This window comes from Solibacillus sp. CAU 1738, assembly GCF_039888725.1.
GTDB lineage: Bacteria > Bacillota > Bacilli > Bacillales_A > Planococcaceae > Metasolibacillus.
The window spans coordinates 1-57,671 of the sequence record NZ_JBDQQN010000003.1 but is presented as its reverse complement, the minus strand read 5'-3'; the positions used below and the strand labels follow the sequence as shown (position 1 = coordinate 57,671).

At 38.0% G+C, this 57,671-nt stretch carries 60 protein-coding genes, 2 rRNA genes and 1 pseudogene; 17 read left to right on the top strand and 46 right to left on the bottom strand.

Translation table 11 applies throughout. The features are described from left to right. Positions 1–30: 30 nt before the first annotated feature. The 6 genes and pseudogenes from AAFN87_RS09895 to AAFN87_RS09870 form a co-directional block, all read right to left on the bottom strand. Entirely contained in the window at positions 31–780 is a 750-nt protein-coding gene (locus AAFN87_RS09895) for an ABC transporter permease (RefSeq protein WP_347790903.1), read from the bottom strand. Then, complete coding sequence (locus tag AAFN87_RS09890; protein WP_347790902.1) at positions 761–1,480, bottom strand: ABC transporter ATP-binding protein; 720 nt, start codon at positions 1,478–1,480, stop codon at positions 761–763. The genes AAFN87_RS09895 and AAFN87_RS09890 overlap by 20 nt, the downstream gene beginning before the upstream one ends. Before the next feature lie 186 nt (positions 1,481–1,666). Continuing rightward, on the bottom strand, positions 1,667–2,593 hold the full coding sequence (locus tag AAFN87_RS09885; RefSeq protein WP_347790901.1) for a dipeptidase: 927 nt from the start codon (positions 2,591–2,593) through the stop codon (positions 1,667–1,669). 136 nt (positions 2,594–2,729) lie between these two features. Beyond that, positions 2,730–2,894, bottom strand: coding sequence for an asparaginase (locus AAFN87_RS09880; protein WP_347790900.1), 165 nt, complete (start codon positions 2,892–2,894; stop codon positions 2,730–2,732). 439 nt (positions 2,895–3,333) lie between these two features. Further along, the gene (locus tag AAFN87_RS09875) at positions 3,334–5,028 is read right to left on the bottom strand and encodes a methyl-accepting chemotaxis protein (protein ID WP_347790899.1); all 1,695 of its coding nucleotides are present in this window, start codon (positions 5,026–5,028) and stop codon (positions 3,334–3,336) included. A gap of 380 nt (positions 5,029–5,408) precedes the next feature. Beyond that, positions 5,409–6,744: pseudogene (locus tag AAFN87_RS09870) on the bottom strand (acetamidase/formamidase family protein). 603 nt (positions 6,745–7,347) lie between these two features. Here AAFN87_RS09870 and AAFN87_RS09865 point away from each other — a divergent pair. Together AAFN87_RS09865 and AAFN87_RS09860 are read left to right on the top strand one after the other, a co-directional pair. Continuing rightward, the gene (locus AAFN87_RS09865; RefSeq protein ID WP_347790898.1) at positions 7,348–7,857 is read left to right on the top strand and encodes an RNA polymerase sigma factor; all 510 of its coding nucleotides are present in this window, start codon (positions 7,348–7,350) and stop codon (positions 7,855–7,857) included. Beyond that, positions 7,841–8,839 carry an anti sigma factor C-terminal domain-containing protein gene (locus AAFN87_RS09860; RefSeq protein ID WP_347790897.1) on the top strand — a complete coding sequence of 333 codons (999 nt, stop codon included), beginning with the start codon at positions 7,841–7,843 and terminating at the stop codon, positions 8,837–8,839. Before AAFN87_RS09865 ends, AAFN87_RS09860 begins: the two co-directional genes overlap by 17 nt. A 112-nt stretch (positions 8,840–8,951) precedes the next feature. Here the strand turns inward: AAFN87_RS09860 and AAFN87_RS09855 are convergent, their stop codons facing one another. Continuing rightward, positions 8,952–9,245, bottom strand: a complete 294-nt coding sequence (locus AAFN87_RS09855; protein ID WP_347790896.1) for a DUF6509 family protein — start codon at positions 9,243–9,245, stop codon at positions 8,952–8,954. 128 nt (positions 9,246–9,373) lie between these two features. Here AAFN87_RS09855 and AAFN87_RS09850 point away from each other — a divergent pair, with 128 nt between their 5' ends. From AAFN87_RS09850 to AAFN87_RS09840, 3 genes are all read left to right on the top strand, one after another. Beyond that, positions 9,374–10,546 carry an alanyl-tRNA editing protein gene (locus AAFN87_RS09850; protein WP_347790895.1) on the top strand — a complete coding sequence of 391 codons (1,173 nt, stop codon included), beginning with the start codon at positions 9,374–9,376 and terminating at the stop codon, positions 10,544–10,546. Positions 10,547–10,651: 105 nt separating this feature from the next. Then, positions 10,652–11,260 carry a hypothetical protein gene (locus tag AAFN87_RS09845; RefSeq protein WP_347790894.1) on the top strand — a complete coding sequence of 203 codons (609 nt, stop codon included), beginning with the start codon at positions 10,652–10,654 and terminating at the stop codon, positions 11,258–11,260. After that, positions 11,247–11,783, top strand: coding sequence for a TlpA family protein disulfide reductase (locus AAFN87_RS09840; RefSeq protein ID WP_347790893.1), 537 nt, complete (start codon positions 11,247–11,249; stop codon positions 11,781–11,783). The genes AAFN87_RS09845 and AAFN87_RS09840 overlap by 14 nt, the downstream gene beginning before the upstream one ends. 343 nt (positions 11,784–12,126) lie before the next feature. On the opposite strand, the gene AAFN87_RS09835 is transcribed toward AAFN87_RS09840, so the two are convergent. Together AAFN87_RS09835 and AAFN87_RS09830 are read right to left on the bottom strand one after the other, a co-directional pair. Beyond that, positions 12,127–12,840, bottom strand: coding sequence for a metallophosphoesterase family protein (locus AAFN87_RS09835; protein ID WP_347790892.1), 714 nt, complete (start codon positions 12,838–12,840; stop codon positions 12,127–12,129). A 134-nt stretch (positions 12,841–12,974) separates the two neighbouring features. Continuing rightward, positions 12,975–13,772 carry a class I SAM-dependent methyltransferase gene (locus tag AAFN87_RS09830; RefSeq protein WP_347790891.1) on the bottom strand — a complete coding sequence of 266 codons (798 nt, stop codon included), beginning with the start codon at positions 13,770–13,772 and terminating at the stop codon, positions 12,975–12,977. A gap of 93 nt (positions 13,773–13,865) precedes the next feature. On the opposite strand from AAFN87_RS09830, the gene AAFN87_RS09825 reads away from it, so the two are divergent. Continuing rightward, on the top strand, positions 13,866–14,357 hold the full coding sequence (locus tag AAFN87_RS09825; RefSeq protein ID WP_347790890.1) for a PCYCGC motif-containing (lipo)protein: 492 nt from the start codon (positions 13,866–13,868) through the stop codon (positions 14,355–14,357). 264 nt (positions 14,358–14,621) lie between these two features. On the opposite strand, the gene AAFN87_RS09820 is transcribed toward AAFN87_RS09825, so the two are convergent. The 9 genes from AAFN87_RS09820 to AAFN87_RS09780 form a co-directional block, all read right to left on the bottom strand. Beyond that, entirely contained in the window at positions 14,622–15,275 is a 654-nt protein-coding gene (locus AAFN87_RS09820; protein ID WP_347790889.1) for a DsbA family oxidoreductase, read from the bottom strand. A 12-nt stretch (positions 15,276–15,287) separates the two neighbouring features. Then, positions 15,288–16,064 carry a sulfite exporter TauE/SafE family protein gene (locus AAFN87_RS09815; protein WP_347790888.1) on the bottom strand — a complete coding sequence of 259 codons (777 nt, stop codon included), beginning with the start codon at positions 16,062–16,064 and terminating at the stop codon, positions 15,288–15,290. A gap of 61 nt (positions 16,065–16,125) precedes the next feature. Continuing rightward, positions 16,126–16,353 carry a sulfurtransferase TusA family protein gene (locus tag AAFN87_RS09810; RefSeq protein ID WP_347790887.1) on the bottom strand — a complete coding sequence of 76 codons (228 nt, stop codon included), beginning with the start codon at positions 16,351–16,353 and terminating at the stop codon, positions 16,126–16,128. A 112-nt stretch (positions 16,354–16,465) separates the two neighbouring features. Next, positions 16,466–17,593: an MBL fold metallo-hydrolase gene (locus AAFN87_RS09805; RefSeq protein ID WP_347790886.1), complete on the bottom strand. Its 1,128-nt coding sequence runs from the start codon at positions 17,591–17,593 to the stop codon at positions 16,466–16,468. Between the two features lie 75 nt (positions 17,594–17,668). Beyond that, positions 17,669–18,232: a sulfurtransferase TusA family protein gene (locus AAFN87_RS09800; RefSeq protein WP_347790885.1), complete on the bottom strand. Its 564-nt coding sequence runs from the start codon at positions 18,230–18,232 to the stop codon at positions 17,669–17,671. Between the two features lie 48 nt (positions 18,233–18,280). Continuing rightward, entirely contained in the window at positions 18,281–18,577 is a 297-nt protein-coding gene (locus AAFN87_RS09795) for a rhodanese-like domain-containing protein (RefSeq protein ID WP_347790884.1), read from the bottom strand. Positions 18,578–18,582: 5 nt separating this feature from the next. Then, on the bottom strand, positions 18,583–18,930 hold the full coding sequence (locus AAFN87_RS09790) for a rhodanese-like domain-containing protein (protein WP_347790883.1): 348 nt from the start codon (positions 18,928–18,930) through the stop codon (positions 18,583–18,585). Between the two features lie 10 nt (positions 18,931–18,940). Further along, positions 18,941–19,417 (bottom strand): DsrE/DsrF/DrsH-like family protein, encoded by a 477-nt coding sequence (locus AAFN87_RS09785; protein ID WP_347790882.1) that lies wholly within the window; start codon positions 19,415–19,417, stop codon positions 18,941–18,943. Between the two features lie 59 nt (positions 19,418–19,476). After that, on the bottom strand, positions 19,477–19,737 hold the full coding sequence (locus AAFN87_RS09780) for a metal-sensitive transcriptional regulator (protein ID WP_347790881.1): 261 nt from the start codon (positions 19,735–19,737) through the stop codon (positions 19,477–19,479). A gap of 101 nt (positions 19,738–19,838) precedes the next feature. Between AAFN87_RS09780 and AAFN87_RS09775 the strand changes: the two genes are divergently transcribed. After that, on the top strand, positions 19,839–20,195 hold the full coding sequence (locus tag AAFN87_RS09775) for a rhodanese-like domain-containing protein (RefSeq protein WP_347790880.1): 357 nt from the start codon (positions 19,839–19,841) through the stop codon (positions 20,193–20,195). Positions 20,196–20,388: 193 nt separating this feature from the next. Here AAFN87_RS09775 and AAFN87_RS09770 read toward each other — a convergent pair whose 3' ends face one another. The 14 genes from AAFN87_RS09770 to AAFN87_RS09705 all read right to left on the bottom strand — a co-directional run bounded on the left by AAFN87_RS09770 (position 20,389) and on the right by AAFN87_RS09705 (position 33,375). After that, entirely contained in the window at positions 20,389–20,931 is a 543-nt protein-coding gene (locus AAFN87_RS09770; RefSeq protein WP_347790879.1) for a GNAT family N-acetyltransferase, read from the bottom strand. A 102-nt stretch (positions 20,932–21,033) separates the two neighbouring features. Continuing rightward, the gene (locus AAFN87_RS09765; RefSeq protein ID WP_347790878.1) at positions 21,034–23,031 is read right to left on the bottom strand and encodes a methyl-accepting chemotaxis protein; all 1,998 of its coding nucleotides are present in this window, start codon (positions 23,029–23,031) and stop codon (positions 21,034–21,036) included. Positions 23,032–23,189: 158 nt separating this feature from the next. Continuing rightward, positions 23,190–24,005 carry a metallophosphoesterase gene (locus AAFN87_RS09760; RefSeq protein WP_347790877.1) on the bottom strand — a complete coding sequence of 272 codons (816 nt, stop codon included), beginning with the start codon at positions 24,003–24,005 and terminating at the stop codon, positions 23,190–23,192. A gap of 21 nt (positions 24,006–24,026) precedes the next feature. Next, positions 24,027–24,746, bottom strand: coding sequence for a hypothetical protein (locus AAFN87_RS09755; RefSeq protein ID WP_347790876.1), 720 nt, complete (start codon positions 24,744–24,746; stop codon positions 24,027–24,029). Continuing rightward, positions 24,743–25,459 (bottom strand): hypothetical protein, encoded by a 717-nt coding sequence (locus AAFN87_RS09750; protein WP_347790875.1) that lies wholly within the window; start codon positions 25,457–25,459, stop codon positions 24,743–24,745. The genes AAFN87_RS09755 and AAFN87_RS09750 overlap by 4 nt, the downstream gene beginning before the upstream one ends. After that, entirely contained in the window at positions 25,443–26,330 is an 888-nt protein-coding gene (locus AAFN87_RS09745; RefSeq protein ID WP_347790874.1) for an ATP-binding cassette domain-containing protein, read from the bottom strand. Before AAFN87_RS09745 ends, AAFN87_RS09750 begins: the two co-directional genes overlap by 17 nt. Further along, a complete protein-coding gene (locus AAFN87_RS09740; RefSeq protein ID WP_347790873.1) occupies positions 26,327–26,704 on the bottom strand; it encodes a GntR family transcriptional regulator in 378 nt (125 codons plus the stop codon). Before AAFN87_RS09740 ends, AAFN87_RS09745 begins: the two co-directional genes overlap by 4 nt. Positions 26,705–27,577: 873 nt before the next feature. Beyond that, positions 27,578–27,985: a Na+/H+ antiporter subunit G gene (locus tag AAFN87_RS09735; protein ID WP_347790872.1), complete on the bottom strand. Its 408-nt coding sequence runs from the start codon at positions 27,983–27,985 to the stop codon at positions 27,578–27,580. Further along, positions 27,963–28,247 (bottom strand): Na(+)/H(+) antiporter subunit F1, encoded by a 285-nt coding sequence (locus tag AAFN87_RS09730; protein WP_347790871.1) that lies wholly within the window; start codon positions 28,245–28,247, stop codon positions 27,963–27,965. Before AAFN87_RS09730 ends, AAFN87_RS09735 begins: the two co-directional genes overlap by 23 nt. Then, positions 28,247–28,729: a Na+/H+ antiporter subunit E gene (locus AAFN87_RS09725; protein WP_347790870.1), complete on the bottom strand. Its 483-nt coding sequence runs from the start codon at positions 28,727–28,729 to the stop codon at positions 28,247–28,249. Before AAFN87_RS09725 ends, AAFN87_RS09730 begins: the two co-directional genes overlap by 1 nt. Positions 28,730–28,743: 14 nt before the next feature. Continuing rightward, a complete protein-coding gene (locus tag AAFN87_RS09720; protein ID WP_347790869.1) occupies positions 28,744–30,225 on the bottom strand; it encodes a Na+/H+ antiporter subunit D in 1,482 nt (493 codons plus the stop codon). Next, entirely contained in the window at positions 30,218–30,556 is a 339-nt protein-coding gene (locus tag AAFN87_RS09715; RefSeq protein ID WP_347790868.1) for a Na(+)/H(+) antiporter subunit C, read from the bottom strand. Before AAFN87_RS09715 ends, AAFN87_RS09720 begins: the two co-directional genes overlap by 8 nt. A 1-nt stretch (position 30,557) precedes the next feature. Further along, positions 30,558–30,980 carry a Na(+)/H(+) antiporter subunit B gene (locus AAFN87_RS09710; protein WP_347790867.1) on the bottom strand — a complete coding sequence of 141 codons (423 nt, stop codon included), beginning with the start codon at positions 30,978–30,980 and terminating at the stop codon, positions 30,558–30,560. Further along, a complete protein-coding gene (locus tag AAFN87_RS09705) occupies positions 30,970–33,375 on the bottom strand; it encodes a Na+/H+ antiporter subunit A (RefSeq protein WP_347790866.1) in 2,406 nt (801 codons plus the stop codon). Before AAFN87_RS09705 ends, AAFN87_RS09710 begins: the two co-directional genes overlap by 11 nt. 347 nt (positions 33,376–33,722) lie before the next feature. On the opposite strand from AAFN87_RS09705, the gene AAFN87_RS09700 reads away from it, so the two are divergent. After that, positions 33,723–34,400: a histidine kinase gene (locus AAFN87_RS09700; RefSeq protein ID WP_347790865.1), complete on the top strand. Its 678-nt coding sequence runs from the start codon at positions 33,723–33,725 to the stop codon at positions 34,398–34,400. A gap of 693 nt (positions 34,401–35,093) precedes the next feature. Here AAFN87_RS09700 and AAFN87_RS09695 read toward each other — a convergent pair. After that, positions 35,094–35,681, bottom strand: a complete 588-nt coding sequence (locus AAFN87_RS09695) for a DUF2441 domain-containing protein (RefSeq protein ID WP_347790864.1) — start codon at positions 35,679–35,681, stop codon at positions 35,094–35,096. A 265-nt stretch (positions 35,682–35,946) separates the two neighbouring features. After that, a complete protein-coding gene (locus tag AAFN87_RS09690; RefSeq protein WP_347790863.1) occupies positions 35,947–37,161 on the bottom strand; it encodes an MFS transporter in 1,215 nt (404 codons plus the stop codon). A gap of 89 nt (positions 37,162–37,250) precedes the next feature. Between AAFN87_RS09690 and AAFN87_RS09685 the strand changes: the two genes are divergently transcribed. Next, positions 37,251–37,955 carry a YetF domain-containing protein gene (locus tag AAFN87_RS09685; protein ID WP_347790862.1) on the top strand — a complete coding sequence of 235 codons (705 nt, stop codon included), beginning with the start codon at positions 37,251–37,253 and terminating at the stop codon, positions 37,953–37,955. 32 nt (positions 37,956–37,987) lie between these two features. Here AAFN87_RS09685 and AAFN87_RS09680 read toward each other — a convergent pair whose 3' ends face one another. The 3 genes from AAFN87_RS09680 to AAFN87_RS09670 all read right to left on the bottom strand — a co-directional run bounded on the left by AAFN87_RS09680 (position 37,988) and on the right by AAFN87_RS09670 (position 40,197). Beyond that, a complete protein-coding gene (locus AAFN87_RS09680) occupies positions 37,988–38,695 on the bottom strand; it encodes a CBS domain-containing protein (protein WP_347790861.1) in 708 nt (235 codons plus the stop codon). A 131-nt stretch (positions 38,696–38,826) separates the two neighbouring features. Continuing rightward, entirely contained in the window at positions 38,827–39,240 is a 414-nt protein-coding gene (locus AAFN87_RS09675; RefSeq protein ID WP_347790860.1) for a protein-tyrosine phosphatase family protein, read from the bottom strand. 12 nt (positions 39,241–39,252) lie between these two features. Beyond that, positions 39,253–40,197: a carbohydrate kinase family protein gene (locus tag AAFN87_RS09670; protein WP_347790859.1), complete on the bottom strand. Its 945-nt coding sequence runs from the start codon at positions 40,195–40,197 to the stop codon at positions 39,253–39,255. Between the two features lie 143 nt (positions 40,198–40,340). On the opposite strand from AAFN87_RS09670, the gene AAFN87_RS09665 reads away from it, so the two are divergent. The 7 genes from AAFN87_RS09665 (at position 40,341) to AAFN87_RS09635 (ending at position 48,689) form a co-directional block, all read left to right on the top strand. Then, complete coding sequence (locus tag AAFN87_RS09665) at positions 40,341–40,901, top strand: GNAT family N-acetyltransferase (RefSeq protein ID WP_347790858.1); 561 nt, start codon at positions 40,341–40,343, stop codon at positions 40,899–40,901. Between the two features lie 26 nt (positions 40,902–40,927). Further along, positions 40,928–41,824, top strand: coding sequence for an EamA family transporter (locus tag AAFN87_RS09660; protein ID WP_347790857.1), 897 nt, complete (start codon positions 40,928–40,930; stop codon positions 41,822–41,824). A gap of 398 nt (positions 41,825–42,222) precedes the next feature. Further along, positions 42,223–43,326 (top strand): extracellular solute-binding protein, encoded by a 1,104-nt coding sequence (locus tag AAFN87_RS09655; protein ID WP_347790856.1) that lies wholly within the window; start codon positions 42,223–42,225, stop codon positions 43,324–43,326. Between the two features lie 106 nt (positions 43,327–43,432). Further along, entirely contained in the window at positions 43,433–44,503 is a 1,071-nt protein-coding gene (locus tag AAFN87_RS09650) for an ABC transporter ATP-binding protein (protein ID WP_347790855.1), read from the top strand. Positions 44,504–44,512: 9 nt separating this feature from the next. Beyond that, the gene (locus AAFN87_RS09645) at positions 44,513–46,234 is read left to right on the top strand and encodes an ABC transporter permease (RefSeq protein WP_347790854.1); all 1,722 of its coding nucleotides are present in this window, start codon (positions 44,513–44,515) and stop codon (positions 46,232–46,234) included. A gap of 36 nt (positions 46,235–46,270) precedes the next feature. After that, complete coding sequence (argH, locus tag AAFN87_RS09640; protein ID WP_347790853.1) at positions 46,271–47,794, top strand: argininosuccinate lyase; 1,524 nt, start codon at positions 46,271–46,273, stop codon at positions 47,792–47,794. Next, entirely contained in the window at positions 47,787–48,689 is a 903-nt protein-coding gene (locus tag AAFN87_RS09635; protein WP_347790852.1) for an N-acetylglucosamine kinase, read from the top strand. Before argH ends, AAFN87_RS09635 begins: the two co-directional genes overlap by 8 nt. A gap of 48 nt (positions 48,690–48,737) precedes the next feature. On the opposite strand, the gene AAFN87_RS09630 is transcribed toward AAFN87_RS09635, so the two are convergent. The 7 genes from AAFN87_RS09630 to aceA all read right to left on the bottom strand — a co-directional run bounded on the left by AAFN87_RS09630 (position 48,738) and on the right by aceA (position 56,435). Next, positions 48,738–49,463 (bottom strand): hypothetical protein, encoded by a 726-nt coding sequence (locus AAFN87_RS09630; RefSeq protein WP_347790851.1) that lies wholly within the window; start codon positions 49,461–49,463, stop codon positions 48,738–48,740. A 158-nt stretch (positions 49,464–49,621) separates the two neighbouring features. Then, entirely contained in the window at positions 49,622–50,827 is a 1,206-nt protein-coding gene (locus tag AAFN87_RS09625) for a DUF5050 domain-containing protein (protein WP_347790850.1), read from the bottom strand. Positions 50,828–50,936: 109 nt separating this feature from the next. Continuing rightward, positions 50,937–51,197, bottom strand: coding sequence for a metal-sensitive transcriptional regulator (locus AAFN87_RS09620; RefSeq protein WP_347790849.1), 261 nt, complete (start codon positions 51,195–51,197; stop codon positions 50,937–50,939). A gap of 101 nt (positions 51,198–51,298) precedes the next feature. Continuing rightward, positions 51,299–51,694, bottom strand: coding sequence for a YkvA family protein (locus AAFN87_RS09615; protein WP_347790848.1), 396 nt, complete (start codon positions 51,692–51,694; stop codon positions 51,299–51,301). 371 nt (positions 51,695–52,065) lie between these two features. After that, positions 52,066–53,226 carry a pyridoxal-phosphate-dependent aminotransferase family protein gene (locus AAFN87_RS09610; RefSeq protein ID WP_347790847.1) on the bottom strand — a complete coding sequence of 387 codons (1,161 nt, stop codon included), beginning with the start codon at positions 53,224–53,226 and terminating at the stop codon, positions 52,066–52,068. A gap of 251 nt (positions 53,227–53,477) precedes the next feature. Beyond that, positions 53,478–55,073: a malate synthase A gene (aceB, locus tag AAFN87_RS09605; protein ID WP_347790846.1), complete on the bottom strand. Its 1,596-nt coding sequence runs from the start codon at positions 55,071–55,073 to the stop codon at positions 53,478–53,480. A 78-nt stretch (positions 55,074–55,151) separates the two neighbouring features. Beyond that, complete coding sequence (gene aceA / locus AAFN87_RS09600) at positions 55,152–56,435, bottom strand: isocitrate lyase (RefSeq protein ID WP_347790845.1); 1,284 nt, start codon at positions 56,433–56,435, stop codon at positions 55,152–55,154. Positions 56,436–56,648: 213 nt separating this feature from the next. On the opposite strand from aceA, the gene AAFN87_RS09595 reads away from it, so the two are divergent. After that, positions 56,649–57,320: a LytR/AlgR family response regulator transcription factor gene (locus tag AAFN87_RS09595; RefSeq protein WP_347790844.1), complete on the top strand. Its 672-nt coding sequence runs from the start codon at positions 56,649–56,651 to the stop codon at positions 57,318–57,320. A gap of 55 nt (positions 57,321–57,375) precedes the next feature. Here AAFN87_RS09595 and rrf read toward each other — a convergent pair. Then, positions 57,376–57,491 (bottom strand): 5S ribosomal RNA (gene rrf / locus AAFN87_RS09590). Positions 57,492–57,550: 59 nt separating this feature from the next. Further along, positions 57,551–57,671, bottom strand: a 23S ribosomal RNA gene (locus AAFN87_RS09585); the annotation flags it as partial.

Genomic DNA, 57,671 nt, shown 5'->3' with positions numbered 1-57,671 from the left:
GTAGCATGGGGCGCTAACGAACGTATACATTTATGAAGCTAACTTTTCCCGCTTACGTGGTTTCTGTGTTGGTGCATCATCCCATTTAAATGTTGAAACTGATATGCATATAGCAATGAGTAAATATACGATGAGTACAATAAAGCTAGCAAGGAAACTATGCCCATCTATTATTACCCCTCTTAGTGCCCTTACATAATGTTCAAATGGAAGCAACTTACCGATAACTGCAACCCATTCAGGTGCTCGTTCTAAACTGTAAAACGCTTCACTCATAAAAATCATTGGAATTTGAATCATATTGGAATACACACTTATTTGCGCCTCATTCCGAGCAAAGTTACCGATAACAAAACCAATACTCGTGAAACACAATGTACCGATGATAATAAACAAGCAAGTATATATAAGCGAGACGGTTGTAATTTCAATATGGAATAACATAATGCCCGTTATCCATATGAGCATATTCAGCAATACACCAATTAGCGTTCTAGCAAGGACCATGATGATGATAAATGCAACAAGCGGTAATGGTGTTAGCTTCAATAGTTTATAAACACCTTTATTTCTTTGTGCATGAATTTGAAAAGCAATGCCTTGCATTCCCCAAAAGATCGTACTAATTGCGGTAATCCCACATACGATTTGTAGCTGATTATTATGAAAGTAGTAACCTAATCCTATCATTAGCAACATAGGAAACAATAACGAATAAAATAACGTTATTTTATCTCTTAAAGACATTACAATCATAGATTTAAAAATTGTTTGCAACATATTCAACCTCCTCCTGCGTTAAAATTAAATACAGTTCCTCTAATTTCGTTACATTGTATTCTTTGCATAATTGCCTCGGTTCTCCTTGAGCAATTATTTTCCCCTCATTAATCAAGATGACCCTCGTTGCAAGTTTGTCGACTTCATCCATATCGTGTGAAGTAAAGACAACGGTTTTTCCACTTTGATGTAGCTCCTTAATAATTGCATGAATCTCTTGTCGGGCACGTGGATCTAGTGCTGCGGTAGGTTCATCCAAAAGAATCAGCTCTGGATCATGAATTAATGCAATTGAAATGGCTAATCTTTTTTGCTGTCCACCCGAAAGTTTGGATGCATCTGTTTTTCCGACCTCGTTTAACCCGCACATCTTTAGTGCACTTGTAATTTGGTCATTTGATGATTTCTTTTTGTAAAATGCAGCAAAAAGCTTTAAATTTTCAAAAGCACTCAAGTTCGGAAAAAATGGTACCGCTTGAAGTTGCACACCCATTTTTTCTTTAAAAGCTCGATCCCAATAATTTATTTCTCCACTATCTGCTGTCCGAAGTCCAATTAGCATTTCTAACATGGTCGATTTACCTGCACCATTCGGCCCAATGACAGCCAATATATCATTTTCCCGAATGTCCAAATCGATATTATGAACGACGGTTTTGTTGCGATAAGATTTTTGGATACCAACTGCATGAATGAACATTTCCCCCTACCCCTTTCGCTCAACGATGAATAGTCAACGTTGAGCATTTGAATTTAATTATATAATATGCCAAATATTTCTAAATGTAAACTGATTTACAGTGAAACCAAAAAATCCTTTCCCTTAGTTTTTTGTCTTAACAAAGAGAAAGGACTTTGAATTGAATAAATTTTATTAATAAATAGGCTAAACCTGACAATGCGATAAAAAATTGCGATATGCAAAACCTTTTACATCGTCTTCTGTATAATACTTAAGCATTTCTTTCATTAAGTTCATATGACATGAAGCATCTTCTAAACCTACTACTTTTTCTACAATACCATCAAAATCTGAGCCTAACCCTATGAGTTCCTTCCCGCCAAGTGAACAAATATGCTCCACATGATTTAATAAATCCTTTATTGTAGCCTTTCCACTTGGCACAATAAATGGTGGATGATAAACAATGTGAATCGGAGCCTTCTTCTCAATCATTGCTTTAATTTGATCATCAGTTAAATTTCTAGGATGGGGGCAAATTGTCGTAGCATTCGAATGCGTGGCTATCGGATATTGCGCTAGCTCCATCACATCCCAAAAACTTTGTTCACTTAAATGAGACACATCAGTAAAAATTTTATGTGTGTTGTTTAGGCGAATAATTTCTTTACCGAAGTTTGATACACCGCGGCCTAAATTATCTTCCACACCATCCGCAGCTTCATTTGAGTTATTCCAGGTTAATCCGATATTTAACACTCCGAAATCTTTAAATATATGCCACATTTTAATGTCGCCCTCGAAAAAATCGACACCTTCAATTGTCAAAAATGCACCTATTTCATCATCTTGTAGCTTAGCGATATCGGACCATTTCGTAATATGCACCATTTTATTTTCTTTGGAGGCTATATAAGTTTTAAAGTAGTAAACTTGACGCAATGCAGATTTTATTTTTTCAGCTTTCGGCAATACTGGTCGGACAAAAATTGCAAATGCTTGAACTTTTACATTAGCTGCACGTAAATTTTGTAAGTTAACGTCCAACTTTGGAGAGTTCAAAAAATCTAACTGCTCTCTTTCATATTTCGATAACACATCGCAATGTAAATCGATTATAGGAAAATCCATTTTCTGTACCTTCCTTATCAAATAAAATTGTTCTCAGCATTACTCTAATTTAAATTGGACTGTCACTTTCCCAACAACTTCACCACGTACGTTTAACACATCTGGTCGTGCATAAATTTTTAATTGCTTATATTCATCATCTGTAACTAGGGGGCTTCATAGACGAACATGCAAATATTTCCCCTTGTGGATCACCCACATGCGCAATCGTTTCACCACGATTATTCACGACAACAATTGTTCCAGCATGCTTTGATTCAACATAGGAATCTCGATAAACTTCTATAAGTAGATTGGACAATGCATAACACCTCATTAAGTTAATTTATTGTATGTAAATGATTTAAATTATACAGTTTAATTTTATTTCCGAACATATATTTTTTTAATTTTTAAATTTGTCTGACTTGTTTTTATGTAATTTGTTTCATAACTTACTTTCTTGTTAACTACCAAAAATGCTTTATACTACAGTTGATTCATTTGGTAAAAACCTAAAGTTTGATGAGAGGTTTTTTTGGTATTTCATTATTTTTGGAGGTAGAGGAAATAATCTAGAGATACCAAACCATATCGGAATATTTCTCGAAGATGTGTTAGAGCCATTCGATATCTCTACTTATAATTGGAGAATTACTAGTTGAGAGTCATATAAAGTCATTGGTGGTCGAGTGGATTTTAATTGTAAAAAATAGGGTGTTCAGAAAGTTTTAACTATCTGGACACCCCTTTATTAATCATTATAACTTAAACTGTTGAAGCTCTGTGTTTAATTGTTCGGCTAAGCTTGCGAGCTGATCTGCACCCCTCGCGATTTCTTCCATTGTACTTACTGTTTCTTCAATTGTGGCTGTTGTTTGCTCTACGCCAGCAGCTGATTCTTGTGAAATAGAAGCAACGCTATCAATCGATGTGTTAATTTCTTCAGTATTTTGCAGGACGCGGTATAAATTATGTGAAATCGTATCAATATTATCAGTCATTTCAGCTACAGCACCTGAAATTTCATCGAATGTCATATTCGTTTCATTAATTTGAATTGTCCCCTTTTTCACTTCCTCATAGCCTGTTTGAAGTGAGTGTGTTACGCTACCGGTTTCGTCCTGAATACGATTCACAATAGTCGAAATATCCGTTACAGAGAACTGCACTTGTTCCGCTAGCTTGCGAACCTCATCAGCTACAACGGCAAATCCTTTACCGTGCTCACCTGCACGTGCTGCTTCAATCGCTGCATTCAATGCAAGTAAGTTCGTTTGATTGGAAATATCATCAATAACGGAAACAAGCTTAGAAATTTGCGCCGATTGCTCATTTAATCCTTCTACTTTCTGAACGGAATCTAATACGATTTTATTAATCGTGTCCATTTGCTCTGTAGAACTTAGCATTAATTCTTTACCTGTTGCCGTAAGCTGTTGTACATGACTGGAATGTTCTTTTAATTCATTGCCTTCTTGTGACGTTTCTTGAATGCGACGAGTGAAAGCTGTCATTGTTTCTACTAAATCACTTGAAGATGAGGCTTGTGTTTCAGCGCCTGTAGCCAACTCCTGCATCGTCAGTGCAATTTGTTCAGAGCCCGATTTCACTTCATTTGAAGACTGCGCTAGCTCCTCACTACTTGACGCAACTGTTTCAGAAACATCATGAATTGAGCGTATTGTCGCTCTTAATTTTTCATTCATTCCGTTCGCTGAAGCCATTAATGTACCAATCTCGTCAACACGATTAACATTTAAAGGCTCATGATTTAATTGACCATTTGCTAACTGTTCCATTCGTGATGATACTACTTTTATCGGCTTGGAAATGATGTTCGCAATAATCGTTGCCGTAATGATTGCTAAAATTGTAAATACTATACTTACAATTATACCAATTATTTTATTATTTTTACTTAGCGAAACAACGTCTTCCCCTGTCTTATTAATTTTTTCGGCGTATTTACTTGCAAAATCCTCGTAGCCTGTACGTACTCCCGTTACTAAATAGCTGATCTTGACTAGATTATCTAATGCTTTTTTCTGTTGTCCATTCTGGTACACTTCAAATACTTCTGTATTAACACGATTGCTCCATTCACGAGACATCTCGACTAGTTTATGCCGTTCTTCACTCGTATCATATTGTTCAATAAGCTTATTATTCGATTCAGCGATCTCTCGGTATTCATTAAATACAGTAATATACTTTTTATCACCAGAAACTACATAGCTTAGTGCGGCTGATAAACGAACACTACTAGACATCGCTAAATTTTTACTCGCATTTAAGATTGCTAAATCTTGCTCCACTAATTCCGCTGCCTGTTGTTCCATTTTCTTATTCGAGAAATAACTATAAGTTGTAAAACAGCTCATAAGTACTAATAAAATAAGAAATGAACTAAAAATTCTTATTTTAATTGTTTTAAATTGAAGTAAATTCTTCATTTCTATTTTCCCATCCCCCTGAAAATTTTATATTAATAAAGTAATCTTATACTTCATATTACAATAATTTCAAAGGTTTTAATTCCCAAAAAATTAAAAAATGAGTTTTTCACCATAACAGTTTTAAGCATCCAAAAGAAATTTGCATCCACTTTAGATAATTAGACCTAATTAATTATAATTAAAAAGTTAACAATCAATGAGATAACTATTTTATTGTAAAAATATACAATTACTTAACATTTTTACCTATATATTTTTATTTAAATCGAATGATAGTTTTAGAAATTAGTAAAAGAGGCTGCGCTTAACGCACAGCCTCTTCGTATGATTAAGACAATTCTATTGTGCTTTTTTCAAAATCTTTAACCTTATCCCCATTAAACATCATATTGGCGCTTCACATGTTTATAGATTTTCGCTTGCTTTAATATCGTCTTCGGAACTTGGCATGTAGCCGTGACAACACCTGGTAAGCGCCCAATTTCAATACTACCTGTTAGAGTTACACGATTTTTTACTTCTTCAACAGATATATCAAGTAACTTGGCAGCACGGGTTAATGCATTATCCGTCGCACTATTTAAGTTCCCACCTGTCCCAACTACAGAAATAGGCAACGCTTCTTCTATTTGCTTCACACCATATTCATCAGCTAAATCGCGAGCAATACGTTTTTCTTCCTTTGTAAATGGCTTTGCTGTGTACGGTAAATCGTCGACATTAGGCAATAAAATCGGCCCATCAATTGCTAGTTTTTTTAATATACTTACTTGTAGCTGTACGATTCCTGCTACGTCTGTCGTATGCCCGGCAATTTCACCATCACCTTGCATAGCGTGCATATCTCCAATATATGCCCCCACCTGGAACTTTTACCGGACAAATAAGTGTCGCTCCTTGTCTCACACGATTGATATCCATATGTCCATCGGTTTTATGTAACTCTAATTCTTCTTTAGTCATTATAAATTCATGCGGTGCTCCAATTAAAGCTTCCCCAAAATCACCTGCATTATGTGAGTCCGGCATCGCCTTGGACGGCATAGTACCTAGCTGTCCTAAAAATGGGCGCATACGAGCTAGTACACCAATTAAATCAGACGGTGCTAAAGCTACAACCGGATTTTGCACAGAATTTTCTGGCGTACGCATATAGTTTTTCGCATCTAAAGCAATCCGCCGCGCCGCTTCCTTGCCGACCGTCAAACCAACTTCTCCATTATGATGCAATGCCATCGTATAGCCATTTGTCATTGTAAATGGTGCTGTATCTGTATCACATGTCGCACAGCGAATCGCATTATAACCAATACCTTTTACTACTGTTTGAGGATGTAACTTCCCACAACCCGGACATTTTACTTTCACAAACGGGTCGCCTATAAAACGGTCGCGTAACGGTTCATCTGTACCCGAAGCAGTGGCAATCGACGTTACTTGCACTGATTTGATTTTTATAACAAGCGCGTCTCCTACTTCTGCACCTTCTATGTATACTGGCTTCGTCACTTCATGCCCCCCTCTTATTTCTGGAGTTAGCATTGGCCCCCAACAACCTGGAGCCGTATTCGCAATTATCGTACCACCATCTTTTAACGGGCCAAGCATCGGCTTTGTCGGATCAAGTACTCCATCCGTAAATTCATTTACAAAAATCGTTTCTACTACACTATTTTCTATTTCTACTGTTTCCTGGTCTGAAACTTGTTCCATCATTTCGTTTACCATACATCCCACCATCCCTTTCACCCACTACTGTAATCAAGTGTACATAATGGTAAATTATAGCACAACGGAATTCCTTTTTACTTTCGCTCCCCTGTACTTTGAAAGAGTACTTAAACAGGTAATTATTGTTAATCACTTCATTTGATCTCTAAAACAACTTTTTCTTTTGTTTCCTCTGTAATATTGAGACAGCCTCGTTACATTTCGATTAATGTTCTGTTAAATGTGACATTTTTATAATAATTTGCAGTATGCTTATTGTAGTTCCAAATCTTGCATCGCGTTTTCATTCCGCAAAGTAGGTAACTACTAGAAAACGAATTGCAAGCACAACCATTTGGACATTGTAAACACCTCTCATTTATTTGAACGCAACGGAAAAAGGATTGCTGCAGCGCGCAAGCAATCCTTTTTTCATGTTATTTAACACCGCCTATTTATCCTCTACAACTTGTAATGACAGGTCCATATCGAAAAAAATTAGTAAGTTTAAAAATTCCCCAGTCAAACTTGTATACCTTTTCCTTTCTCATTTGTTATATAAATGAGTTAACTACTAAAAACGGATATCCAAAAAGTTGGTGACATATGACAAACGATTGGGAGCGCCTGCTGCTTGCGCATGCACAGGTCGTTTTCAGCTATTTATTAAAAATCGGCGCTACAAAAGAGGATGCGGAAGATATCATACAAGAAACACTCATTAAAACAATTGAGTGCATGCAAAAAATTGATGCTAGCAATTTGCGCGCATGGCTTTTTAAAGTGGCCATTCATCGATACTATACGCTTTACAACAAACAAAAGCGTACGATCCATTTTTCTGAAGAAGAACTAGCGCAATTATTCCCTGCTCTTGAAAATATCGAGTTTACGGTACTTCAAAAGGAACAAAATCGCTTGTTGCAGCAAGCGATGGATGCACTTAATCCAACCTTTCAACAGCTTCTTATTATGAAATATTATATGGATTTATCTTATAAAGAAATGGCTACCATTTTGGAAGTTTCTGATTCACATATTAAAACGTATTTAATGAGAGCGCGCAAAGCACTAAAGGCGCAGTGGGAGGAATATATAAATGGAGGAATTATTTAATAACGAGAAGATGGAAAAGACGATAAAAAAAGCAAAGCGGCAATCGCTTTGGAAAACTGTCTTTTTAACAACTGCTGTACTATTAATTTTAGGAATAGTCGGTTCGTTTTTAAATGAAAATATTACGTTGTATTTTCAATCAGTTATAGGTGCCGCTAATACTTCCTTAGAGGAAATTTCAGGAGCCAATGAATTTGTAGCTAATAAAGAAAACTTCCCTGGTATTTTGGGCGGAGAAGAATATTATAAAACATATAAAATAATTGAAGGTAAGGTTGTATATACAGGAGAAAAAGGCTATGGCTACGGTCCTTTTCGCAACGAATGGCTAAATAGAAGTGGGATGCAGTCGGAATTAATTGTTTCAAATAGTGGGTCAGAGGATGATTTATCGTTACAGCGCTATAACTATTTAGGTCAGCGGGAAATGGTATTTTTCTACCCATTCGTCAATTATAAAAATGTTCGCAATGACTTAGCTTGGTTAGACGAACTTCGTGACGATCAAGTACTTGAGGTGGCACTATCCTTTGACAAAGGGTACGGAGTTGAAGAAGCAATTAATAAACTACCAAAAGATGTGACTAAGACTTGGCTATGGGTAAAAGATGTCGAGGAGGACCCTGATGAAGTGCGGAATTACTTAGTAGATGAAAAAGGAAATCGCACACCGCTTGATTATTCAGTACGTTCAGAACACAATGTGTACGGCTTCCCACTCATTACTCCAAATGGGGATAAAGTGGACATGCCTGGAGAGCAATTTATTATCGACATTAGTACCGGCAAAAAGCTTCGTACAAGTTGGCAGTGGGAGTTTAATCGGCTTTATGACACAATCGGCGGTGAGGACGGCTTATCACAAAATGATTTAGTCATTTACGGCGCTGTTGTAACAGGAAGTAAAGAAACACTTGCTAGTTTGCTTGAATTAGATTTTATTCGTGCTTCCAGTATTGGTGTTATTACAGATAAATATTAATTTCAAATTCCAGACTTCGGCGACGGATTTTGATAGTTTAACGAAAACTTTCGCATCTTTACCAGCGACTTCTCAAAAAACCCGAAAAGCATATTCGCTTTTCGGGTTTAAATTACGCTTCTTCAGTTGTTAATTGTTCTTTACAAAACTCTAAAATCAACGCTTCTTCATCATCTTCTAGTGCGAAATCTAAATACTCATTCTCCGCTTTATCAATAATGAAATAATTTAAAATTCGTACAACATCTTCGTTTTGTCCAATAATAACGCGTATCTCGATGCCTGCTTCCGAATACAGTTCATCTTCTTCATCGATCTCAACATCTAATAAAAACTCAAAACGCTTACCTTCGATAATATTTGTTGGATCTTTTATTTCTTCAATTGAAAACTGTGTAATATCCAAAATGGTCGCTCCTTTTGCGAAATCTTTCTTCTTTATCATAGCGGATTTTCACATCGCGTCAAATGAACAATTCTAAAGGTGACAGTGCTAGTGCGATATGCCACAATAACAAATAGAGGTGATTGAAAATGAAAAACTTACTATACTATACAGATTCAATGATGAAGGAATTTACAGCACGTGTTTTACATACAGGAAACGATGGACGGGATTATGTCGTCCTTTCGAATACTGCGTTTTATCCTACAGGTGGGGGACAGCCCCATGATACAGGCTGGCTTGGAAATACCGACGTAATAGATGTTGAAAAAGTGGATAATGAAATCCGCCATTATATAAAGGGAGATGCGCCCACTGGTGAGGTAACCGGCAAGATAAACTGGGAACGTCGATTTGATCATATGCAGCAGCATACGGGGCAACATATTTTAACGGCTGCTTTCGTTGAATTATTCGGCTTTATGACAACAAGCTTCCATTTAGGCACTGGATTTGTGTCGATTGACTTAAATACAGAATATGTAACAGAAGAGCAGCTACTTCGAGCGGAAGAACGCGCTAACGAAATAATTTTAGAAAATCGTCCAATCGAAACGAAATGGGTAACTAAGGACGAATTAACTCATTACAATTTACGAAAAGACGTGTCTGTTGATGAGGATATTCGTCTCGTTATTATTCCAGACTATGATTATAATGGCTGTGGTGGGACACATCCAACTTCAACTGGACAAGTAAGCTTACTAAAAATTATGAGTACAGAAAAGATGAAAAAACAAATGCGCGTGCATTTTGTATGCGGCAAACGCGTACTAAAAGAACTAGCCATGCGCAAAAGTGTCCTAACAGACGTCGCACGCCAACTAAGTGTACCTGAAGAAACCGCTGCCGATGCACTAAAAAAAGTGTTTGCAACAGTGAAATCAACAGAAAAAGCATTAGCAGAAGCACAAGACGCACTACTTGTTTACGAAGCTAAGGAACTTGTAGCACAAGCAAAAAACGGCATTGTAGCGGTAGCCTTTGAAGATCGCGAAATTCAAACACTGCAAAAGCTAGGTCGATTTATTACACAACAAAATACCGATGTGATTACCCTTCTTGTAGCAGAAAATGGCGATAAGCTGCAATTTATAGCGGCACGTGGTAGCAATGTTGATACAAGCATGAAAGGCATTTCCACAGCGATTCTACCGATAATCAACGGAAAAGGTGGCGGCAATGATGCACTTGTACAAGGTGGCGGAGAAAAAAACATACTACCTGAGGAACTATTAGAGTATATGCGCAGCACAATTTAGACACATATTATACAGAATTCTTTAAGTAAGAATTCTGTTTTTTCTTCTCAATTGGCCTATAATATACCCCATAAGGTAAATTTTATGTTTGGAGGACTTTACCTCATGACCTATTTTCAACTTTTCAATTTAACTGTCCCTGTTATTTGGCCAGCTGTAATTATTGCAAGTTTTGTCGCTACATTACTTTATAAATTTGCAACTGCAGAAAAAGTGGCAGATTGGTTTTGGGATACTTTCTTCTCATATATTTTCACATGGAAATTCAGCTATATTTTATTTCATTTTAATAACGTTTTACATATGCCGTTATCTGCAATTTATTTTAACGGTGGCTTGAAAGGACATTGGCTAGCCGTATTTATCATTGCCCTTTATATAACGCTCTTTGTTCAGAAGAAATACCCACAAACCACGATACAAATTGGACCCGTGCTAATGCTTTATATTGCAAGTTTTGAAGCGCTTTTTCAATTATTTAATCGTGAATTTTTCTATGCCCTTACTCAAAGTGGATTCCTTATTGCAATATTTATTCTGATAAGGAAATATAAACAGCTACATACTAAAACATTAGTGTTATTAATCGCCATTGAACTAATGATTTTGTCACTACAGCATACATTATCACTAACAAAACTATTAACTTACAGCGTGTTTACTGTTGTGGTATTAATAGCTACTAGGAAGGAGGAATTTTATGTTAAAAAATAGTGTATCAATCGCCATTATTATTATTGCCGTTGTTATCATCTTTTTTAATTTTAGCGACAAGGAAGAAAAGCCACAAATCGAAGCGGTCACAACGACAGAAGAAGCTGAGACACCTGCTCGGGCGCAGGCACCTGATTTCTCACTTGAAACTTTAGACGGGACACAACTTGCATTATCCGACTTAAAAGGACAAAAAGTATTATTAAACTTCTGGGCTACATGGTGTGCGCCTTGTAAAGCAGAAATGCCTCATATGCAAAGCTTTTATGAAAAATACAAAGATAAAAATGTCACTGTCATTGCAGTCAATTTACAGGATAGTCGTGATAAATTAGCATCATTCGTGGAGGAGTACGGCTTAACCTTCCCAATTTCACTTGATACAACAGGTGAAATTGGCAGTCAATACAAAGTGTTTACGATTCCAACTAGTTATTTTATAGATGAACAAGGTGGCATTGTCCAAAAAATCGTTGGACCAATGGATGAGGAGTTTATGGAAGGTTTAATTACATCTTATTAATACAGTAATAGGTGAACACATCATGCTTGTTCATCTTTTTTTATTTTGAACAAACTGATTTTTATGGCCTCTCACAGTATGGTAATTAAAAACAATCGGTCTATTCGCTAATGCCGGCGCTGCAATCAGCTTTAAAATCGCTATATTAGGAAATATAGTTTGCTAAGTTGAACTTGACGGTATGAACGTGAAGAATGACATTACACGCATTTGTAGGGTCAAGAAGGACATACCGCCATTCAAAACTTATTAGCTAAACAAATGAATCAAAACTTTATAGAAATTGGATTATTTTTATGTTTAGAAAATTCCTTTTCGCTTTGCCATTTCATTTTTTTACTTATTAGACGCTTACCTCAACAGCATTACTAACAGTAAATTGATTAAGGATTTCTCCCTGTTCGTTGATAAGTAGTGCATTTAACTGACCGTTATAAACACATCCTCCATCAATTCCAATATACGTTTTACAAGGGCTCACCCAAATATCATCAGATTCATGAATATAACGTGTTGGCGTATGACCGAATATATTGACAAGGCTTGTCTTATTTTCAATACGATAATGTTCACGAATCCATATAAAATCACGCTCAATAGAATTTTGCCAATGCTCTAACTCGGAGTCAAAACCAGCATGTGTCAATAAAACGTTACCGATTTGATAATGAAGATGTCCCTCTCTCAAAAAATTAATTTCTTTTTCATACTGTGTTAGCATTATATTGGCATTTTCGCTAACTGCCTCTTCATCCATATTTTGAATAAAGGATTTTAGCGTTTCCACTCCACCATTCTTGAAATACCGTTCATTATTCATAGTTGGGTTATCCAAATAGTCTAAGAGCATTTGTTCATGATTCCCTTTAATATAAATTACCTTATTCCCATATTGTTTTTTCAAAATCATAACCTTTTTTACGACCTCGTATGAATGTTCCCCTCGATCGATTAAATCACCTAAAATGACTAGCACGCTTTCTTCGTCCCAATAATTTAATATTTTCTGAAATGGCTCGTACATCCCGTGGATATCACTGACTACAAATATGTTCATAATTCTCCTCCGTTCGCATTCTATTAAAGTAACTGTATCAAAAAAATTAACAGTAATAAACAATTGCACACAACCTAAATTTATGGCGTCTTAAAAAATTTAGTATATTGCAACTTTATTGAATAGCATTGTTCTTACTCCGCACATAGCACCCAACTATTTAAAGATTTCTTTCCGTTTGCTTTGTTCATCAGTTGCTGTAAAGTACGAGCGTATTGATTAATTCCACTCGGCGTACTCGAAAAATCACACCCTAGTGCATAATCGATCTCCCACTGACCATCATCTAAATAACTTGCATCTACTACTGTATTTAATGTTACCGTCCAACCTGTTTCATTCAACAAACGCTCCATATCAAAATTCGAGAAGATATGACGAATATTAGCATCCGTTGTATGGAAAGCTGCATATAATGCCTGGATTTGCACCGCGAGCTGATGCGCCTGCTGTTCAGGCATTGTTGTACGCAAATCCCATTCTGCAATACAAATACGTTTTGCAACCTTTCGAATAATACGTAACGTTTCTTTTATTTCCTCTAAAGATGAAAAGTAAAAGAGACAATGCGATAAAACTGCCACATCATAAGTTGAATTCTCGGCTATCGCAGTAATGGGTGTCCCGTAGTCCATTTGAATACGCTTGCCTAATGTTGAAGCGAGTAAATGATCACGTGCTTGTCCTAGTGTAATCGGTCCACCGTAATGAGGCTCTGCTGGATCAATCGCATGGACAAGTCCGCACTCTCCGACAGCGGCCGCTAATACGGCTGTTGTATCACCTTGCCCGCAACCAATTTCTAATACACGTGGACTTTGCTGAATGTCAAATTCTTTTACTAAATTCATACGATGACTTGTCTGCTTGTGCTGGATTGTCACATCTTCACCATAAATTTTCATACATCGTAAAATGTCATAAATGTTCATAATTTCCCTCCTTTTTTAATTCTATTTTATCATTTCAAGTGAAGTACCCCTCCCCCCTATGTTAATATAAATAGATGAAATGGAGGGATATTAGTGAAATATTTATATACGCTACTAGCCGCAATATTATTGCTAAGCGCCTGCAGTAATAAGGAGCAGGCAAATGAAGAGCATGCAGTTTCTGAGCACGCTGGACACGAGTATGAAAGCATTGATATTCAGGAAAAAACAGCTGGTATCGATGTGTTACCATCCTTTTTGGATAATCAACCTGAAAATATTCGCCTAACGTATCAAGTGGCTGGGCATGCAACAGATATTTTAGAATGGATGCCATGCTATTGCGGCTGCGGGGAATCTGTTGGACATGGCAGTAACTTGAACTGCTTTATTAAGGAAATGAATGAGGACGGTTCTGTTGTATGGGATGATCACGGTACTCGCTGTGTTGTTTGTTTAGAAATCGCCCTTCAATCAGCAAAAATGTTCAAAGATGGTATGGAGTTAAAAGATATTCGCAATGCGATTGATGAAATGTATAAAGAAGGCTACGCTGAACCAACTAAAACAAAAATGCCTGCTTAAAATGACAAGAGATTTCCATCGAATGAAGTGGTATAGCTCACGATAGAAATCTCTTTTTTGTTGTAATTTTATGATATTCGCCCATTGAAGGTCGGAATTCGCCCGAAGGAACACGATTTTCGCCCATGGTGGCCGCGATTTCGCCCGTGGCTACATGATTTTCGCCCATGGCAACCGCCTTTTCTCCCGTGGGAACACGGTTAGCCCCCATTAAACTCGAATTCGTTTATTGACACCAGTTACTCCTCCAACACTCAGTGATCCCTACTGCTGCTCGCGCGCTTGAATTCCTGCAATTTCTGCTGCTTGATGCAATGTACGAACAAATACTTCATTTGGCTCTGCGCCAATGATACCGTAGCGATTTTCAAAGACGAAAAATGGTACACGCGTTACGCCAATTTGCTGTACGTCGTATTGATCTCGCTTCACTTCTTCTTCAAAACGATCTGTCGCTAGCACATTTGCTGCATCAACCTCATCAAGCCCAAGTGCACGCACGATTGCAAGTAGACCATCATCTCGACTTAAATCAAGCCCTTGCGTAAAATATCCGCGCATGACAGCTTCCGTAAATTCTGCTTCCTTACTGAATTGTTTCATCCATTTCGCTAAACGATGTACACTATATGTATTCGTTACTGTCATTTCCTCGAAATTATACGTAAGCCCAACTTCTTTTGCACGGTCTGTTATATTTGCTGTTAGTTGTTCTACCTTTTCACGTGACATTCCGTGCTCTATTAAAGAATCAATATAATTTACCGATTGCAATGATGAATTAGGTGATAATTCGTAAGCTTTCATTTCAATAGTGACTTGACCCGCATACCCTGCTTGCTCAATGGCCAATTCTAATTCTCGTTTCGCGATATAGCAAAACGGACAAACGAAGTCTGAAAAAATTTCTATCTTCATATGAGCACCCCCTTATAGCATGTCTATCCAAATTTTAATGGCTGTCGCTAAAATTAGTATAGCTAATATGCCTTGTAATACTTTTATGTTCATCGCTTTTCCTACTTTTGCACCTAGTGGAGCCGCTATAATACTTGCAATGACCATAATAAATGCTGGCCAGTATTCAACTTGACCCGTAATTAACTTACCGACACTGCCCCCTAGCGATGATATTAATGTAATCGCTAAGCTCGTAGCAATCGTCATGCGTGTCGGAATTTTTAATACGACTAGCATAATAGGTACTAGTAAAAAGCCCCCCGCTGCACCGACAATACCAGAACCAACACCAACAATTAATGCCAGTATCGCCGCGAGTGGTTTGTTAAACTTTACTTCATGCAAAGGTTTTTCATCAATGTGCTTTTTTGGTACGAACATCATAACAGCCGCAATCGTTGCAAGTAATCCATAAACGACATTGACTCCAGTTTCTGATAAATAAGAGGACCCAAAACTACCTACAAAGCTACCGACTAAAATAGCCCCACCCATTGTAATAATAAGTGATTTATTTAAATAGCCACCTTTACGATAAGCCCACACACCCGCAATGGAGGCAAATAGTACTTCCACTGCACTAATACCCGATACTTCATGTGCCGAGAATGCTGCTAGTCCAAATAAGGGTGGGATATAAAGTAACATCGGAAACTTAATGATGGCTCCTCCAACGCCGAGCATTCCCGATACAAACGACCCAACGAAACCAATGACAAAAAGTACGACTATAAATGTAATATCCATTACAGTTTCCTTCTTTCTAAAAGAAAAGCGGGTATTCGTCTATCCGAAACCCACTTCCTCCCTACCCTTTTTTAATAAAGAATTTAAATACGCCAGCATCTTCAGACTGTTGTAAAATTTCGTGTCCTCCTGCATTTGCCCATGCCGGGATATCTGCTAAAGAACCTTTATCTGTTACATGCACTTCTAAAATCTCACCTGTTTGAATTGTGTCCATTACCTTTTTTGTACGTACGATTGGCATTGGACAAGATAAACCTTTTGCATCTAAAATTTTTGTACTATTCATGTTGAATTCTCCCATTCTTTTTATTTGTAAACGATTTTCTATTTTTCCTAGTAGGACAGTTGCTTGCCTTTTGAGCGTAAGGCAAGCATACGTATAACATTTCATTTATTGATTAGCGTACAGCACAACGGTTTGGTCCAATTTCCATCTCCGTTTGCTCGTCATTGTCTGGTGTGATTTTCCCCATGTTTACTTGGCGAATTTGTTGGTACGCATTCGGTTGAGGGGGTAAATTATCTGTTACGATACTACGGAATTCCGCTTCATCCACGATGTTTAAGCCGTGGTTTTCAGCGAATAAATCCCCTAGACGTTTTGCTACTGTACCGTCCTCGTTTAATTCCTCTATTATCATAAAGTGCGCTGGTAAAACGACTAATTCTTCCGCTAATTCACGGTAGCGTTTATATAACGTATAACGTAAATCGCCTACCCAGTCTTCCGCTAATCCAGCTAAATCTGGTCGACCAATTGAATCGATAAATAAAATATCGCCCGTTAATAAGTACTTACCATCTACCACAAATGATGTTGAGCCAATTGTATGACCAGGTGAGTAAAGTGCACCTACATTAATCTTTGATGCCCCAATTTGTACTGTTTGGCCATCTTCAAGTGCTGTGTACTCGAATACTACTTCCTCTGCATCTTTCGGTGATAAGTAGTAAGTTGCACCCGTTTCTGATGCAATGTGGCGACCACCTGAAATATGGTCAGCGTGTAAATGCGTATCAAAAACGTGTTTAATTGTTACATTTTTCTTGCTAGCAAAGTTTGTGAATACGTCTGTAAAACGAACCGCATCGATAATGGCTGCTTCCCCGTCTGAAATAACCATGTATGACAAACAGCCTTTTCCTAAACGCACGAATTGATATAGCTCACCACCATTTGCAAGATCGCCAACTTTAATTGGCTCTAAATACATGCTCCAAGATTTCATACCACCTGCAAGATAAGCGACTTCTCGCCCTGCATCACTTAACATTTCAGCTATCATTATTGATGAACCTTCTTTGGCACATACGACTAAAACATCTTTGTTAGTCGGAATTTGTGGTAAAATTTCTTCCACACCGTCCAGTAGCTCAAAGTACGGTATATTTAAATACTCAAACTTGTGACCATCAATTTTCCAATCTTCAAATGCATCTGCATTACGTACGTCTAAAATGAATAGTTCTTTGTTGTCAATTACTTTTAGAGCAACGTCTGCTGCTGTCCACCTATTTACCGTCATATAAATTTACCCCCACAGGTATTATTTCTCGGATTTTTTTAGCGGGAAAAATCATTCCCCACTAATTAGTTCAAATTAAAATGATTTTTGTAATTCGCCTGTCCAAGCTGTCATGCCTGGAAGTACATTGTATACTTTTTTATAACCTGCGTTCGCTAGCTTTTGAGCAGCTAAGTCACTCCGTTTACCTGTGCGGCAAATGACATAAATTTCTTGATCCATGTCTAATTCCTTCATACGTGCTTCTAATCCACCCATCGGAATGGATTTTGCGCCTTTGATATGGCCGAATACAAATTCTGCTTCTTCGCGGACATCTAAAATAAGTCCGCCAGTTTCTGCCCGTGCAATAATTTCTTCATTTGATACTGTTTGTTCAAATGAATGTTCTTCCATTGTGTCATTTGAACATTTGCGAATGTAATGGAATAGCACATTTCCTTCTTCCGTTGTGCCAATATATTGGTGCCCAACTGTTTCAGCCCACGCTGCTAAATCTGCTGTTGATCCTTTATCCGTTGCTTGAACTTCTAAAACTTGCCCATCCACTAATTCGTTCATTGCCTTTTTCGTTTTTACAATGGGCATTGGACATGCTAAACCTTTTGCATCTAATTGTATATCTGCTTTAATAGCCATCCTGTTTCTCCTTTATACTACACGGGGTATATTTTCGGTAAAAAATTTTTACTTCACATCGCCTTGCCAAGCTAGCATACCGCCAACCATGTTTACTGCGTCATAGCCATGAGAAGTTAAAAATGCTGTTGCTTGCCCGCTACGAGCACTAGAACGGCAAACCATAACATACGGTTTATTTTTATCTAATTCATGCATACGGAACTCTAGTAAACCTAATGGGATATTTACAATTCCAGGAATATGTCCTTCCGCTACTTCTGCTACTTCTCGCACATCGATTAAATGTAATTGCTCCCCGTTTTCTAGGCGTTGTTGTACTTCTTGAACTGAAATTTCCTTCATACTATTTACCCTCTCCATGCACTCATGCCACCACGGACATTTGTTATATTGTTGTATCCTAATTTTTTCATTTGCTTACAAGCTTGCGCACTTCTCATGCCACTTTGACAAATAACGACGATTTCTTTGTCCTTTGGTAGCTTTGAAAAATCTGAACCAAGCGGTATATTTTTAAATTGACGAATATTGCGCCCTTTATATTCACCTGGCGTGCGTACATCGACAAATACTTTATCTTTGTCGTGGATGACCTTCGTTAATTCTGCTGTCGTAATCGTATTAATACCTTTCGTCGGCATCATTCGCCATGCAAAAAATGCGACAACAATAACTATAATAATTGCAGTTTCCATTATGGTCCTCCTAAATAAATAGATTTACATTACCATCTTGAGCATCCGCTAAATATGCCGCAACACCAGCAAATTGTACACCATCTAAAAGTTCTTCTTGCTTTAGCCCTAATAAATCCATTGTCATTGTACATGATATAAGCTTAACGTCTTGCTCTTGCGCCATTTCAATTAATTGCGTTAAAGTTAAGGCATTATGTTTTTCCATTACCTTCTTAATCATTTTCGGTCCCATACCTAACATCTGCATTTTGGATAAACCTAGTTTTTCTGCACCACGTGGCATCATACGGCCAAACATTTTTTCAAGGAAGCCTTTTTTTACTTCAACCGGCTCCTGCTTACGTAATGCGTTAATGCCCCAAAACGTATGGAAAATCGTTACTTCATGATCATAAGCTGCTGCACCATTTGCGATAATATACGCTGCCATCGCTTTATCATAATCTCCACTAAATAAAACAATTGTTGTCCTTTTCTTTTCCATTATACTCTCCCTCATACCGTATAGGGTATTATTTTATTTAAAAAATATAAAGCCCATCGTTATCGACTCTTTACAAGTAGATTAACTGCTTCTTGGATGGATTCATTCATTTTCATTGAATCTTTTTCTGCATTTTGTACGCATTCAACTAAATTTTCACTTACTATAACACCAATTGTACGATCTACTCCTGAACGAACAGCAGATAATTGCGTAATGACTTCTTTACAATCTTCCCCTTCATCCATCATACGTAAAATACCTCGCAATTGACCTTCAATACGTTTCATTCGATTTGTCACTTTGCTATCATACGTCATATACTCAACTCCTTTTTCGCATTGACGTATTATTTACATGGTTTATACTATACCCTATAAGGTATTAGGTCAACTATAAAATTCAAGAAAGGTGATTTAAAATGAAAAGATCATTGTTAACCGTAGTCTTACTAGTATTTCTAAGTGCTTGCTCATCTGCCACTTATGACACTATTTCACTAGATGAAATCCATAGCTATATTGAGCAAGAATATATCATTGTGGATGTGCGTGAGCCTAATGAATACGCTGAAGGGCATATTCCCGGCGCTATTAATGTACCTTTATCCGGGCTACAACAAGGAAATTTAGCCCCTTTAGAAAAGGACGCTAATTACATTATTATTTGCCGCAGCGGCAATCGTTCACAAACCGCGAGCGACATTTTATACAAGGAGGGGTATACTGTTATCAATACATCTGATGGTATGTATTCTTGGTCAGGTGAAATCGAGTAATCAACTTAATAGTCCTCCCAAAAGAAAAAAGTCTCGTGAATCAGCGAGACTTTTTCTATATAGTTCGTTCAGTTAAACTACATTGTTGTGTGCAGTTTAGAAGCTCCACCGATGACAAAATTTTTTCTGTCATTTATTAGTTCACCTGATTAAAAATCCATACCCATATAGGTATTATTATCAAGGTGATACTTTACATCTTCCACTCTTTTCGAAGCATTCCATACACAACGTGATCTACATAATGGTCGTATAACCATTCAGCACTACGAATCGTCCCTTCTTGTATAAACCCTAGTCGCTCAGGAATCGCCCGACTTTTCACATTGCCTTCTGCCACATGTATTTCGACCTTTTGTAAATGATAGTAGTCAAAGGCAATTGCCAGCATGGCCTTTGTTGCACGTGTCATAATGCCATGACCTTGGTAGCGCTCATCTAACATATAGCCAATAAAGGCTGTTTTATTTGCCGGATTGATCGAATTAAAGCCGATCTTCCCGACAATTTTTCCTTGATAGACGATCGCTGTATCAAGGGCTGTCCCTTCGGCAAATTTTCTCAAATTCATGTCGATATTTTGCTTGGTCCCACTGACTTCTGTTGAATAGTCAAGCCATCCTAGCCATTCCCGCAAATAGTTACGGGAGCGATCTATCATCTCAAAAATTCCCTCTGCGTCATGCTGCGTAACTAGACGTAATTCAATTTCTTCATCTACCTTATATGTAAACATTTAAATCCCTCCTTGTAATTTTAACTATCATGTCATAATAATCCATTTTTTACAAACCCCAAAAATCCCGAACATAGACATTTACTACATTCGGGATTTCTTTTATATTTTGAACTGACGTACTGCCTGTTGTAATTCTGCTGCCATTTCTGATAGCTCATTTGCTTGGCGACTCATTTCATCGACTGTTTTTAGTTGGCTATCCGTTGCATCTGTTACTTCTTCTACATATACCGCTGCAGCATTTGCGGATGCCGACATTTCCTCCATAGAAGCAGATACTTCTTCTGTATTAGCGCTCATTTCTTGTGCAGATTGGCTTAATTGCCCAATTTCACTTGTAATCTGTTCAACCGCTTGTACAATTTCCATAAACCTTGACTCCAGTATGTAAATGTACTGTAAACCTTGCTCGACGGTATCCTCACTCAGTTCAGCGGCGCGCACTGCTTCTCCTGTATAGGCTTGTACTTTTTCAATTAACTTATTAATTTGAGCTGCAGAATCGGCTGTTTGCTCCGATAATTTTCGAACTTCACCTGCTACAACTGCAAAGCCTTTTCCTGCTTCTCCTGCACGTGCCGCTTCAATTGAAGCATTAAGCGCAAGTAAATTTGTTTGTTCAGAAATATCTGTAATCATTTTTGAGATTAGACCGATTTCCTTTGATTCATGATCTAATTTTCGAATGACTTGTAACTCTATTTCTGTGCCACCTTGAATCGCCTTCATTTGATGAATCGAATCATTAACTGCTTCATGCCCTTCACGTACTTTCGTTTCAATAAATTGTGTATGCTCGGTAACTGTTGACGCAACTTCTGCTACATGCTGTACGCCAAGTGCCATTTGTTCCATTGCTGTTGCACTCTCATCAGCCATAGTCGATTGAATATTCGAGCCGCGCTCTACTTCTTCAATCGCACTTGCTATCCCTTTTGTTACACTTGTCACAGCATTTACATCACTCATTAAATCACACGAAGCCTCACTCACATTCGTTGCATTTTTATTTACTTGCGCAATCATCGTCTTCATATTGGTAACTGTTCTTGTTAATGAACGTGCAAGTGAGCCAAGTTCATCTAGGCGTTTACGATGTTTTTCAGGTATTTCCTGTGTAAAGTCGCCTTCTGATAAATATTCACTAATGCGAACTACTTCGGTAATCGGTTTACTTATTGAACGTGTTACGAAAATTGCAAAAAACAATCCGATAAATACTGAAAACATAGTGGAATAAATAAGCCCCTTTTTCATATCCGATAATCCAGCAAGCATCTCGTGCTTAATAGCTGTGACAGCAATCGTCCAACCATTATTTAACGAATGAAAGCCTAGTAGCTGGTCATTGCCATTAGAATGTGTGAAGTCGTAAAAGCCTTCCTCGTTATTGAGCATCTCTTCGATAGCAGTAGCTTCACCCGTCATTTCACCAGTTTCTTTAGCTTGCGTTAAAAAATTCACTTGATTTTTCACATTTTCACGGTTTTGATGTGCTTGAATTGTGCCTTCTTCATTCACGATTAAAGCATAACCTGTTTCGCCAACTGTGATTGTTTCGATAACAGATGATAAAAAGTACCCATCCATACGTGCAAGTAGCAACGCTTTTTCATTTGTTACTGTTTCAATCGGTGTCGCTATCATAATAACCGGCTCATTTGTGACACGGCTAATAATAATATCCGACATCGCAGTATTGCCTTTAAATGCTTCAATAATATAATCACGGTCGCTAAGATCAGCTGTTGTGCCATCTGAATAATAAGAAATGCCGTCAGGAGTTACAATACCAAAGCCTATGTAATCTTCGCTCTTTTCAATTCGCTTATTCAAATAAGCAAATTGTGTTTTTAAATCCATTGACTGCACAGCACTTTGCTCAGCAATCGATTCTACTTCTATATATGTACGTTTGAAAAATTCTTCAATATAATGTCCTACATCTTCAGCTTTCCACTCTAAATCAATTTCTGCTTGTTCAGTTAAAGCACGGGCACTACTAAAGTAAGACAATGTCCCTAACATTACACAAGTTAACAAAAGTAGCATTACAATTGAAATTGTTAATTTTACGCCAATACCTTTGATTTTCACAAATAAACCTCCCTTAATTAATATTTTATTCCATACTTTGGTAATTTTATAGCTATTCTCATAATAACATATAAATTATTGCGTAAACATAATTTCCTATTAATAGTCCATAAAAAAAGAGTGCCGCTAAATTTCGGCACTCTCATTCTTTCAATCATTTATTTACTTTTTAGTTCCATAACTACTATTTCCGGTAAATTAAATAGGCGATACGGTACAATACTATTGCCTAATCCTCTGCTCACTACCATCGTCGTATCATTTTCAGTAAACGTTCCAGCAGTGTATTTCGGGAACATCCCTTGCCCCGGAGCAACGAGTCCCCCAATAAACGGTAGGCGAACTTGCCCTCCATGTGCATGACCCGAAAACACTAGATCTACATCCTTTGCGACATATGTGTCAAAGCGTTCTGGGCGGTGCGATAGCAGAAGGGTAAACATATCATCAGGCACATTCGCTAGTGCAATATTAAGCATTTCTTCTGTTTCCATGCCCATAAGCGGATCTTCAATTCCGACAATCGCTAAACGCTCCCCGTCGCGTTCAAGTACGAGCGATTCATTCGGTAATACATGTACTCCAAGTTCAATTAGCGCTATATAAATTTCGTCCATCTTATTTATTGCCACTTCATGATTCCCTAGCACATAATAAACATCCGCTATTTTCACAAAAGCTTCAACAGCATGCAAGCTATTTTCTAAATCATATCGGTTACTATCAATCAAATCCCCTGTAATGAAAATCGCATCTGGATTGGTAGCCCGTACTTTTTCAATAAGTTTTTGTTGGTTGTCACCGAATGTGGCATCGTGTAAGTCAGTTACTTGTGTAATCCGGTAATTATTAAAGCTGCTCGGTATTTTTTCGGATTCTAACACATGCTCCGTTACAACGAGCCACTGATTATTGATTTCAAGGAAAATATACAATGCAATAATGAATACCATCAATTTAACTAGCTTTTTCAACGTCCACCGCTCAATTCATTATTAATAATATAGGTAGTTAATCATCCCACTATTATCAATAATATTAATATGTTTCGGAACATTCAAGTGTAACATTTGTTGTCCCATCAAATAATTGGAATATATCACTGCATTTAATTGGTTTTCGTTTTGATTTTCATAATGGTTTTCCAAAATTTCTAAAGTCGGTTGAATGCGGTGGTACGTCACTGGTAACTGATCTTTTTCCACAATCGCGAGTGTATTGCCCTGCAATTCCATCTGTGGTGCTACGACTTTATCTGTCATGTCGATACCAGAAAAAATAAATGGGAATTCATAGTAGCTTGCAAAAATTTCATTCGATGCTGGTTCATCTCGCCAAGTGACTATTACATGTACAGACGAATATTCACGATTAGTCGTTAATATAAGCTCATCTGTTGGTAACTCCATAGACCATTCATTTTTCAAATACGCTGGATCAATCTCATCAAAGCGCTTTTCCTGCACAAGCTGGGTGAGAAACTCAGCTTCATCGAGCTTTTCTTTCACTTCTTGTTCAGATAATACCTCTTTTTTCACATTTGGTAAATAAGGCATGGCAATCATAAGGACAACCCCAATTACGATATACATGCCTAAAAAGATGTAAATTCGCTTCGGTGTCCATATTTTTATGCGCGCAGACAATCGACGTATTGCTGCAATGATAATGAAGATCAAAATAAGCATAACAATAATCGGTAAAAAGCTTATCATCTGCGCACCTCCTGTCTATTCGTTACAATGCACGCTATACTATACAGTAGGAAAGACGTGATGAATGCCTTAAACATAAAGACACTGTAGCTGTGATCTAGTAGCCATAAGAAAAAATTGCGCTCCAGCGGAATGACGCGAATAAATAACGTAAAAACAATTATAGCTAGAATAACTGTCAATACTTTCGATACTTTAATAAAGCTACCGATGAAATAACCGACTGCTGAAGCAAATAGCAAAATCATATACAGTGTAAAAAATGTCGTCATACTTGGGAATATAGTCCCTATCACCACGTCGTAATCAAAGAACATCATTTTGATAAATAGCGTAATATTATTCGTCAAAATAGCTGTTACAGTTGCGAAAAAATTTGCAATACATAAAAATAGGATAGTTGAAATATTTGCGCTCAGTCTCGTTGTTGGTATAGAGAAATTCTCTTTCACTAATTGACTTGCAGCCAGTGTTATCCCAATACCTACCGCAGTAAACGCTGAAACCATCATGACTGAATCTAAACTATAAAAATACTCTCTAAGCTCCATATTATTGATCCCGCTACCACTCATCCCGCTATGAGAGGATAGAAACGAAAAGATTATCTGAACAAAGACAAAAGTCGTCAATATATTGCTATACGTCACCATTTTCCATTTCACTTGTGCGGTAATATTGTTCAACAGTGACACATTATTCGAATACATCATCGATACCTCCTCTCGATTTTGCTGTTACGTATTTACAAACATCACTTGCTGAAACCGGTAATACTTGAATATTTGCGTCGCGAAGTTGCTGTTCGTTTAGTGTAAGGGTTTGTGCTTGAACAACCATTTCTGCAAACGGAGCTTCCTGTTTTTCAAATAAAATGTTTGCTTGCGTGCGGTATTGTTCAAGTGCATCCCGTTGCCCAATTAAGCGCACCGCATATTGCTGCATATGTTCTAGTGATTCATGGAGCGCTACCTTTCCGTTATCAATAAGTAGGATTTCCTCAATTAAATGCTCAATTTCCTTTAAATGATGGCTTGAAATAATAATTGTACGCGGGTGTGCGATATATTCCTTTAAAATTGCACGGTACATATCTGAACGAATCGCTTCGTCCATTCCGTTCATTGGCTCATCTAGCAATGTCACAGCGCATCTACTCGCTAATCCGTAAATTAAATTGAACGTTGAGCGTTGGCCTTTGGATAAGTTGTAATGGAAATTCTTTGGTGACAACCCGGCATAGCTAAGTAGCTTTTTTGCTAAATCTCCTTGCCAGTTTGGGTAGAATTTTTCTGCGCTTTTTAAAATATGTGCTACGTCGCTATTATTAGGAAATGTCATTGCTTCTTCAATTAAAATCGTATTCGTGGCAACGGTTAAATTATTGAATGGCTTGTCGTTATTAATGCACACTTCGCCATCTGTCGGCTTTAAATGGCCCGCTAAAATTTTTAACATTGTCGATTTCCCTGCACCGTTACGTCCAACTAAGCCTATAATTTTTTGCTCGTCCAGAGCACATGTCACACCTGCCAATGCTTGCTTGCCACGGTAAGATTTTGTCAGCTCTGTGCACTGTATCACTGGCATTCCCCCCTTTGCATTTTTTGAATAAGATTGATGAGTTCGTCATCTGTTACAGATAATCGGCGCGCTTCTAGCACTATATCGCGTGCAAGTTGCTGCAATGTTTCATTACGTCTCGTTTGCAAAATCATGTCTTTCGCCCCTACTGTCACAAACATGCCAAGCCCCCTTTTCTTGTACAGAATATTTTCATCAAGTAAAATTGTTAGCCCTTTGCCTGCCGTTGCGGGATTTATATTAAACATTTCTGCTAACTGATACTGAGAATACACTTTACCATCTGCTGTTAAGCGGTCTGCCAGTATTTCATTGCGTATCCAGTCCGCTATTTGCACATAAATGGGCGTTGTGCTTTCTACATTTACATTCAAATCAAGCGCTCCTTCCAATTTTAATCAGTGCATTAGTGTTGTAATGTACTATATATAATTTTACAGTTGAAGTCAAGGTATAAACAAGGTTCATCAACATAAATCGAGGTTGATATGTAGACACCTCACACTACACTCCGAGCTACGCTTTCCGCAGGCATGGCCTCAGTCTCCTCGTCAAACGTACCTCTCTCCGTTCCGTGTGCTAACAATTACTGATAAATCATTCTAGATAATACATTTTGCTAAATTTCATCAAAAATTATGGCGAAGAGTCGGTAATATGTAGAAATTTGAAAAATGGCTCTTGATTAAAATTAGAAAGATGAAATTATTAATAAAGCGTTTTGTTGATTGGAGTGGAGCCAGCGTGACTCCTTGGGGATTAGCGTCACTAAGGAACGAAGGCTAAAACCGTCACATCGTGTGACAACGCCTTCGTGACCAACGTCCTGTTGGCCTGAGACCCCGCAACGCAGTGAGGAGGCTCATCGGACGCCCCCAGGAAAGCATGCTGGAGCAACGGAAATCACCCCCTAGTTACGGTGAAGATACATTAATAACCTAATTAACAAAAAAATAGGTCATCCAGAATGATAGGCGATATTGGAACATAATTGAATGATTGTACAAATAATAATTCATCCACAGCCGAGCGTTTTAACATAAAACTTATCCCCCTTTCTATCCACATTTTCTATGTTCTCCACAGCTTTATCCTCAACTAAGCGACTTACCCACATGAAGGGTCACTCGAAAATGGTGAAATTAAAAAAACTTATCCCCAAAAACGCGAAAAACGCCTACTTCCGTTAAGAAGTAAGCGTCAGGTATTGTGTATAACTTTATTTCGCGTTTAACTATGATTAATCTTTACTTTACCTCGTGTTCATCGATTGTTACTTCTAATTCACTAAGGACCGTCGCTTCCTCACCAAATAGCACTGGTTTTAACATATCTTCCCCAGAGCCTTCCGCTAAAGGTACGCTTGAACGATACGCCGCGCGACAGACAAGATGCCCTGCCACCGGTGCAGTAATGAACACAAAAACAATACCTAAAATTAAACGAATACTAAAAAAGCCGTCGTGACTCCAAAAATAAATGAAAGCCCCTAACAAACAAGCTAATACGGACAAAGTGGCACTTTTCGTTGCAGCGTGTGAGCGTGTATACACATCGGGTAAACGAATCATACCGTATGCACTAATAACACTAATAATTGAGCCTGCTAAAATGAGCAGGACGGCTAGCCATTCAACGATTTGATTTACGCTCAACGATAACACCCCTTTCGATATATTTAGAAAACGCAATCGTACCGATAAATGCTAAAATACCTAAAATTAATATAGCTTCTAAAAAAGCTTTCGTTTTCAGTAAAATCGACACAATTGCAATCGCAGAAATAATGTTTACACCAATTGTATCTAGTCCGATTGCACGATCTGGCATCGAAGGTCCTTTAATGACACGGTACAGAAGGAGTGCCACTGCTACCATAAATAAAGTCAGTGAAATTACTAAAATTTTCTCAATCATTAACGTGTCACCTCCAAAATGGCTTGCTCGAACTTACCGATTGACCGAATAACTGCTTCCTTTGATTCTTCTATATCCATAGCGTGAATAAAGAATGTATCGCCTTCCTCCGATACTTCCATTACGACCGACCCTGGTGTTAATGTAAGTAGTAGTGCAAGAACTGTAATTTCCCAATCGCCACGTAGCTCTGTTTTATATGTGAAAATGCCTGGGGTGAAGTTTAATTGTGGCATAAGCACTTGCTTTAATACCGCAAAACTAGACAGCAATAACTCTTGGATAAAGAGCAAGATGAGTTTGAAAATTTTCACTACACGACGTAAATAAAATTGCGTTCCAAAAAAACGGTGCATTACATATAAAATCATAACCCCTACTAAAAACCCGGCAACAAATGTAGAAAAGTTTGCATTTGGATCATCTTTTAATAAAAACCACAGTGCCGCAATAAATAAATTTAATATAAATTGGCCAAACATCTACTCACCTTCCTTTACTGAGCCCCAAGAATTGCTTCAATATAAATAGACGGGTTAGCTAACGTTCGAGCCGCATCCTTTACATAAACCGCCATACTTTCCGCACCGAAACCTAGAGCAATAATACATATTGCAAGCAATGTAAATGCAGCATATGCCCCTTTTGGTATCGATTTTGCATCCTCTTTACTAACTGACGTTTCCCCGAAAAATGATGCTAGGAAAATACGAAGCAATGAATAGAGTACGATTACACTAGAACCAAAACCAATTGCAAGTAATATGTAAGATTCTGTCGCAATAGCTCCTTGTGCTATTAATACTTTTCCGATAAAGCCACTCAGTGGTGGAATACCGGCAAGTGCGCATAACACTATAAAATAAATCCAACCGAAGAGTGGATAATGTCGAATTAGGCCGTTCATATTTTTAACAACAATTTCACCTGTTAAATAGACCATTGTCCCAACTATTAAAAAGAGTAATGCCTTAGCTAACATATCATGCAATAAGTAATATACAGCGCCTGCAAATGCGCTCTCCGTGCCGACCGCTAAACCAATCAAAATAAAGCCAACCCCAATAATGACATTGTAAGAAGCAATTGTCCGAACATCGCGTCCTGATAATGCTCCCATACATCCCGCGATAATCGTCAACCCGGCCATAACACCGATGATTGTATGTGTTACCTCAATATTTAAAGGAAACATTAATGTAAATGTACGGAATAGCGCATAAATGCCTACCTTTGTAAGTAGTGCCGCAAATAATGCTTGTACAGCAGTTGGTGGCACACTATATGAACCTGGTAACCAGAAAAATAGAAGTAATCCCGCTTTTAAGCTAAAGACGACTAAAAATAAAATCGCTACTGTCGTTAGCATTGGATCTTGCCCAACTTCTGCTACTCGCTGGGCAATATGAGCCATATTCAAGGTTTTTAACGTACCGTATAAATAGGCGAGAGCTACTAAAAACATCCAAGATGCAACTATATTAATAAGTACATATTTTAAAGATTCGCGTAGTTGGAACTTCTCTCCCCCAAGCGCAATTAGTACGTAAGAGGCGAGCAACATCACTTCGAAGCATACGAATAAATTGAAAATATCGCCTGTTAAAAACGAGCCATTGACCCCAGCAATAAGGAATAAAACAAATGGATAAAAGAACATCCTTTCATGTCGTTCTCCAATTGTAGAAAAAGCATATAGTAGACAAATGGCGGTAACGATGCTCGCAGTTAGTACTAATAAAACCGAAAATGAGTCCGCTACAAATAAAATACCAAACGGCGGTAGCCAGCCACTAAAATCGATTTTCATAATCCCTACAGATTGAACTTGGACAAGCATGATAATTGAAATAACACTAACGAAAAGCATCGTCACAAAACTTACGATACGCTGTAATTTAATATGCTCTCGCATAAAGACGAGTAAAATAGCCGTAATAATCGGTACAATCAATGGCAATACAATCATATTATTCATTTGGCGATCCCCCTAGCTTGCTCAGATCATCCGTACCATTCGTCTTATACATGCGATAAGCAAGTACTAATACAAATGCCGTCACCGCAAAGCTAATAACTATAGCTGTTAAAATAAGCGCTTGTGGCAAAGCATCTGTGTACGGACCATCCGACTGACTTAGCAGTGGTACATCCCCTTTTTTTAATCCACCAACCGTTAAAATAAGTAAATGTACAGCATGCGATAAAACCGCAGTACCTAAAATAACGCGAATAACTGTAAGTGAGAGAATTAAATAAGTAGCAACGGTAACCAAAATGCCAACTAATATAACAATGATTGATTCCATACTATTCATCCTCACTTATACTTAAAATAATCGTAACAAGTGTACCGATCACTGTTAACGCAACACCCGCTTCAAAAATCGTGACAGTCGATAAATGAGTTTTACCTAGTAATGGCAAATCGAAATATCTATCTGTTTGCGTTAAAAACGGTACATCAAAAAAGATTGACCCAATCGCCGTACCCGTAGCAAGTAAAACACCAGTTGCTGCAACTTTTTTAAAATCAAACGGCATGCCTTCATGCACCGTCTCAATATCATACGTTAAATACAGCAGTACGATGGCCGAACCGAGTACGAGTCCGCCGATAAAACCGCCACCCGGTGCGTTATGCCCTGCAAAAAAGAGGTACACACCGAGCGTTAATATGATAAATACGACTGCCCTTACGACTGTGCGTAAAATGACATCATTAATTTTCAACGTCCGAGTCCCCCTTTTTCGCTTTTAGCTTAATAAGTGTGTAAACGCCCAAGCCAGCAATAAATAATACGACAACTTCAAGCATCGTATCAAATGCACGGAAATCGCCTAAAATGGTATTGACGATATTTTTTCCGCCAGCTAAATTGTACGAGTCTTCAAAGTACGATGATATTGACTCAAATTTGTCGTAATTGAGGACTGCTAATCCGATTAACGTCACCGTAGCCCCGACCAAAATTGAAATGGTCGCCTTCGAAAATTTCATTGCCTTTGAAACATTTTCCTTCGACAAATCCGGCAAATACTTAAAGCATAGTAAAAACAATGCTGTTGTTACGGATTCCACTACAAGCTGTGTTAACGCAAGATCTGGCGCACGAAATACAACAAAGAAAAATGCGACTGAATACCCGAGTACACCGTTTAATAGCACTGCAGTAATGCGCCCTTTCGCAAAAAGAAGTGACACCACAGCAAATACCATTACTAGTACTAAAATGAGCTCATAATATTCCACCGGTGAGTCTTTTGCAGGATTCCAAGAAAATGCATCACTTAATAAGAAATAACCGGCGACTACTGCAACAAAAAATACATAAATATAAACAAAGTAATACATTAGTTGTCCATTCATGTAGGAACGTGTTAATGAATGTGATTTTGACTCACTAAAACTGATTAAACGCTCGTAAAGTGCATTAAACGAATATTTTTGCGGCAATATTTGATACACCGAACGCCATTTTTTTAACGTTCGGTATAAAATCATCCCAACAATGACAACACTAATCGTCATAAACAATTCTGGCTTAAATCCATGCCAAAATGAAATTTCCTTCGTCAACTGCACAGGATAAGGAAAGTTAGGATATACACTTAACATTGCTGGCTGCAATATATATTGTCTTAATATGTTTGGAAAGAAGAAAATGCCAACGACTAGAGCGACAAGTATAAACGGAGAAATTAACATACCTAAAGGTGCTTCATGTACTGGCTTTTCTATACGCTCAGGTTTTCTTTGTCCCCAAAACGTTTGGGCAACAATAATCACACTGTATACAAATGTAAATACACTCGCTATCCAAGCAACAACAGGGAAAATTAGACCGAAACTTTCGAGTGAAAAAATATTTAAACTTAAAATTTCTACTGTTGCGGCAAAAAACATTTCTTTACTTAAAAACCCGTTAAATGGTGGTAATCCTGCCATTGAAAAGCTGCCGATGATCGCAATCGTAAATGTAAATGGCATTAGTGTCATTAATCCACCAAGACGGCGAATATCTCGTGTCCCGACTTCATGATCGACAATACCGACCATCATAAAAAGTGCACCTTTAAATGTAGAATGGTTAATTAAATGGAATAACGCCGCAAATGTTGCTTGCGTATAGATGATGGAGTCAGAACTATAACCAAGAGCAAATGCCGCCGAGCCAAATCCTAATAAGGACATAATGAGACCTAGCTGACTAACAGTAGAATACGCGAGTAATGCCTTCAAATCATATTGGCGTACTGCGTTAAATGAGCCCCAAAAGAGTGTTAATATCCCTATACCACTCACAGACCAAAACCATACTTCATGACCGCCGAAAATAGGTGTCATACGCGCAACTAAATATATACCTGCCTTCACCATCGTTGCAGAATGGAGATATGCACTAACGGGTGTTGGTGCTTCCATCGCATCTGGAAGCCATATATGGAATGGGAATTGAGCCGATTTTGTGAAAGCCCCTAGTAATACGAGTACCATTGCTGGAATAAATAAATTATGCGTTTGAATCATATTAAAATTTGAAATTAATTCACGGATGCTAAATGTACCAGTCATGTCATATAGCATTAAAAATCCGGCAAGCATGGCAACGCCGCCAATAACGGTAATGGTCATTGCTTTGCGAGCCCCTGCACGAGAAGCTTTGCGGTGATGCCAAAACGCGATGAGTAGGAATGACGATACACTCGTTAACTCCCAAAATGCATACAGCACCATTAAATGATCGGAAAAAACGACGCCAAGCATAGCGCCCATGAAAAGTAATAAGTAGCAATAAAAATGCTGAAGAGATTCCTTCGTTGATAAATAAAAAATCGAGTATAAAATAACTAAACTACCCACACCGGTAATGAGTAAACTAAATATCATACTCAAACCGTCTAAATATGTTGTGAAGTTAATATTAAAAGAGGGGATCCACTCATAAGTTTTTATAAATGTTTGTCCATTCGCTATAAGTGGAATATATGTAGCTAATAAACTAAATAAAGTGACCGGCACAGCTAACACGAGCCATCCGATATGAAATTTTTTAAATCGCCTATATATAAATGGAATGAACGCAGCCATAATAAACGGTAGTAGTATGGAAAATTCAACGATCACAAGCTAAAACCCCCCAATTTCAAGTATAAACACTTATTTTTCTAGCAAAAAAAGCAAATTTCCCCAATACACTTGACTAACCAAATAACTCGCGGCATAATAGTGTGTCATACAGATGAGATTATTTTTGCTATATAAAGTAACTTCACTATTTTATTAGAAAAAATGTTTAGTAACAAAAAAATATGTAAAGAGTATCAAATAAAATATATTACCAAATAAAATTATACAATAGAACTGTGCTCAATGCACTGCAACACCCCCTTTTTTAACTCGATTATGCTAAATTTCTCAAATTCTTAATCATTTTAATAGAGTAATATTAATATAAAGAGGTGCAAGCTAAAATGAAATACGTGAAAGGTCGAATAGACGAAAGTATTTTAGTTTGTGTTTACTACGGACTCAATGGTGAACGTCTTATCCGTAGAGGACATAAACTGGCAACATTACTCGATTGCCCTTTATATGTTTTAACGGTAGATGCACAGCCACTAGATGCATTTGATGCTGAAAAATCAGGTTATATCGAGCATTGGCAGCAGTTGACAGAAGATTTACAAGTGGAACAATTCATTATTCGAGATAACGAAAAGCGCCCTATTCAAAAAGTCATTACTGAAGTAGCGAGAAATTATAACATTACACAAATAATAGTTGGGCAAAGTGCACAAAGTCGCTGGGAGGAAATTACGAAAGGGTCATTTTTAAACGTCCTTTTACGTGAAATACCGTTTGTTGATTTTCATATTGTCGCAGTTAAACGTCCTACTGAAGATGAGTTATATGATATTTACGAAAAAGGTGTGCGTGCTTACTTGATTCCAGACGAGGAACATTATAAAATCGCGTTTACTTGTCCAAAAATACCGACGATCGAAGGCATTTTCTTCAAGGAAATTGGTACTGACTTCGATAATGGCATTTTCAAATTTACGTACAACAAAAAAATGCATGAACTGACAATTACAGAGGGTATTATAGCAAATCCTCAATTAATACCAGCACAGTGCATAAATAAATAATAGTTAGAAGGGAGCGTCTGAAAATGAACGTCCCCTTTTTTATTTAAAGTAGAATGTTTTATTATTTTCCCCCAACTTTTCATTAACCTCACTTTAATTAGAAAAGGAACTGTTAAAATGGGGGTCTTACTGCCCGTTAATGTGCGATAAATTCAACAAAAAAGCGTCAACACTCCAAGATCAACACTCTATATATTACTATTTTATTTTTTTATCGTTTTTATCCCTATTACTCTTAAAAATATATCTCCACCCAGCATTACTTCAAATCCACTCGAATAAAGAAATAATGCAAACCGTTAACGATAAGGCTCCAATCCCAAATAATATAGCTCCACTAGCAATATTAACTTTATTTTTCTTCCCTAATTTAAAAATAAATAGAAAGCCACAAACTATTGAAATAATGAAAATTATAAAGAATCCTAAATGTACAATATATATTTTCAATACACCTCTTTATTTTTCTCATAAGTCATCAATATTAAAAGGCTATTAATGTTTTAACTGTATCATTTTCATCTGTAATGTATTTTATATTTTTGTAACCTGCAGTTACTGCTTTTGAATAATGATTCCACTTAATATATCATTCAAATATTTCCCGAAAGCATTTGGGATTTCAAAAGATAAGCCCCTCATTTTTACTAATCCTCTTTGCATTTTATGTTTATTAAGAAAAACTAATTTTTCTTAAGATGAGAAATCATCAATAATTTCGATCACTTCGATATTTCCGTTTATCAATAGTTCAGTAAGCTCACCATTCACATTTCCTTGCCAATACTCTTTCGCTTGATCAATTTTCCGAGAGAAAGAAACGCCATCCTCTTTAGGCAAAAGGTTTCCATCCCCTTCAAAACTATTCCCTGTAACTCGCAGTTTTACAATTTGTAAAACTTGACGGTTATATGTATCAAATACTTCTTTCCATTTCAAAGCATCTTCATAAGTTTTAGCAGCGTATAAGCAAGACAGTCTAGAAGGATACTCAGGATGTTCTTGCAGTCTAACCATTTCTAGTATTACTTCTCTCACAGCTCTAATTGTTTGACCTACATACTTAATAGCTACTTCGGCATTTTCCTTATTAAGGTTCAACCCCTCCTCTGTATATTGACCATATAAAATTTGAATAAAGTCTTCACCTTTAGCATTCAATTGTTCCTTTTCAAAAAAGAAGCGATATAAAGTGTTTTTTTGATCCTTGTCAAAGTTAATGATTTGTCCCAGAGCCATGTTTTTTCTAGTAACAAGGTGATAAGCATAAAATTCGTTCATAGTATCACTCCTTCTAGTTTTAATAACCCTTATTTTACCAGAACAAGTAGTTATTTATAATATAAAAAGCATCTACACAATATATGTGCAGATGCTCAAATTACATAGTGCTCACGTTGGAAACAAAGGTAATACTTAAACTTTTAGCGAGTCACGGAGGCCCCTAGCAGTATAATACGATTGTGCTACACAAAACCGTGTCATAGCGGGAATCACAATAGATGGCCCCACCCAGTTTTCGACCTCATTTCATCTGACTATCCAATTAAGCCTTCGCAGCATGATCTTTCGGTAAGAACAATGCAACAAACAGTAAAATTGGTAAAATAGAAACAGCGATCATCGTAAATTCAATACCGTAAATATCCATTAGCATACCTGTAAAAATTGCCCCAATTGCTCCCATCCCGAATGAGAATCCTGTCATTAGGCCAGCCATCGTCCCAATTTTACTTGGCACTAATTCCTGTGCATACACAACCGTGACGGAAAAGCTAATCATAATAAGCGTACCAATTACAATCAATAACACCGGCACAAGCAATAATGGTACATACGGTAGTATTAAACAAAATGGCATTGGTGCAACAACTGATAATAAAATGACATTTTTCCGTCCAATGCGGTCAGATAATGGCCCGCCAAAAAACGTACCTACAACACCACACGCCATAAATAAGAAAATCAATACTTGCCCTTTTGTAATCGTTAAATCGTAATGCTCGATTAAATAAAATACATAAAAGCTTGTAATGTTTGTCGTGTAAAATGAACGCGCAAAAATAATAATAAATAATAAAGTAAGTGCAGTGCCCACCTGCTTTTTTGTTAAAGGAGGTAATGATGATACTAGTACTTTTTTTACCTTAGACAGTTTTTCTGCCTCAAGCTGTTTTTTATACCAAATTGCAATTTTTGTTAAAATAACAATTCCAATCGAAGTCAATACTAATATGATGGAAACACCTTTCATACCAAATGGCAAAATAATAAATGCGCTAATTAGAGGTGCTAAAGCTTGTCCAGAGTTGCCACCTACTTGATATATAGACTGAGATAAACCACGTTTTGTGCCAGCAGCCATAAATGATACACGCGAGCCTTCTGGATGGAAAACAGCAGAGCCAAATCCTAAAAACAAAACTGACACTAAAATCATGTAGTAGCTACCAGACAATATAAGTAGTGTTAGTCCAATAAAAGAACTCACCATACCTATCGGAAGTGCAAAAGGCATTGGCTTTTTATCCGTTACAAAACCAACGACAGGCTGTAATACGGAGGCAAACATATTTAACACGAAAGAAATGAGTCCGAGTTGTGTAAAAGTTAAGCCTAGATCGCGCTCTAGAAGCGGGAACATCGCTGGAATAACAGATTGCATCGTGTCATTGATTAAATGACATACTCCAATAGCGACCATCATTATGTAAACGGGATTATTTTGTTTCACTGTCGTATTTACTGTAGCTGTCGTCATAACGTTGTTCACACTTTCTATGTAGTTTTTTTTACTGCTGTATAGCATGTGTCATTTTCGTTCAAGCTAACCAGCAAGGAGTGAATAGAATGGGAGATATTAATTTTTTTGAAATGTTGGCAAGAACAACTGTAACCTTTTTTGTATTGCTCGTTTTAGCAAGAATTATCGGTAAAAAACAAATAAGTCAGCTTACGTTTTTCCATTATACAACAGGTATAACATTTGGATCTATTGCTGGAGAAATTTCCTCACAAAAAGAAACACCCTTTTGGGATGGGATGTTTTCACTCGTTTGGTGGACTGCACTTACGATAATTGTTAGCTTTATCTCTTTAAAATCAAAGAAAATTCGGGTGCTAGTTGATGATAAACCAATGATTTTAATTTATGATGGGAAAATCAGTGATGCCAACTTACGAAAATCACGTCTTCATTCAGATGAGCTAACCATGTTACTTCGGGAACAAAGCATTTTTTCATTAGACGAAGTGATGTATGCAGTATTTGAAACAAACGGTGAGCTAAGTGTTTTAAAGAAGCCTGCTTTTGCAAATGCGACTAAAGAAGATGCAAAGGCCGATTTAACTTTGCCTAAATATATCCCGACTGAAGTTATTTCTCATGGTAAAATTATTGCTGAAAACCTTATTGAACTCAATTTAACAGAAGAATGGCTATTAAAAAAGCTTAAACGTAAAAATGTAGACTCTGTACAAGACGTCTTTTTTGCACAAGTGTTAGAAGATGGCTCTTTATATATAAGCTTAAAAGGAAGTGCGGGAAATCTTTAGCTTTTTCTCCCGCATTTTTGCAATACCTAACACTAATCTATTTTCATAATATCAAGTGGAGTTACAATCCCAATGAGCTTTTGATGCGGTTTTCCGTTTTCCGTTATAAGTAATGCTTCAAAACGACGCCCGCGCTCCACCCCCTGCTTAAAAATCTCTTCCGCCTCATAAATAGTTATGTATCGACTAATAAACTTATAATTCGCTGAGCTTTTTTCATGTTGTAAAATATCCTGTAATGTCGGCACTTGCTTTGGCAAATGATTTCCTGACATTGAGGTGGCTAGCCAATTTGTAATGCCTACAGTCGTAATTAATCCTTTAAATAGATTGCCTTCGTACACAGGGAATTGTGTATATTTGCGTTTACGTATTACCTTTAGCGTATGGTTAAGCGAATCATTTATTTGAAAAGTCATAACGCGTTTACGAAATAATTGGCCAACAAGTTTGGGCTTAGCAAGCACTTCATCAATATGTTCAATTTTTTCTACAATTTTCAAGTGAGGCTCTGCAATGACAAATTCTGTGGATGTTCTATGATGTACAATAGCATTACGTAAATCGGCATAGGAACGCAAATCATCTTCATATTTCCGGACGAGCGGATTTTTCTTCCTAGCTTGATCGACAAGACGATAAAATGGCATAAAATCCTTTGCTTCGACAATGTCTCGTAGAGTATGGTCAATACGATTAAAAGCTGTTAAAAACCGATTTGAATTTTGCATCTGTATCATACAACAGCCTTCTTTCTATGTATTTTGCTATATTGCTCTATCACCATTATATTGCTAATTTTCGGATTTTTAAATACACTTTCCAAGTATATATAAAAACGGCAAGGCACTATTGCCTTGCCGCTTACATATTATTTATACAATTCCTCAAGCGCATTTTGCATATTCGGACGGATATTTATAACAGGACGCGCAACCTTTGCCTTTGCCTCAGCTTCATCTAAACTAGCAGCTAACCCTAGCTCTAATAATGTCGCAACAGCCATTACACCTGCTCGTCCACCGCCACTACCGCAATGAATATAAATATTTTTACCTGCCTCGTATGCCTCAACTACTTGCGTAGCACCTGACTTAATGCTTGAGGCAGTCGACTCGCTCTCATCTGCAATCGGTGCATGAATATAATCGTAGTCTACAGCTTCATCTCGGCCATTGACACGCACATCAACTACAACATCAATAGCTTCATTAGCAACAGCCTGTTCTGCATCTGCCGCGCCTCCGAAATAAATACGCCCTTTTACTAACTCATCGTAGCTCATAACAAACCTCCGTTAAAGTAAGTCTTTAATGTCTTCATAACGTGGTAAAGCTGTTAGTGCACCCGCTTTTGTTGCAGCCATTGCCCCTAATTTATTGCCGAATGCTACACATTCGATAATTTCTTCTGTCGTAGTAGGGAGACCATTATAATGGACATAACGAAGAACGCCTGCCATAAATGCATCACCTGCTCCTGTCGTATCAACTGGAATAATCTTATCTACTGGTACGTGAATAACCTCGCCATTTAATACCACGTACGCACCATCAGCACCTACTGTAATTAACACAATTGGTACAAGTAATGAGTCAAGCGCCGCTAAGCCTTCTTCAATTGTCTCTGTTTCTGTTAAGAAAAATAGTTCCTCGTCTGTTAGCTTTAAAATATCGGCATCGTCGAAAAATGACGTCACGGTTTCTCGACAATATTCCTCAGTACTCCAACGCAAAGGACGAATATTCGCATCAATCGCGATAATTGCACCTTTTTCCTTTGCTAAATCCACTGCAGCACGTGTCGTTTCAAGTGCTGTTGGATGGAACATTGTACCTGAGCAAACATTAAAAATGGAAGCGCGCTTAAATGCTTCTTCTTGCAATTGCTCCTTCGTCACTTGAAGATCTGGTGTTTCATCAATATAATCCTTGAAAACTCGCTCGCAATCTTCTGTCAAATGAACATACACGCCGCTCACACGTTTCTCCGGTACGTAAACGGCATAATCCAAATTGACGCCTTCATTGATAATTTCATTGCGCACAAATTCAGATGTTTCGTCATCACCTGTAATCGTAATTAATGCAGACGGTGCACCAATACGACTAATGCCGGCTGCGACATTAACCGTTGCGCCACCTAAATATTTTGTAAAAGCTGTATTCGTTACATCATTCGCTATATAATCGACAAAAGCGTCTCCATAAATTAAAATAAAATCTTTTTCTGACTGACTCATGAGTTGTTTAACCTCCGGAAGTATGGTCATTATAGATTAACATATAACCATTACTACTATAAAGTTTTATACTATTCAAAACATAGGGAAAAACGCTCTTTCATCAAAAGTTTGATATACTTTTAGTGAAAGGAAGAGATACTATGGAAATTATTATTCGACAAGCACGACCTGTAGAAGCAATAAAAATTGCCCCTCTGATTTTTGATGCGATTGGAGAAATCGCCAATCGTTTAACAGGTGAGCATGAAGAAGATGCGATTTTAAACACATTAACTGAACTTATTACTCGTACAGATAATCGACATTCATATTTGAATACACATGTTGCAATGCAAGGAGATCAACTTTTAGGTATTGTCGTACTTTATGATGGTTTGTCTGTTAAAGCACTTGATGCTAATTTAATGGCGTGGCTAAAAGAGAAAAAGGTAGCTGCTACAATTGATGTAGAGGCACATGATGACGAATATTATATTGATACTATTTGTGTAGCTCCTACCGCGCGGGGGCTTGGTATCGGCACTAAATTACTTGCCTATGCGGAGCAAATAGCAAGAGAAAAAGGCTATACAAAATTATCTTTAAATGTAGAGTTAGAAAAAGAGAAGGCTCGGGCTTTATATGAACGCGTTGGTTTTGTAATTACAGAACCATGGACAATTATTGACGAACCATTTCATCATATGGTGAAGACTCTTTAAAGGAAGGATCTAAAGGAAGGTTTTACATGAAAAATTTTATTTTCCCACTTATGATTGTTATTGCCTCTAGTAGTTACGGCATTTTATCTACAATTGTTAAAGTGGCAATGCAACATGGATTTACATCAGCTGAGGCCATTACAAGCCAGTATGTATTTGGCTTTGCACTCGCCTTACTGTTATTTATTGCGACACAGCGTACTATACCAAAGTTGAATAAATCGGGCGCAATTACATTGGCTTTAGCAGGTGCCCTTACAGCAACAACCGGAATTGTGTACGGACAATCATTAAATTATTTACCGGCATCACTTGCGGTTGTGTTGCTATTTCAATTTACATGGATTGGTTTATTTATAGATTGTGCGCTCAAAAAACGATTACCAAGTCGACCAGAAGCAATCTCACTCGTCTTTTTATTTGCGGGTACTATTTTAGCAGCAGGTATTGTGGATGTTGATTTATCTGCTATTGCTTGGCAGGGCTGGGTATTAGGATTGATCTCTGCAGTTAGTTTTGCGTTATTTATTCAAATTAACTCACGCCAAGTTGAAGGAGTTTCAATGATTGGACGCACATTTTTCATATCAATCGTTGCGTTACTCGTTATTAGTATTGCCCTAACACCCGAAATTATTTGGAACGGACAATTATTCGGGGCTGGCTTGTGGAAATTTGGTTTAGCACTTGGGACATTCGGCATTATTTTGCCGATATTATTATTCTCGATTGCCATTCCTAAAGTTGGAGGCGGGCTCGCTTCGATTTTAAGTGCGATGGAATTACCCGTTGCCATTTTAGTTTCAATGATTGTATTAAAGGAAGAATTATCACCCTTACAATTTGTCGGTATAGCACTAGTGTTAATCGGCATGGTGCTACCTTCTTATCTATCCATGCGACAAGGGCAAAAAGTTCAATAAAGTAGAGGCAGTGCGATGCGTAAAATACATCACACTGCCTTTTTTGGCGCTATACTATTTGTTTCGAAGCCGTACCCTAGAGGAAGCGTGCGGAGCGGAGCGGAGCGGAAAATCAACTTCCTTATACTAATCCCCTCATAACTTGCAGCTACAAAAGAACTACCAATTACTATAATAAAAAAACTATTTTTCTTCTATTAAACTAGTTATTGTTAATGCGTATCCTATTTTTATTAGCTAAGTAATGCTCTTCTAAGCTCTCTTATTCTCGAAACATTTGACTTTACTTCCTAAAAGCCTATAAAATCTAAGTTAAGTAACAAAATTTTCTAAATAATCTAATTTTAGATTTTACCCGGTATGCCCTGCAATAAAAACTGGATATAGGAGGATGATGTATGAAGAAATGGGGTTTATTTTCTTTACTACTTGTTTTACTTCTAGGCGTTTTATCAGCATGTGGCAATTCAACAGATGATTCTTCAACGAACAAAAGCGAAGGATCTACAGAAACTGAAGGTACAAATGAAGAGGCGGTTGAGTCAAAACCTTCTGGTAAGCTCGTCATTTATACAGGTAGAGATGAAGGCTTAGTCGATGGTGTCATTGCTAAATTTAATGAGCGCTACCCTGATATTCAAGTCGAGTATATGACGATGGGGGCACAACAAATTTTAGAACGTGTCCGAGGCGAAAAAGCCAATCCACAAGGTGACTTTTGGTGGGGCGGCACACAATCTGCCATGATGGTAGCAACGAATGAAGACTTATTACTATCGTGGGAGCCCTCCTTTGCTACAGCACTTGATCCGTTACATCGTGATGCTAAAAATCGGTGGATTGGTGAAATGCTTTTACCAGAAGTAATTATGATTAATAGTGATGTCCTTACTAAAGAAGAAGGTCCACAAGATTGGGATGAACTGCTCGATCCGAAATGGAAGGACGATATTTTAATCCGTGGTGTACTCGCATCTGGTACAATGCGTACAATTTACTCCTCCATGATCTACCGTCAAGGGCCGAGTGAACCTGAAAAAGGCTATGACTGGTTATTAAAGCTTGATGCCAATACGAAAGAATATACGCAAGATCCTAATGCACTGTATTTAAAACTAACACGTCAAGAAGGAACGATTTCCCTTTGGAACTTACAAGATATTTTACTAAAAAAATATACGACAGACTATCCATTTGACTATATTTACCCAGCAAGTGGCGCACCTATTTTAGTCGATGCAGTCGGCGTTATTAATAATGCGAAAAACGAAGAGAACGCTAAGCTTTTCGTCGAGTTTTTATTTGAAAAAGAAATAATGACAGAGCTTGCACATGACTACTTCCAAATTCCAACACGTACCGATATTGACCTATCTCAAATGCCTGATTGGTATAAAGAGCTAGACTTTAAAACATTCGATATCGATTGGTCTGTTATGTCTGAAAAAGAAGCAGAGTGGATGGAGTATTGGGATACTAATATTAAAGGGAAAGGTAAATAAAAGTGATATAGATTGATCGAGTAGCTGTACTCATCAAATAAGACCTCGAATTTAATAGTTCGAGGTCTTTCTACAATACTACTCTATTCATGAGAGGAGGACTTCTATGAAGGGTGTTCGAATTGACAGCGTGTCTAAAAAATTTGGCGATGTCCTCGGTGTTAGCGACTTAAATTTGGATATTAGGCCTGGTGAATTTTTTACTTTTCTTGGTCCTAGCGGCTGTGGGAAAACAACAACTTTACGGATGATTGCTGGCTTTTATTACCCATCGAATGGAAAAATTTATTTTGATCAGCGGGATGTAACGACACTCCAACCGAATAAGAGAAATATCGGAATGGTGTTTCAAAACTACGCCTTATTTCCTCATATGACCGTAGATGAAAATATTGCATTTGGGCTCGAAGTACGTAAATTACCGAAAGCACAAATTCAGGAAAAAGTGGATCGTATCCGAAGTCTCGTCCACTTAGGTCAATATGGAAAACGGAAAATTAATGAATTATCCGGAGGTCAACAACAGCGTGTCGCCCTCGCTCGGGCACTCGTCATTGAGCCTGATATTTTACTACTCGATGAACCTTTATCGAACTTAGATGCGAAGTTACGTGAGGAAACTAGATTTGAAATTAAACGGATTCAGTCGGAGCTTGGTGTAACAACGATATACGTAACACATGATCAAACAGAAGCAATGACGATGTCAGACCGAATTATGGTAATGGAAAATGGCATTGTAAAGCAAATCGGCACACCACAGGAAATTTATCATAAGCCTAATAATCGCTTTGTTGCAACATTTATCGGTGAAACGAATCTCTTACAAATGCGTATTACGTCCATCGATGGCGATACAGTCACAATTCAAAATGATAATGGTTTTGTGTTACACGGATATAAGCAAAACTATGCAAAAGATTTGCATGCTTCTATTGGCGATAACGTATATGTCTCCATACGACCAGAATCATTTCGTAGTGAATTAGGAGACAATTCAGTTAGAGGGACAATACAATTTGTCGAATTCACAGGCTTAAGTGTAAATTATGTAGTCAATGTACAAGGAACTATGTTAAAAGCTATGATTATTAATGCCGGCAGTACAATTAAACAAGTTGGCGATGAAATTGAGCTACATATTCCACCGAGTAATCTATATTTTCTCGGAGAATAGGAGGCGCTTATGAAAAAACAGTTAGCTGAACAATATGAACCGTCTTGGTGGTCAAAGCTTACACAATCCCCCTACTTTATTTATATTCTCGTTTCGCCCCTATTTTTAGTTTTACTTGCCTATGTTGTATATCCATTTTATACGACATTCGTACAAAGCTTTGCTGGTAACAATAAGCTGGCAAACTATCAAAAATTTTTTAGCCTAAAAAGCACTGCAAACTTAGAGGCTCTTTGGAATAGCCTTTATATTTCTGTTATAAGTGTCATTACATGCGCGATTGTCGGAGTGGCAATGGCATTTTTACTCGAACGCTATAACTTCCCTGGTCGCCGCCTTTTATCGGTTCTTGTGCTCATTCCAATGGCATTACCACCTTTAGTCGGGGTCTTATCCTTTACATTTTTATATGGAGAGAGTGGTATTTTTCCGCGCGCGCTTCAACATTTATTTCAGTTAGATTCCGTCCCCTTTTCTTTAAAAGGAGTTTGGGGTGTCATTGTCGTCCATACTTTTACGATGTATACCTACTTTTATTTAACAGCATCCGCTGCCATTAAAGGGCTAGACCCCTCACTTGAGGAGGCTGCAACAAGCTTAGGTGCAAGTCGTTTCCGCGTATGGAGAAAAATTATTTTACCGATGCTTACTCCCTCCATTATCGCGTCATCACTTCTCGTTTTCATGGTATCGATGGCTTCCTATACAGCTCCACTTATGTTCGGTGTAGAAAGAACGATGACGATGCAAATTTATTTAGCTCGTACAAACGGAAATCTCGACATGGCTGCTACACAATCCACTATTTTATCTGTTGTATCCATTACATTTTTACTAATTATGCGATGGTACCAAAATCGACGGAACTATCAAAACTTAAGTAAGGGTGTTAGCGTACATCGTTCAGAGGTGACATCAAAACCATTAAAATATTTTTCTGTTTTTTTATCATTTTCAGGAACACTTATTCTAATTTTGCCGATACTAGTATTAGTGCTCATTTCTTTTTCAAAGGACGGAGCATGGACAATTCAAATTTTGCCGACCGAATATACACTCGATCATTACAAGGCACTTTTTACCGATGAAAAAACATGGCGCCCTATTTGGAACTCTTTAAAAATGGGCTTTGTTGCAACAATTGGGAATATTATTTTCGGGGTTGCCGCGGCCTATGCAATGGTACGTTTAAACTTTAAAGGGAAGACACTTTTAGATGTGCTCATTACTATCCCGTGGGCTTTGCCAGGGACAGTTGTTGCGGTCAATTTAATTGCTGCATTTAGTACAGAGAGCGTATTTACGTTTAATCAAGTACTTATTGGCACGTTCTGGATTTTACCTTTAGCCTATTTCATCCGTCATTTACCACTCGTTTTCCGTTCAACATCTGCGTCCCTCATGCAGTTAGATCAATCTGTTGAGGAGGCATCTCGTAGCTTAGGAGCGGGCTGGTGGCATACTTTCCGAAAAATAGTAATACCACTCACTTTATCAGGGATACTTGCTGGAACATTACTAGCATTCGTACAAAGTATTGGTGAGTTTGTAGCATCCATTTTACTTTACAGTACGTCTACAATTCCGTTATCCGTAGCCATTTTCCAGAAGCTCTACGCATTTAAATTTGGAACAGCGTGTGCATATGGCGTCCTACAAATTATTTTGATTTTAATCGTCCTACTCATTTCTGAAAAACTCTCAAAAGGTTCGGCCGGCTCAGCAATTTAATGCATATTTATAGCAATTATTGGAGGCAGATGGAGGATGTTCTTTCAAGATTACAGAAATCGCATTAATGAAGTAGAAGGTATTCAATTTCCATCAAATAGTTACCGTCAAATGGTGTTACAACCTGCATATGATGAAGCAAAGCGTCATTTTTTAACGTCTATGCTACAAATTCATATTGCACACTTAAAAATGTTAGAAGAGCAACAAATTGTGACAACTACTGAAGCAAAAGCAATTGGGTTGGCGATTTCAAAACTGGATTTAGCTTATTACAAAACGCGTGATTACAATCCACAGTTTGAAGATTTGTTTTTCCGTATTGAGAACAAATTGATTGAACTTGGTGGAGATATCGCGGGTAATCTGCATATTGCACGCAGTCGAAATGATATGGGGATTGCGATTTACCGGATGACTTTACGTAAAAAATTACTGTCACTTATGCAGGAGTTACTCACACTTCGCTCATCACTTATCGCCTTTGCCGAAGAGCATGTAGACACGATTATGATTGGTTATACACATACACAACAAGCGCAACCGACGACATTTGCTCATTATTTAAAGGCTGTTATTGATCAATTAACACGCGATTATCAGCGGATGCAAGCTGCGTATATCACGATTAATCGTAGCAGTATGGGTGCTGCTGCCTTAACGACAACTGGCTTTAATATTAGCCGTGAGCGTATGAAGGAGTTACTAGCTTTTGATGATATTATCGAAAACGCATGGGATGCAGTCGCCGGTGCTGACTATATTGCAGAAGCAGCAAGTGTTGTACAGCTAGCCGCGCTTAATTTAGGGCGTACATCGCAAGACTTTTTACTATGGGCGACACAGGAATTTAATGCCTTTGAGCTAGCGAGTCCTTACGTTCAAATAAGCTCGATTATGCCGCAAAAACGTAATCCAGTGTCGATTGAGCATACACGTTCGCTGCTATCTGCAGTAGTGGGCGACGCAGGGACTGTATTACAAATGATTCATAATACACCTTTTGGCGATATAGTAGATACAGAGGATGATATGCAGCCTTATTTATGGCGTGCGATGGACCGTTTAATGGGTATATATAAATTATTTGGTAGCTTAATTGTCACAATGGAAGTGAATAAAGAAAGTTTGCTAAAACGAGCGCAAAATAGCTTTGCTAATGTAACAGAGCTTGCGGATACACTCGTACGTTCGGAGAAAATTTCATTCCGCCAGTCGCATCGTATCGTTAGTCGTTGCGTGCGGACTTTAACTGAGCAGCATGAGCAATCTTTGGGAAAATTAACTTGGGAATTAGCGAATGGTTATTCCTTAGAGGTAACAGGCAAAGCACTTCAAATTTCACAAGAAGACTTTTATCATGCTTTAAAACCTGAATTTTTTGTACATGTGCGTACATTACTTGGAGGTCCTGCTCCAGACACAATGCGAGAATCGTTAGCTAAAGCGGATAAAGCATCGACTACACTCTCCGATTGGTCACGTGCTAAAGTAGAAGCCATTTTACGTGCAGAGGAGCAACTAGAGAAGTATTTACAAGGATGGTTGCAAAATGACTGATCGTGTTGTGCTTGCAATTGATGGTGGTGCGACAAAAACGACGTTGAGGTTAGCCCGTGGCAAAAATATTTTATTTGAACAAACAACTACAGGGTCCAATTATCAAGCGATTGGCAAAGAGAACGTTACCGCTACTTTGATTGCCCTGCTTTCAGAAGTTGTAGCTTACACGCAAACAATTGATGCAGCATGCTTTGCGATCGCTGGTATTGATACTGAGGCAGACATTCATACTGTACAAGAAATTATAGAAAATAGTTTGTCGCAATGTATGTTACATTGTGACAAGCTAACTATTGAAAATGATGTTGAAGCAACATTACTTGGGCTTGCACAAGGACGCGATGCAACGATCATTATTGCGGGTACTGGAGCAATTGCCTTTAGTGTTCAAAATAATAGCATTACACGCACGGGAGGCTGGGGCCACAGAGCCGGAGATGAAGGTAGTGGCTATTGGATTGGCAAAGAAATTTTACATGCCATTTTTCGCGCAGCAGACGGACGGGGAAAAGAAACGATGCTTTCGGAACTCGTTTTGGCGCAAATCGGTATAGCAAATACAGAGGAACTAATGAACTGGTTGTACGCAAGCGACTACAGGAATGCACATACTGCATCTCTAGCAAATGTATTGCATGTGGCAGCTGAACAACAAGATTTTGTCGCTCTGTCCATTGCAAAGAAAGCCGCTGATGAACTTGCTTTACTTGCAATAACTGCTCTATCAGAAAATAGCAACGTGCTATTTCTTAACGGTGGCATCTTGCAGCATAATCCCATAATATTGGAGCGAGTACGGCACGCGGTCGTCTCTGTATTTCCGAATATGACGATAACATTGTGTAGCGAAAAGCCGATTGATTCCATTATGAAACGTGCACAGTTATTATAACAGGCAGTCGTACGAAATAACCTCGTACGACTGCTTTCATTCATCTCACTATTCATTTTCCCAATACGGCTTTCCTATCGACGCTAATTCACTTGTCACTATTAAATCATTATTGTTATAAAATTCTAAGCGGATTAATCCGTAATCCGGTGCATAGAAAAAACGATTTATATTATTGTCCGCTACTTCCTCAACAATAATTACATCTGTGAAATGACCATATTCTGTAGTGATTTCTGCTGGTATACCGACAATTTGGCGGTTGCCCATCTTCTTCCTTTCCTCAAATGGCGCCTCCCAAATGACAGCAATTGTTGCAAGTGCATTTAGTTGCTGCTCTGTATAAGCTGTAGTTGGTTCTTCGGGTACTTCTTGCTGCAAGACTAGCTGCACTTCCGTAGCTGTAATGCGATAAATTTTTTCAACAATGGCACCACCATTATTCAATACTGTTTGGATGTAATGGTCAAAAAGCCAAGTCGTTTTTTCTTTATAACTTGCAAATTCATTGCCTGTTCCTCTGAAATACGCAGTCGTTCCATCTGGCATAAAATAACGTTTAAAAGATGCTATAGCAACGGACTCTTCTAGTAGCGGCACTTCTTCTTCGGCGTTTTCTCCAGTTTCACCATCAGTATTCGAAACGTTTTCTGATTGCTCACTCTGTTTATTAAAATAGTAAAAACTTGTGGAGCCAAGTAACAAAGCAAGGATTACTAAATACAGCCAAACATTTGAGTGGCCTTGTCGGTATGTTTTTCTCCTACTGCTCATTAATCAAACCCCCTTATTATTTCAAAAAAGTTTAGTGACCTGTAGTCTTCTATATAACTAGAGTATGAATATTTAATTTTTACGCGCAGCACCCTTTTTCAATTAGACAATAGAGAAGCTGTTACGTTTTATCATATGAAAAAAAACCGAGATCTGAATTAGATCTCGGTTTTTTTTAAACCAGATTCTGTTGTGAAGTATAGAAAATTATCTTCAATCCATAAGTTTTCAACATGTTCACGGAAAATGATTTGTTCAGCGGTACCATCACGCTTTATTTTCGTTAAAAAACCACCTTGTGAATAATTACTAAAATACAACCATTCATCTATTCCAGTAATATAGAAAGCACGACTCCGTGAAAGCTGCTTATTCTCCCCCGTTTTCAAATCCGTCGCATATAGACGATCGCCGTCGTCTATATGACTATAATAAATCATATCACCATACTGATAACTATCACGCATAGTTTGCATATAAGCAAAGCGCTTACTATTCGCAGCCGGATAATCCGCGGCAATCCAGGTATGATCTTGTTTCATCCGCGCATCATTTACTAAAAAATACTCATAGCTTACATGTTGACCACGATCTGGTACTGGGTCATTCCACGTAGTATCGACATGTAGCCACTCCCCGTCCACTTTTACTAAATTCCACGCATGACCGCCTGTATTTACTTCACCAACAACATATAACACTTCCATACCCATCTCACGAAGTAGCTTTGTCATAAATAATGCATATCCTTGGCATACGGCTTTGCCTTCTAGCGCAACTGCATAAGCACTATGTACATTTTCCGCCTGTTCGCTATACACCGTATTTCGAACGATATAGTCATTAGCAAACTTCACTTTTTCGAAATCGGTCATTGTTTTCAATGGAACGTCTGCTAAAATGTCTGCTATTTTTTCCTCTACTACTTTTTCTTGCGCCTCGTTCGTTAAATATTCTTGTGTTACGTGAATCGTTGCTTCCTTTTTTGTATACGTAAATTCAAGCGAACGATTGCCAAGATGGCCGCCAATATAACTATCCTGCTTTGTCGCTAACATAGCTGCACGCTCTAAAAGATTAGCTAAATCGGCTGTATCGCCTTTATAATGCAACACAAACTGCTGCTGATAATGACTAAAATAATTGAAAAACGCTTCTGTCAACGTCTGCTCATCGTACACAGTTGAAGGTTGTAGCTTTGTTTTATTTTCTGTTGTTGGTGGCCCAGTTTGTTGGATTGGTTGTTTAGCCGGCATAGAAACAGGTATGATGTCGATATTTTGTTCATAATACTGCACCACGGTCTCGTAAATTGGTTTTGCAAATACAAGAAGGAAAACAAGTACTACTAATTTTCTAAACATAATTCCCCTCCTACTATTAGGAATAAAAAGCTATCCTATTTAAGATAGCCAGGAAATAGAGAATATATTACCTGTTTACATAAAAAGTAATAACGGCTAGTAGTATTACTTATCTACTTTTAACAACTAAATTGACAGCCTGTTTAATCACCTCGTCCATTTTCTCCCCGTCACCTTCTGCCTTTTGCACGCATTCTAATAAATTCGTGCTCACAATAACACCAATCGTACGGTCTACTGCCGAACGTACTGCAGAAAGTTGTGTAATAACATCTTTACAATCCTTATCTTCTTCCATCATTTTCAATATACCGCGCAGCTGACCTTCCATACGCTTTACACGATTTTTCATCGGATCTGTAAATTCCATCTATTTTTATGCTCCCTTCGAAAGCAATTATTGTTCGTATTATTATATAGCAAAACAAAAGTGATTTCGCCTTTTACAGAGCGAAATCACCTAAATTCAATCTATTTATCCACATTAAGCTCGTCGTATTCATAGCGCTCCCCAAGTGTATTTTTCAAAAACTTGTGCGCATCTTGCTTCATCTCATCTGTAATAGACGTATATACTTTCGTAAGAGCCGCTGTAATAACAAACATATCATCTGTTAAGCCTACTAATGGTAATAGGTCGGCCACCATATCAATCGGTAAAATAAAATATCCGAGCGCTCCGAGGATGATCATTTTATTAGACTTCGACATATCCGGGCTCTTTAGTGCAAAAAACAAAGTTGAAGCAGCATGTAAGCCCGACATACTGAGCTTTAATCCCGTAGACTTTACTTTTCTAATAAATTTATTGTTAGAGAAATGCTTGTCTTTTCCAGCAATCATCTCTTCCATTTGAGACTTACCCATAATCATTCCTCCTCATGTAAGAGAATGAGTACTACAAAGAATCCCTGCAAGGTTAGATAGCCCAATGTAGTACTTGTTAATATGTACGTTCCAGTCGTCTAAAAGTTTCATTTGCTTTATAGTGGGCACCTCATATTTTGTTCGACAGCCGCGACTTGTACATTTTTTATAATAAACTCTTCTTGCTGTCTTTTACAAAATAGCAATTAAATACTTCATATTTTCAACTGTCATCATCCTCACTTACTTTCCCACTATCATACAGGATTTATACCTAAATTTAAGTAATTGAAGAGAAAGGGTTGCCCAATAGCTAGTGAATTCGATAAAAAGAGCCGCCTTAAAAATCTTAAGACGGCTCCTCACTTCCACTATACCATGACATTCAATTGCGCTTTCAATACCTCCACTGCACGCTGCACATCGACTGTTACATGTTGCTGCTGCAATGCTTCACCTATTAATTCAACGGCGCGCTCTAGCATTTCTGGTGTCGTATTCCCCATATGTCCAATACGGAATGCTTTACCTGCTAAATGGGCAAGTGCACCTGCAACAATCATTCCGCGCTCCGCTAATGCTGCTCTAAAAGCAGCATCCTCTACACCTGCAGGATATAATATACAGCTTAATGTTGGAGCCGCTACTTCTTCACTTGCTAACGCTGCCATACCGTATGTCGCTAATGCTGCGCGAATTGCTTTACCATAAGCAATATGACGCGCCTCACGATTAACCATCCCTTCATTAAGCACAATTTTCATCGCCTCATCATACGCATAAATTAAATTGACAGGTGGTGTTGCAAAGTAGTTAGAAGGGTTTTCCATAACCGGTCTCCAGTTGTTAATATCACAATAATACGCACGTACTGTTAATGACTCGCTTGCTTTTAAAGCCGCTTTGCTAAATGCAACAATCGCAAGCCCTGGAGGTACGCCGATTGCTTTTTGTGAGCCCGTTAATACAACATCTATTTTATAATCCGGGTGACCGTATTCCTTACTCATATTTTCATCCATAGCTGCTGTTGCAACAACTCCATCTACAATTACTAAGGCACCAGACTCTTTTATGAGTGGAATAAGTGCATCTAAATCGGATGCAACACCTGTTGATGTGTCGGCGTGCGTTACCGTCACAGCTTTATAGCCTGTAGCTAGCTTTTCTTTTACTAATTCAAGATCTACGCGTTTCCCCCACTCCGATTGCAATATATCTACTTCAATACCAAAAGCCTTTGCAAGCGGTGTAAAACGATCTCCAAAATAACCATGGCTAATAACGAGTAAGCGCTCCCCTTCACCTACAGTATTGACAATTGCCATTTCCATCGCTAATGTACCGGAACCAGCTACAACATACACTTCCCCATCTGTTTGGAGCATAGTGCGTGTTTGTTGCAGCGCATGTTTATAAACTTCCACAAAACGTGGATCCGTATGCCCACGTGTTTCACTTGCTAATGCATCGTAAATCTCATCCACAACTGGCGTTGGTCCAGGCACTAATAGCATTTCTTTATTTCTCATTAACTTTACCCCCTATGTAATTATTCATAATATTAAGTTCATTCGCTATTAATGGCAATAATCCTTTTATTTCATGAAAAAAGTCTTTCTAGCCCCCATCATGACTAGAAAGACCTTATTTTATAAGCGATTCTTACACAATCCTTATAGCAGACCCCTTGTTTAAAACTGAATTTTTATATGTTATGGGAGGCAACCCATGTTCAAGCTGGCGTACAACCCGTAAAATTGTACATTCGCATCAAATCAAACTAACTAATTTTCTCGTATCCAGGTAGTGTTAAGAACTCAACGAAGTCATCTTGTGTAATTAAATTCTTGAACAGCTCAGCCGCTTCGGCATAGCGACCTCCGTCATACGCTTGTTCCCCAACAGCGTTTTTAATATTTACAAGCTCTTCTTCAAGCACTTCAAGCACTAGCTCGAGTGTTATTTTACGGCCATTATCAAGTACACCTTTGTCATGACGAATCCATTGCCATACTTGTGTACGAGAGATTTCCGCTGTTGCAGCATCTTCCATTAAGTTATTAATTGGTGCAGCACCTTGCCCGCGTAGCCACGATGCGATGTACTGGACACCGACATTAGCATTTACACGTAAGCCTTCTTCTGTAATTGTGCCTTCTGGAACAGCAACTAAATCAGCTGCTGTCACATGCACATCATCACGTTTTTTGTGAATCTGATTTGGTGTTGTCATAATCGCATCGAACTGTTCCAGCGCTGTCGCAACCATACCTGGGTGAGCAACCCACGTACCATCATGACCGTCTGTAGCTTCTCTGCGCTTATCCTCTGCAACTTTTGCATAAGCAACCGCATTTGCTTCATCGTCACCTTTAACCGGAATTTGTGCAGCCATACCGCCCATTGCTGGTGCGTTACGTTTGTGACACGTTTTTATACATAGCGATGTGTATGCTTTCATAAAAGGTACTGTCATCGTTACTTGACCACGATCCGGTAAAATGACATCTGGCTGATTGCGCAGACGTTTAATGAAGCTGAAAATGTAATCCCAACGCCCACAATTTAGACCTGCTGAATGATCACGAAGCTCATATAAAATTTCGTCCATTTCAAATGCAGCTAATATTGTTTCGATTAACACTGTCGCTTTAATCGTTCCTTGTGGAATGCCGATGTAGTCTTGTGCGTACACAAATACATCATTCCAAAGTCGCGCTTCTAAGTGACTTTCAAGCTTAGGTAAGTAGAAGTAAGGACCTGTTCCGCGAGCAAGCGCTTCTTTCGCATTATGGAAAAGATACAGTCCGAAGTCAAAGAAGCTTCCTGACATTTGCTCCCCGTCTACTAATACATTCTTTTCAAGTAAGTGTAGACCGCGTGGACGAACTAGCAGTACCGCTGTTTCATCATTGAGCTTATATTCCTTACCTGCTTCATTTTCAAATGCAATTGTGCGGCGTATGGCATCACGCATATTAATTTGTCCGCTAATCATGTTTTCCCATGTTGGACTAGACGCATCTTCAAAGCAAGCCATAAACATTCTCGCACCTGAGTTTAATGCATTGATTACCATTTTACGGTCAACTGGACCCGTAATTTCCACGCGGCGATCTTGTAAATCCGCTGGAAGTGGAGCTATTGTCCAATCTCCTTCACGAATATGCTTAGTTTCCGGTAAGAAGTCGAGTTTCTCACCAGCATCTAAGCCTTTTTGGCGTTCTTGACGTTTTTCGAGCAACTCTTTACGACGAGCATCAAACTTTTCGTGCAGAGAAAGGATAAACTCTAATGCTTCAGGCGTTAAAATTTCTTGCGTCTGTGCGTTTTGTTCACCAACAATTTTCAGTTTTCCTGTTGTTGCTTGTTCCATTTTCAAGATCCCACCTTACAAAATATTTATTTATTGAAGTATTCGCACTGTTTTATTGTGCGAATACCCTTTTTCAATTTATACGAATTGTTCTGTTTCTGTTGAACCAGCCATCGCAGTTGTAGAAGATGTACCACCTGATACAACTTGTGATACTTCGTCAAAGTAACCTGTTCCTACTTCACGTTGGTGACGTGTTGCAGTGTAGCCTTTGCTTTCGCTCGCAAACTCAGCTTGTTGTAGCTTAGAGTAAGCAGCCATACCATTATCTTTATAATCCTGTGCAAGCTCGAACATAGAGTGGTTTAATGAGTGGAAACCAGCTAATGTAACAAATTGGAATTTATACCCCGATTTCCCTAGCTCACGTTGATACTCTGCAATTTCTTCTTCTGAAAGGTTAGCCTTCCAGTTGAATGATGGTGAACAGTTGTAAGCAAGCATTTTCCCTGGGAATTGTGCATGAATGGCTGCTGCAAACTCACGCGCTTCCTCTAGTGATGGCTTAGACGTTTCACACCAGATTAAGTCTGCGTATGGCGCGTATGCTAAACCACGAGCGATTGCTTGTTTGATTCCCGCATTTGTACGGAAGAATCCTTCTGGTGTACGTTCCCCAGTAATGAACTCTGCATCACGTGGGTCGATATCTGAAGTAACCATATCGGCTGCATCTGCGTCAGTACGAGCGATTAAGATCGTATCTACGCCCAATACGTCCATTGCAAGACGAGCAGCTACTAAGTTACGTACTGCATTTTGAGTTGGTAGTAATACTTTACCACCTAAGTGGCCACATTTTTTCTCAGAAGCTAATTGATCTTCTAAGTGAACCCCTGCAGCTCCTGCTTCGATCATACCTTTTACTAGCTCAAATACGTTTAGTGGACCACCAAAGCCCGCTTCAGCATCTGCTACGATTGGTGCGAACCAGTCGAAACCATCTTCGCGTCCTTCTGCATGATCGATTTGATCTGCACGTTGTAACGCTTGGTTAATACGTTTAACAACTGCTGGTACAGAGTTTGCTGGATATAATGATTGGTCTGGATACATTTGACCAGAAAGGTTTGCGTCAGCTGCTACTTGCCACCCCGATAAGTAGATTGCTTTTAAACCTGCTTTTACTTGTTGCACTGCTTGATTACCAGTTAGCGCACCTAAAGCATTGATAAATGGCTCCTCATGTAAAGAGTTCCAAAGGCGTTTCGCACCTCGAGCTGCAAGTGTCTGTTCAATTACTACTGAACCTTGTAATTTTACAACCTCTTCTGCTGAGTATGCACGCTCGATTCCATTCCAACGTGGGTTTTTTGACCAATCATTTTGTAGTGCTTGAATCTTTTCTTGACGAGTTGACATTTTACATTTCCACCTTCCCATTTGTGTAAAAATACACTCTGTTAAAAAAATAATTTTAAACTGTTCCATAACAGGTGTACTTGGTGTAAATTAATATATAACAGAATAGTTTGAATTTCATTATTTTCTGACGAATCGTATATTTTTGGTGATGAAACTAGAAATTTGGAGGACGAATGTAAAATTAAAGGTAATACAAGGGAGGTTTGGATTTTGCAAAGTGGGGATTTAACTATTATTAATAACGCATTACATCAATTCAAAATTATATTAGAAGATTGGATTCCAAAAAGTGCATCTATTGCTATTGCACGTGGAGAGCAATATATTTACTTTTGTTCTGGCACTCCCAATATGCATCTAGAAGTAGGATTACAAGTCCGTGCAGATAGTATTGCTTATCGTGTATTACAAACACGTATGAAAACTGAAGCTGTTATAGATAATTCCTTATTTGAAATACCTTATTATGTGATCGGTTATCCAATTTATGTTGAAAATCAACCTGCTGCACTCATAATTGTGTTACCACAAAACTTTATTAAACCAAAGCTTGATACGTATCGTTTTTTAACGGGGCGACAAAATGAAGATTGGATCCCTATTCCGATTGATAAAATCTCACATATCGAAAGTTTACAAAAAAAGACCTGGTTTTATAAAGATAGAACACAATACATGTCTTCTATTACTTTAAAAGAGCTACAAACAAGGTTACCTGATTCTTTTTTGCGAATTCATCGTTCGTATATTATTAACATTCAATTTATAGAGAAAATTTCACGCGACCTTACATCTAATTTTATTGTTGTATTACAAGATGGAACTGAGCTTCCTGTAAGCCAATCATATTTGAACAATCTCCGTAGTTTATTAGAGTTTTAATAATTTTTATTTTATAAAAACAAAAAACCCGCTGAAAAATCAGCGGGTTTACATTGCTTAGCGATGTCCTACTCTCACAGGGGGAAGCCCCCAACTACCATCGGCGCTAAAGAGCTTAACTTCCGTGTTCGGTATGGGAACGGGTGTGACCTCTTTGCCATCATCACTAAACAGTGAAAGAATTATTCTTTCAAAACTGGATAAACGTTTCATTGAAATAAGTTTTATATTTGGTTAAGTCCTCGATCGATTAGTATTCGTCAGCTCCATGTGTCACCACACTTCCACCTCGAACCTATCTACCTCATCGTCTTTGAGGGATCTTACTTACTTGCGTAATGGGAAATCTCA

Excerpts from the sequence above, each read along its gene's own strand:
- AAFN87_RS09895 (WP_347790903.1), bottom strand. The coding sequence starts at position 780 with ATGTTGCAAACAATTTTTAAATCTATGATTGTAATGTCTTTAAGAGAT.
- AAFN87_RS09890 (WP_347790902.1), bottom strand. The coding sequence starts at position 1,480 with ATGTTCATTCATGCAGTTGGTATCCAAAAATCTTATCGCAACAAAACC.
- AAFN87_RS09885 (WP_347790901.1), bottom strand. The coding sequence starts at position 2,593 with ATGGATTTTCCTATAATCGATTTACATTGCGATGTGTTATCGAAATAT.
- AAFN87_RS09875 (WP_347790899.1), bottom strand. The coding sequence starts at position 5,028 with ATGAAGAATTTACTTCAATTTAAAACAATTAAAATAAGAATTTTTAGT.
- AAFN87_RS09865 (WP_347790898.1), top strand. The coding sequence starts at position 7,348 with ATGACAAACGATTGGGAGCGCCTGCTGCTTGCGCATGCACAGGTCGTT.
- AAFN87_RS09860 (WP_347790897.1), top strand. The coding sequence starts at position 7,841 with ATGGAGGAATTATTTAATAACGAGAAGATGGAAAAGACGATAAAAAAA.
- AAFN87_RS09850 (WP_347790895.1), top strand. The coding sequence starts at position 9,374 with ATGAAAAACTTACTATACTATACAGATTCAATGATGAAGGAATTTACA.
- AAFN87_RS09845 (WP_347790894.1), top strand. The coding sequence starts at position 10,652 with ATGACCTATTTTCAACTTTTCAATTTAACTGTCCCTGTTATTTGGCCA.
- AAFN87_RS09840 (WP_347790893.1), top strand. The coding sequence starts at position 11,247 with ATGTTAAAAAATAGTGTATCAATCGCCATTATTATTATTGCCGTTGTT.
- AAFN87_RS09835 (WP_347790892.1), bottom strand. The coding sequence starts at position 12,840 with ATGAACATATTTGTAGTCAGTGATATCCACGGGATGTACGAGCCATTT.
- AAFN87_RS09830 (WP_347790891.1), bottom strand. The coding sequence starts at position 13,772 with ATGAACATTTATGACATTTTACGATGTATGAAAATTTATGGTGAAGAT.
- AAFN87_RS09820 (WP_347790889.1), bottom strand. The coding sequence starts at position 15,275 with ATGAAGATAGAAATTTTTTCAGACTTCGTTTGTCCGTTTTGCTATATC.
- AAFN87_RS09815 (WP_347790888.1), bottom strand. The coding sequence starts at position 16,064 with ATGGATATTACATTTATAGTCGTACTTTTTGTCATTGGTTTCGTTGGG.
- AAFN87_RS09810 (WP_347790887.1), bottom strand. The coding sequence starts at position 16,353 with ATGAATAGTACAAAAATTTTAGATGCAAAAGGTTTATCTTGTCCAATG.
- AAFN87_RS09805 (WP_347790886.1), bottom strand. The coding sequence starts at position 17,593 with ATGACGGTAAATAGGTGGACAGCAGCAGACGTTGCTCTAAAAGTAATT.
- AAFN87_RS09800 (WP_347790885.1), bottom strand. The coding sequence starts at position 18,232 with ATGGCTATTAAAGCAGATATACAATTAGATGCAAAAGGTTTAGCATGT.
- AAFN87_RS09795 (WP_347790884.1), bottom strand. The coding sequence starts at position 18,577 with ATGAAGGAAATTTCAGTTCAAGAAGTACAACAACGCCTAGAAAACGGG.
- AAFN87_RS09790 (WP_347790883.1), bottom strand. The coding sequence starts at position 18,930 with ATGGAAACTGCAATTATTATAGTTATTGTTGTCGCATTTTTTGCATGG.
- AAFN87_RS09785 (WP_347790882.1), bottom strand. The coding sequence starts at position 19,417 with ATGGAAAAGAAAAGGACAACAATTGTTTTATTTAGTGGAGATTATGAT.
- AAFN87_RS09780 (WP_347790881.1), bottom strand. The coding sequence starts at position 19,737 with ATGACGTATGATAGCAAAGTGACAAATCGAATGAAACGTATTGAAGGT.
- AAFN87_RS09775 (WP_347790880.1), top strand. The coding sequence starts at position 19,839 with ATGAAAAGATCATTGTTAACCGTAGTCTTACTAGTATTTCTAAGTGCT.
- AAFN87_RS09770 (WP_347790879.1), bottom strand. The coding sequence starts at position 20,931 with ATGTTTACATATAAGGTAGATGAAGAAATTGAATTACGTCTAGTTACG.
- AAFN87_RS09755 (WP_347790876.1), bottom strand. The coding sequence starts at position 24,746 with ATGATAAGCTTTTTACCGATTATTGTTATGCTTATTTTGATCTTCATT.
- AAFN87_RS09750 (WP_347790875.1), bottom strand. The coding sequence starts at position 25,459 with ATGATGTATTCGAATAATGTGTCACTGTTGAACAATATTACCGCACAA.
- AAFN87_RS09730 (WP_347790871.1), bottom strand. The coding sequence starts at position 28,247 with ATGATTGAGAAAATTTTAGTAATTTCACTGACTTTATTTATGGTAGCA.
- AAFN87_RS09725 (WP_347790870.1), bottom strand. The coding sequence starts at position 28,729 with ATGTTTGGCCAATTTATATTAAATTTATTTATTGCGGCACTGTGGTTT.
- AAFN87_RS09720 (WP_347790869.1), bottom strand. The coding sequence starts at position 30,225 with ATGAATAATATGATTGTATTGCCATTGATTGTACCGATTATTACGGCT.
- AAFN87_RS09715 (WP_347790868.1), bottom strand. The coding sequence starts at position 30,556 with ATGGAATCAATCATTGTTATATTAGTTGGCATTTTGGTTACCGTTGCT.
- AAFN87_RS09700 (WP_347790865.1), top strand. The coding sequence starts at position 33,723 with ATGAAATACGTGAAAGGTCGAATAGACGAAAGTATTTTAGTTTGTGTT.
- AAFN87_RS09695 (WP_347790864.1), bottom strand. The coding sequence starts at position 35,681 with ATGAACGAATTTTATGCTTATCACCTTGTTACTAGAAAAAACATGGCT.
- AAFN87_RS09690 (WP_347790863.1), bottom strand. The coding sequence starts at position 37,161 with ATGACGACAGCTACAGTAAATACGACAGTGAAACAAAATAATCCCGTT.
- AAFN87_RS09685 (WP_347790862.1), top strand. The coding sequence starts at position 37,251 with ATGGGAGATATTAATTTTTTTGAAATGTTGGCAAGAACAACTGTAACC.
- AAFN87_RS09680 (WP_347790861.1), bottom strand. The coding sequence starts at position 38,695 with ATGATACAGATGCAAAATTCAAATCGGTTTTTAACAGCTTTTAATCGT.
- AAFN87_RS09675 (WP_347790860.1), bottom strand. The coding sequence starts at position 39,240 with ATGAGCTACGATGAGTTAGTAAAAGGGCGTATTTATTTCGGAGGCGCG.
- AAFN87_RS09670 (WP_347790859.1), bottom strand. The coding sequence starts at position 40,197 with ATGAGTCAGTCAGAAAAAGATTTTATTTTAATTTATGGAGACGCTTTT.
- AAFN87_RS09665 (WP_347790858.1), top strand. The coding sequence starts at position 40,341 with ATGGAAATTATTATTCGACAAGCACGACCTGTAGAAGCAATAAAAATT.
- AAFN87_RS09660 (WP_347790857.1), top strand. The coding sequence starts at position 40,928 with ATGAAAAATTTTATTTTCCCACTTATGATTGTTATTGCCTCTAGTAGT.
- AAFN87_RS09655 (WP_347790856.1), top strand. The coding sequence starts at position 42,223 with ATGAAGAAATGGGGTTTATTTTCTTTACTACTTGTTTTACTTCTAGGC.
- AAFN87_RS09650 (WP_347790855.1), top strand. The coding sequence starts at position 43,433 with ATGAAGGGTGTTCGAATTGACAGCGTGTCTAAAAAATTTGGCGATGTC.
- AAFN87_RS09645 (WP_347790854.1), top strand. The coding sequence starts at position 44,513 with ATGAAAAAACAGTTAGCTGAACAATATGAACCGTCTTGGTGGTCAAAG.
- argH (WP_347790853.1), top strand. The coding sequence starts at position 46,271 with ATGTTCTTTCAAGATTACAGAAATCGCATTAATGAAGTAGAAGGTATT.
- AAFN87_RS09635 (WP_347790852.1), top strand. The coding sequence starts at position 47,787 with ATGACTGATCGTGTTGTGCTTGCAATTGATGGTGGTGCGACAAAAACG.
- AAFN87_RS09630 (WP_347790851.1), bottom strand. The coding sequence starts at position 49,463 with ATGAGCAGTAGGAGAAAAACATACCGACAAGGCCACTCAAATGTTTGG.
- AAFN87_RS09625 (WP_347790850.1), bottom strand. The coding sequence starts at position 50,827 with ATGTTTAGAAAATTAGTAGTACTTGTTTTCCTTCTTGTATTTGCAAAA.
- AAFN87_RS09620 (WP_347790849.1), bottom strand. The coding sequence starts at position 51,197 with ATGGAATTTACAGATCCGATGAAAAATCGTGTAAAGCGTATGGAAGGT.
- AAFN87_RS09615 (WP_347790848.1), bottom strand. The coding sequence starts at position 51,694 with ATGGGTAAGTCTCAAATGGAAGAGATGATTGCTGGAAAAGACAAGCAT.
- AAFN87_RS09610 (WP_347790847.1), bottom strand. The coding sequence starts at position 53,226 with ATGAGAAATAAAGAAATGCTATTAGTGCCTGGACCAACGCCAGTTGTG.
- aceB (WP_347790846.1), bottom strand. The coding sequence starts at position 55,073 with ATGGAACAAGCAACAACAGGAAAACTGAAAATTGTTGGTGAACAAAAC.
- aceA (WP_347790845.1), bottom strand. The coding sequence starts at position 56,435 with ATGTCAACTCGTCAAGAAAAGATTCAAGCACTACAAAATGATTGGTCA.